General features: G+C 47.0%; 40 protein-coding genes and 1 tRNA gene. 3 read left to right on the forward strand and 38 right to left on the reverse strand.

What is annotated here, in order from left to right:
• Nucleotides 1–10: 10 nt before the first annotated feature.
• The 34 genes from KBS54_03950 to KBS54_04115 all read right to left on the reverse strand — a co-directional run bounded on the left by KBS54_03950 (nucleotide 11) and on the right by KBS54_04115 (nucleotide 39,755).
• A tRNA-Pro gene (locus KBS54_03950) sits at nucleotides 11–88 on the reverse strand.
• A 37-nt stretch (nucleotides 89–125) separates the two neighbouring features.
• On the reverse strand, nucleotides 126–1,112 hold the full coding sequence (locus tag KBS54_03955) for a threonylcarbamoyl-AMP synthase (protein MBQ0055283.1): 987 nt from the start codon (nucleotides 1,110–1,112) through the stop codon (nucleotides 126–128).
• Nucleotides 1,105–2,229, reverse strand: a complete 1,125-nt coding sequence (gene tgt, locus KBS54_03960) for a tRNA guanosine(34) transglycosylase Tgt (GenBank protein ID MBQ0055284.1) — start codon at nucleotides 2,227–2,229, stop codon at nucleotides 1,105–1,107. The genes KBS54_03955 and tgt overlap by 8 nt, the downstream gene beginning before the upstream one ends.
• A gap of 13 nt (nucleotides 2,230–2,242) precedes the next feature.
• A complete protein-coding gene (locus tag KBS54_03965; protein MBQ0055285.1) occupies nucleotides 2,243–3,031 on the reverse strand; it encodes a TatD family hydrolase in 789 nt (262 codons plus the stop codon).
• 5 nt (nucleotides 3,032–3,036) lie between these two features.
• Nucleotides 3,037–4,986, reverse strand: a complete 1,950-nt coding sequence (gene metG, locus KBS54_03970) for a methionine--tRNA ligase (protein MBQ0055286.1) — start codon at nucleotides 4,984–4,986, stop codon at nucleotides 3,037–3,039.
• 20 nt (nucleotides 4,987–5,006) lie between these two features.
• The gene (gene rsmI / locus KBS54_03975) at nucleotides 5,007–5,819 is read right to left on the reverse strand and encodes a 16S rRNA (cytidine(1402)-2'-O)-methyltransferase (protein ID MBQ0055287.1); all 813 of its coding nucleotides are present in this window, start codon (nucleotides 5,817–5,819) and stop codon (nucleotides 5,007–5,009) included.
• Nucleotides 5,820–5,830: 11 nt separating this feature from the next.
• Entirely contained in the window at nucleotides 5,831–6,544 is a 714-nt protein-coding gene (locus KBS54_03980) for a methyltransferase domain-containing protein (GenBank protein ID MBQ0055288.1), read from the reverse strand.
• Complete coding sequence (gene smc / locus KBS54_03985) at nucleotides 6,544–9,963, reverse strand: chromosome segregation protein SMC (protein MBQ0055289.1); 3,420 nt, start codon at nucleotides 9,961–9,963, stop codon at nucleotides 6,544–6,546. Before smc ends, KBS54_03980 begins: the two co-directional genes overlap by 1 nt.
• Nucleotides 9,938–11,443, reverse strand: coding sequence for an Rne/Rng family ribonuclease (locus KBS54_03990; GenBank protein MBQ0055290.1), 1,506 nt, complete (start codon nucleotides 11,441–11,443; stop codon nucleotides 9,938–9,940). The genes smc and KBS54_03990 overlap by 26 nt, the downstream gene beginning before the upstream one ends.
• A 13-nt stretch (nucleotides 11,444–11,456) precedes the next feature.
• A complete protein-coding gene (locus KBS54_03995) occupies nucleotides 11,457–12,062 on the reverse strand; it encodes a TIGR03936 family radical SAM-associated protein (GenBank protein ID MBQ0055291.1) in 606 nt (201 codons plus the stop codon).
• Nucleotides 12,055–13,827 (reverse strand): TIGR03960 family B12-binding radical SAM protein, encoded by a 1,773-nt coding sequence (locus KBS54_04000; protein ID MBQ0055292.1) that lies wholly within the window; start codon nucleotides 13,825–13,827, stop codon nucleotides 12,055–12,057. Before KBS54_04000 ends, KBS54_03995 begins: the two co-directional genes overlap by 8 nt.
• A gap of 91 nt (nucleotides 13,828–13,918) precedes the next feature.
• Nucleotides 13,919–15,028 (reverse strand): rod shape-determining protein RodA, encoded by a 1,110-nt coding sequence (gene rodA / locus KBS54_04005; GenBank protein ID MBQ0055293.1) that lies wholly within the window; start codon nucleotides 15,026–15,028, stop codon nucleotides 13,919–13,921.
• A complete protein-coding gene (gene mrdA, locus KBS54_04010; protein MBQ0055294.1) occupies nucleotides 15,028–16,920 on the reverse strand; it encodes a penicillin-binding protein 2 in 1,893 nt (630 codons plus the stop codon). The genes rodA and mrdA overlap by 1 nt, the downstream gene beginning before the upstream one ends.
• A complete protein-coding gene (locus KBS54_04015) occupies nucleotides 16,913–17,383 on the reverse strand; it encodes a hypothetical protein (GenBank protein ID MBQ0055295.1) in 471 nt (156 codons plus the stop codon). Before KBS54_04015 ends, mrdA begins: the two co-directional genes overlap by 8 nt.
• On the reverse strand, nucleotides 17,384–18,097 hold the full coding sequence (locus KBS54_04020) for a rod shape-determining protein MreC (protein MBQ0055296.1): 714 nt from the start codon (nucleotides 18,095–18,097) through the stop codon (nucleotides 17,384–17,386).
• 75 nt (nucleotides 18,098–18,172) lie between these two features.
• The gene (locus tag KBS54_04025) at nucleotides 18,173–19,228 is read right to left on the reverse strand and encodes a rod shape-determining protein (protein ID MBQ0055297.1); all 1,056 of its coding nucleotides are present in this window, start codon (nucleotides 19,226–19,228) and stop codon (nucleotides 18,173–18,175) included.
• A gap of 103 nt (nucleotides 19,229–19,331) precedes the next feature.
• Entirely contained in the window at nucleotides 19,332–19,994 is a 663-nt protein-coding gene (gene radC / locus KBS54_04030; GenBank protein MBQ0055298.1) for a DNA repair protein RadC, read from the reverse strand.
• Between the two features lie 2 nt (nucleotides 19,995–19,996).
• A complete protein-coding gene (locus KBS54_04035) occupies nucleotides 19,997–20,626 on the reverse strand; it encodes an MBL fold metallo-hydrolase (protein ID MBQ0055299.1) in 630 nt (209 codons plus the stop codon).
• 5 nt (nucleotides 20,627–20,631) lie between these two features.
• On the reverse strand, nucleotides 20,632–21,075 hold the full coding sequence (gene dtd, locus KBS54_04040; GenBank protein MBQ0055300.1) for a D-tyrosyl-tRNA(Tyr) deacylase: 444 nt from the start codon (nucleotides 21,073–21,075) through the stop codon (nucleotides 20,632–20,634).
• A gap of 1 nt (nucleotide 21,076) precedes the next feature.
• Nucleotides 21,077–23,341: a bifunctional (p)ppGpp synthetase/guanosine-3',5'-bis(diphosphate) 3'-pyrophosphohydrolase gene (locus KBS54_04045; GenBank protein ID MBQ0055301.1), complete on the reverse strand. Its 2,265-nt coding sequence runs from the start codon at nucleotides 23,339–23,341 to the stop codon at nucleotides 21,077–21,079.
• A 49-nt stretch (nucleotides 23,342–23,390) separates the two neighbouring features.
• The gene (locus tag KBS54_04050) at nucleotides 23,391–25,052 is read right to left on the reverse strand and encodes a DHH family phosphoesterase (protein MBQ0055302.1); all 1,662 of its coding nucleotides are present in this window, start codon (nucleotides 25,050–25,052) and stop codon (nucleotides 23,391–23,393) included.
• A 5-nt stretch (nucleotides 25,053–25,057) separates the two neighbouring features.
• Nucleotides 25,058–25,459, reverse strand: coding sequence for a LapA family protein (locus tag KBS54_04055; GenBank protein MBQ0055303.1), 402 nt, complete (start codon nucleotides 25,457–25,459; stop codon nucleotides 25,058–25,060).
• 119 nt (nucleotides 25,460–25,578) lie between these two features.
• Nucleotides 25,579–26,454 (reverse strand): protein translocase subunit SecF, encoded by an 876-nt coding sequence (gene secF, locus KBS54_04060; GenBank protein MBQ0055304.1) that lies wholly within the window; start codon nucleotides 26,452–26,454, stop codon nucleotides 25,579–25,581.
• 15 nt (nucleotides 26,455–26,469) lie between these two features.
• Nucleotides 26,470–27,855 (reverse strand): protein translocase subunit SecD, encoded by a 1,386-nt coding sequence (gene secD / locus KBS54_04065; GenBank protein MBQ0055305.1) that lies wholly within the window; start codon nucleotides 27,853–27,855, stop codon nucleotides 26,470–26,472.
• Between the two features lie 69 nt (nucleotides 27,856–27,924).
• Nucleotides 27,925–28,341 (reverse strand): preprotein translocase subunit YajC, encoded by a 417-nt coding sequence (yajC, locus tag KBS54_04070; GenBank protein ID MBQ0055306.1) that lies wholly within the window; start codon nucleotides 28,339–28,341, stop codon nucleotides 27,925–27,927.
• 131 nt (nucleotides 28,342–28,472) lie between these two features.
• Nucleotides 28,473–29,099: a redox-sensing transcriptional repressor Rex gene (locus KBS54_04075; GenBank protein MBQ0055307.1), complete on the reverse strand. Its 627-nt coding sequence runs from the start codon at nucleotides 29,097–29,099 to the stop codon at nucleotides 28,473–28,475.
• A gap of 11 nt (nucleotides 29,100–29,110) precedes the next feature.
• Nucleotides 29,111–29,383: an RNA-binding S4 domain-containing protein gene (locus KBS54_04080; GenBank protein ID MBQ0055308.1), complete on the reverse strand. Its 273-nt coding sequence runs from the start codon at nucleotides 29,381–29,383 to the stop codon at nucleotides 29,111–29,113.
• Nucleotides 29,384–29,507: 124 nt separating this feature from the next.
• Nucleotides 29,508–30,866, reverse strand: coding sequence for an ATP-binding protein (locus KBS54_04085; GenBank protein ID MBQ0055309.1), 1,359 nt, complete (start codon nucleotides 30,864–30,866; stop codon nucleotides 29,508–29,510).
• Nucleotides 30,867–31,175: 309 nt separating this feature from the next.
• Nucleotides 31,176–31,424, reverse strand: a complete 249-nt coding sequence (locus KBS54_04090) for a DUF2442 domain-containing protein (GenBank protein MBQ0055310.1) — start codon at nucleotides 31,422–31,424, stop codon at nucleotides 31,176–31,178.
• Nucleotides 31,425–31,437: 13 nt separating this feature from the next.
• Nucleotides 31,438–31,698 (reverse strand): DUF4160 domain-containing protein, encoded by a 261-nt coding sequence (locus tag KBS54_04095; GenBank protein MBQ0055311.1) that lies wholly within the window; start codon nucleotides 31,696–31,698, stop codon nucleotides 31,438–31,440.
• Nucleotides 31,699–31,876: 178 nt separating this feature from the next.
• Complete coding sequence (locus KBS54_04100) at nucleotides 31,877–36,658, reverse strand: Ig-like domain-containing protein (GenBank protein ID MBQ0055312.1); 4,782 nt, start codon at nucleotides 36,656–36,658, stop codon at nucleotides 31,877–31,879.
• A 30-nt stretch (nucleotides 36,659–36,688) separates the two neighbouring features.
• Nucleotides 36,689–37,768: a hypothetical protein gene (locus tag KBS54_04105; GenBank protein ID MBQ0055313.1), complete on the reverse strand. Its 1,080-nt coding sequence runs from the start codon at nucleotides 37,766–37,768 to the stop codon at nucleotides 36,689–36,691.
• A gap of 146 nt (nucleotides 37,769–37,914) precedes the next feature.
• Nucleotides 37,915–39,210, reverse strand: coding sequence for an SYNERG-CTERM sorting domain-containing protein (locus tag KBS54_04110; protein MBQ0055314.1), 1,296 nt, complete (start codon nucleotides 39,208–39,210; stop codon nucleotides 37,915–37,917).
• 23 nt (nucleotides 39,211–39,233) lie between these two features.
• Nucleotides 39,234–39,755 carry a hypothetical protein gene (locus KBS54_04115; GenBank protein MBQ0055315.1) on the reverse strand — a complete coding sequence of 174 codons (522 nt, stop codon included), beginning with the start codon at nucleotides 39,753–39,755 and terminating at the stop codon, nucleotides 39,234–39,236.
• A gap of 267 nt (nucleotides 39,756–40,022) precedes the next feature.
• Between KBS54_04115 and KBS54_04120 the strand changes: the two genes are divergently transcribed.
• The gene (locus KBS54_04120) at nucleotides 40,023–40,688 is read left to right on the forward strand and encodes a LexA family transcriptional regulator (GenBank protein ID MBQ0055316.1); all 666 of its coding nucleotides are present in this window, start codon (nucleotides 40,023–40,025) and stop codon (nucleotides 40,686–40,688) included.
• A 62-nt stretch (nucleotides 40,689–40,750) separates the two neighbouring features.
• Here KBS54_04120 and rpoD read toward each other — a convergent pair whose 3' ends face one another.
• The 4 genes from rpoD to KBS54_04140 form a co-directional block, all read right to left on the reverse strand.
• Nucleotides 40,751–41,902, reverse strand: coding sequence for an RNA polymerase sigma factor RpoD (rpoD, locus tag KBS54_04125; protein MBQ0055317.1), 1,152 nt, complete (start codon nucleotides 41,900–41,902; stop codon nucleotides 40,751–40,753).
• Nucleotides 41,903–42,648: 746 nt separating this feature from the next.
• Nucleotides 42,649–44,376, reverse strand: a complete 1,728-nt coding sequence (locus tag KBS54_04130; protein MBQ0055318.1) for a DNA primase — start codon at nucleotides 44,374–44,376, stop codon at nucleotides 42,649–42,651.
• 180 nt (nucleotides 44,377–44,556) lie between these two features.
• Nucleotides 44,557–46,530, reverse strand: coding sequence for a sodium-translocating pyrophosphatase (locus KBS54_04135; protein ID MBQ0055319.1), 1,974 nt, complete (start codon nucleotides 46,528–46,530; stop codon nucleotides 44,557–44,559).
• Between the two features lie 189 nt (nucleotides 46,531–46,719).
• The gene (locus KBS54_04140) at nucleotides 46,720–47,802 is read right to left on the reverse strand and encodes an AI-2E family transporter (GenBank protein ID MBQ0055320.1); all 1,083 of its coding nucleotides are present in this window, start codon (nucleotides 47,800–47,802) and stop codon (nucleotides 46,720–46,722) included.
• Nucleotides 47,803–47,953: 151 nt separating this feature from the next.
• Between KBS54_04140 and KBS54_04145 the strand changes: the two genes are divergently transcribed.
• Complete coding sequence (locus KBS54_04145; GenBank protein ID MBQ0055321.1) at nucleotides 47,954–49,117, forward strand: aldo/keto reductase; 1,164 nt, start codon at nucleotides 47,954–47,956, stop codon at nucleotides 49,115–49,117.
• Nucleotides 49,110–49,535, forward strand: coding sequence for a DUF1893 domain-containing protein (locus tag KBS54_04150; protein ID MBQ0055322.1), 426 nt, complete (start codon nucleotides 49,110–49,112; stop codon nucleotides 49,533–49,535). Before KBS54_04145 ends, KBS54_04150 begins: the two co-directional genes overlap by 8 nt.
• Nucleotides 49,536–50,090: the final 555 nt, after the last annotated feature.

Genomic DNA, 50,090 nt, shown 5'->3' on the forward strand with positions numbered 1-50,090 from the left:
TGTTTTCAACTGGTCGGGGCGAGAAGAATTGAACTTCCGACCTCTTGGTCCCGAACCAAGCGCGCTAACCAGACTGCGCTACGCCCCGACGAACCAGTGCATTATAGCACTCGTTTTTCTGCCCGTCAATTACCGGCTGCACGATTTAATCTGTCTTTTATCGCAAGTCCTATGCCTTTTTCGGACGGAATTTCGGCAATTATTATTTCCGCGCCGGATTTTTCAAGCTTTCTGAGCGCTCTGAACACTTCGTGCGCGTATTCTTCTTCGCTTTTGAAAATAAGTTTTTTAACGGGATTGCCGGATATTTCCGACGTTCCCATCCACGCGTATTTTCTGCCTTGCGCCGTTTTTTCCGCGTTTTCTGCTTTTGCAGGCAGAAGCGGAAGTTTCGGCGCATAGTGGCGGTATCTTGTGCCCGGAGAGCGTTTGATTATGTTTTTGTCCTGCGGAAACAAAACTTCCAGTCCGAGCGCTTCTTCTATTTTTTCTTTCGGCAGTCCCCCCGCGCGAAGCAGTACGGGACTGCTGCCCGTTACGTCTATTACCGTTGATTCCACGCCGATTTTTGTTTCGCCGCCGTCAAGCACCTGCGCAACTGCGCTGCCCAGATCGCCGCGTACCGTCTGCGCGTCCGTCGGGCTGGGGCGTCCGCTTTTGTTTGCGCTCGGCGCCGATATCGGCAGATCTGCCGCACGGATAAGTTCAAGCGCAATTCTGTTGTCGGGCATTCGCACGGCGGCTGTTTCAAGCCCTCCACGCGTTGCGTACGGCACGATTTCTTTTGCCGGAAGCACTAAGGTAAGAGGTCCCGGCCAGAATTTTTCCATAAGCGTGCGCGCCATTCCGTTCATTTCGACAACTTTTTCCGCCATTTCAACCGAGGCCACGTGAAGTATCAGAGGATTGTCGGACGGGCGTCCCTTTGCCTCATAGGTTTTGCGGACAGCGTCCGCGTCAAGAGCGTTCGCGCCCAAGCCGTAGACTGTTTCCGTAGGGAAGGCTACAAGCTTTCCGCCACGTATAAATTCCGCCGCGCGTTCAATTTCCAAGCGCTCGGTTTCCGTTGTCTGCGAATATATTTTTTCAAGCCGCCGTTCAATTTCAGTCATTAAGATATGCCCCGTCCATGAACGTTTCCATGAAGTTTCTGCGGAACTGCGCAAAGCGCCCGTCTATTATCGCCTGTCTTGCTTCGGCGACAAGGTTCACGAGGAAATGAACGTTGTGCAGGCTGCAGAGTCTTGCGGCGAGTATTTCTCCCGCCGTGTGGAGATGGCGTATGTAGGCGCGCGTGTAGTTTCTGCACGCATAGCATTCGCAGTGCGTATCCATAGGCGTAAAGTCGCGCGCGTATTTCAGGTTTTTGAGGTTCATTCTGCCTTCGTGCGTGAATACCGTTCCGTTTCTGCCGTTGCGCGTCGGAAGCACGCAGTCGAACATGTCTATTCCGCGTGCTATTCCTTCCACAAGGTTCGTAGGAAAACCTACGCCCATGAGGTATCGCGGCTTTTCTTTCGGAAGTTCCGGCACGGTACAGTCAAGTATGCGGTACATTTCTTCGTGTGATTCGCCTACTGAGAGCCCCCCTATTGCGTAGCCGGGGAAGTCAATTTCCTGAAGCAGATGCGCACATTCTATGCGCTGTTTTTCAAAGGTGCAGCCCTGAACTATTCCGAACAGCGCCTGGTCTTCCCTGCCGTGAAATTCTTTGCAGCGTTTTGCCCAGCGCACGGTGCGTTCCATTGATTTCTGCGAGTAGTCCTGTTCTGCCGGAAGCTTTACGCACTCGTCAAACGCCATAATAATATCGGCTCCGAGCTTTTCCTGTATCGCTATTGAGTCTTCGGGGCGCATAAAGTGTCTGCTTCCGTCTATGTGGGAGCGGAATTCAACACCGTCTTCGGTTATTTTTCGCAGATCGCCGAGCGAGAATACCTGAAAACCGCCCGAGTCCGTCAGTATCGGGTGTTTCCAGTTCATAAAGCGGTGCAGCCCTCCGGCTTCGGCAACGATGTCTTCTCCGGGGCGCATATAGAGATGATAGGTGTTTGAAAGTATAATCTGAGCGCCAAGAGCTTCAAGTTCTTCAGGGATTATCGCCTTGACCGTTGCCTGCGTTCCGACAGGCATAAACACGGGAGTTTTGATAATTCCGTGCGGTGTTGTAAATTCCCCTGCCCTTGCCCCTGTTTCTTTGTCTTCCGCGATTATTTTGTATTCAAACATAGTTGTCTCCCGATTACCATTTAAACAAATTCCGGCAGTTGTTTTCAACTGCCGCGGAAAAAGCTTCAAGTTCCATGCCTTTCAGCTCCGCAAGGCATTTGTAGACCTCTGCGACGTACGCCGGCTGATTGCTTTTTCCCCTGTACGGTACGGGCGCAAGATAGGGCGAGTCTGTTTCGCAGAGTATTCTGTCAAGCGGTATCCGCTTCGCCGTTTCGCGGAGCGCCGCAGTATTTTTGAAGGTAATTATTCCGCTGAACGAGATATAAAAGCCCAGTGACAAAGCCTGCTCTGCCTCGTCATAATTTCCGCCGAAGCAGTGAATTATGCCACCGCATTTTTCCGCTCCGCGCGTGCGCAGAATTTCAAGCGTGTCTTTCATTGCGTCGCCGTCTTCTTTGTTTTTGGCGTCCCTGACGTGAACCACAACGGGCTTGTTTTCTTCAACAGCCCATTCAATCTGCTCTGCGAACAGTTTTTTCTGCAGCCCGCGCGTCTCGGATACGTAGTAATAATCAAGCCCGATTTCGCCTATTGCGACAACTTTTCCGCACTGCGAAAGCTGTCTGAGTTCGCTTGAAATTCCGTCAGGCATTTCTTCAGCGTTTTCCGGATGCAGTCCGACTGCGGCATAAATTTCTTCGTACTCTGCCGCCTGACGAATCGCGTTCAAGCTGCTTTCATAATTGCAGCCTGCATAAAGCATCCGACGGACGCCGTTTGCCGATGCCGTTTCAAGCATTTGGCAGAGTCCGTCGGGAAAATATTCCGGGTCGAGATGGCAGTGCGAGTCTATCAGCAATGCTTTTATCCTATTCTCGTACCTGCCGGAATCGTATCGTCCATAACCGTGAGGAGTGTAAGCTGCTCTTCCTTGGCGGTCGCGGCTGCCAAAAGCATGCCGTTTGACGCGTTGCCGCGGATTTTCGCCGGTTTGAGGTTGCAGAGCACAACAATTTTTTTGCCGATTAAATCTTCAGGCTTGAAGAATTTGCGTATGCCTGAGACTATCGTACGCTTTTCGTAGCCGAGGTCAATGCTTATAAGATAAAGCTTGTCAGAGTTCTGCGCCGGTTCGACCTTTTCCACGACCGCAACCCTGAGTTCCTGACCTGAGAAGTTTTCTATCGTTGTTTCTTCTTCATGCTTTCCGTAATCTCTTGCCGCCGCGGGGTTCTGCTTTGCAAGACGAGCCGCGTCGCGGACTTTTCTTTCTTCCGTCCATTTTTCGACGTCAATGCGCGGGAAAAGTATTTCTCCTTTGGTGACTGTGACATCAAAGTTACTGCCCCATTTCCATTCTGCGCGCGCGCCGTCAAAGAGCGAGCCGGACAGCCCAAGCTGCGCATAGGTTTTCTCTGCTGCATAGGGCATGAACGGAGCGATAAGTACCGCCGTTAATCTCAGCGCTTCCCAAAGAGTGCGGAGAACGGCGTCAAGGCGTTCGACGTTTCCTTCTTTGCCGAGTTTCCACGGCTCTGTTTCGTCAATATATTTGTTGCAGCGGCTTATGAAAGCCCAAATTGTTTTAAGGGTGTCGTCAAAGGCAAATTTGTCCATAAGTTCTTCCGCTTTGGCAAGCGTTTCTTCAGCCATTGACTGTATCTCTTTGTCAAGCCCAGTCTGAACAACGTTCTGCGGCAGTCTGCCTTCGCGGTATTTGACAAGCATCTGCGTGCTTCTTGAAAGCAGATTGCCGAAGTCGTTTGCAAGGTCGGAGTTGATATGCTGAACCATGGCGGCTTCCGCAAAGTCACCGTCCAGTCCGAAAGGAACCTGACGGAGAAGGAAATAACGGAACGGGTCAACCCCGTACACGTCAACCATTTCAAACGGGTCAACAACGTTGCCGACGGATTTTGACATTTTAGCGCCGTCAACCGTCCACCAGCCGTGCGCAAAAACGCGTTTCGGCGGCTCGATGCCAAGCGCCATAAGCACTGCCGGCCATATTACGCAGTGGAAGCGGATTATGTCTTTGCCGACGAGATGATTCGCCGCCTGCCAGTATTTTTTCAATTCTTCGCTGTTTTCACCGCTGCTCAGCGCCGACACGTAGTTAAGCAGGGCGTCAAACCACACGTAGATAACATGTTTGTCGTCGCCGGGAACGGGTATGCCCCATTTAAGCGTGGTGCGCGATATCGACTGGTCGCGCAGTCCCGATTTTATATAGCTTATTACTTCGTTGTAACGCGATTTAGGCATAATCGCGTCAGGATTTTCTTCGTAATACTTGAGAAGCTTCTCTGCGTATTTTGACTGCTTAAAGAAATATGTTTCCTCTTTCATTCTGACAAGAGGCCGGTGGCAGTCCGGGCAGGTATTGCCTTCGCCCATCTGAGCGTCTGGAACATAGGTCTCGCAGGGCACACAGTACCAGCCTTCATATTCGCCTTTGTATATGTCGCCGCTGTCGAGCAGCTGTTTAAAGGCTTTCTGCACAAACTCAACGTGGCGGTCGTCTGTCGTGCGGATAAAATCGTTGTTGGATATGTTCAGCACTTTCCAGAGCTTCTGGAAATTCTGGACGACTTCGTCACACAGCTCTTTCGGTGTTATGCCGCGTTTTTCAGCAGAATTCTGTATTTTCTGCCCGTGCTCGTCTGTTCCTGTCAGGAACCATGTTTTGTCTCCGCCCGAACGGTGCCAGCGGGCAAGAGTATCAGCCGCGACCGTCGTGTAGGCGTGGCCTATGTGCGGAACGTCGTTGACGTAATAGATTGGTGTTGTGATATAAAAACTTTTTTCGGACATAGCAATGCCTCCCAAAATTATTATGCTTCCAGAAGTGTCTTCTTTATCTTGTTCGGGGCGGTCCCGTATTTTGCCGCAATTAAGTTTACGACATTTTTTACTGTTTCTCCACCCCTGTACAGTTTTTTTGCTTCTTCAAGCCATTCGGTTTCGTCGGAGGATTCTTCGCTGAAACCTTCAACGACGCAGACAAACTCACCGCGCATCCGTTCTTCGATCAGCAAGTCTTTGAAGCCGAGCAGGGTCGAAGCAATTGTTTCCTGATGTATTTTTGATATCTCGCGTACAAGCGACGCTTTTCTGTCACCGAGCACCGATGCGATAAGTTCAAGTTCCCTAAGCAGCCTGTGCGGCGCAACGTAGAAAACAAGCGTGTTTTTAATTTTTGCAAGCTCTGCGAGCCTGTTTTTCTTTTCACTCTCTTTGCCTTTCAGAAAACCTGCGAAGGTAAAGCTTTCCATGCCTATTCCGGACAGAAGCAACGCCGGAAGAAGCGCGTTGGCGCCCGGAAGTACGTCAACAGGCAGCCCGTTTTCAAGCATGTATTTTACGACTTTGCCGCCCGGGTCTGACAAACCCGGGGTGCCTGCGTCGGAGACAAGCGCTGTGTTTTTGCCGCTGCGCACAAGCGCTGCGATTTCTTCGCAGCGTTCCGTTTCGTTATGCTCGTGGCAGGAAATCAGCGGCTTTTTTATGTCGTAGTGATTGAGCAGCTGCAGTGTATGGCGGGTATCCTCGCACGCAATAACGTCGGCTTCACGCAGTATGCGCAAACCTCTGAGCGTCATGTCTTCCAAATTTCCAACGGGCGTCGGGACAACTGTCAGCGGCATTTTTATCTCCTTTACAGCGAGTAATTTTCAAGCATTTCTTCTGTTTCTTTTCCGTCCGCGTCAAGAACAAAAAGCGGGGGCAGAACGGACGTTCCTTTTTTTGCGGCGCGTACAGCTTCTATCAAAACCACCGAGGCTTCCGACCGCGGTTTCGGATAAACAAAACGGACTTTTTTCACACTGATATTGCTGTTTTCAAGCAGTTCAAAAAGCTCTGCCGAACGCTGCGCGGCCATAATAATATTAAGTCTGCCCCTGTTTTTCAGCAGATAGCGCGAGGCTGAGACAACGTCCTCAAGGCTGCAGTCCGTTCCCTGACGTGCTGATGCCACGGCTGACGACGGACTTACCCTGCTGCTTGAAGCCGCCTCAAAATACGGCGGATTTACCACTACTCTGTCAAAGCTCTGCGGAGCGGCTATTTTTTTGTATTCCTTCAGGTCTGCCGCTTCAAATTCAGCGCTTACACCGTTGAACGCGGCGTTTTCTTTCGCCAGCTCAATCAGGTGCGGCTGAATGTCTATTCCTTTAACGGCAAAACCGCGTTTTGCGAGTATCAGAGAAATTGCCCCGTGCGCACAGCCGAGTTCAAGAATTTTTTCATCTTTTTTCGGCGATACAAAATGCGCCAAAAGTATCGTGTCAATATTGACGCGAAGCCCTTCTTTGGCGTCAGGCTGTCTGATTTTCAGAGCGCCGCGGAGCAGTTCCTCATATTTTTCCATTACGCCCAGTCTTCCATGCGGACACCTACGACCTGAGACAGTCCGGGTTCCTGCAGGGTTACGCCGTACAGAACATCAGCGCGTTCCATCGTAATTCTGCGGTGCGTCATGCAAAGTATCTGTCTGCGCTGTGCGTATTCCTTTACAAGATTGGACAGTCTGCGCAGGTTGACTTCGTCAAGGGCGGCGTCAACCTCGTCAAGAACTGCCATAGGGCAGTTGGCGACTTCCATTGAAGCAAATAGCAAAGCTATTGCCGCAAGCGATTTTTCGCCTCCGGAGAGCTGTGCTATGCCGAGCGGATGCTTTCCGGGCGGACGGGCGATTACGTCAACACCCGTTTCCCATATCGTCGGTGCGTCGGTCATTTCAAGGTGCGCCTCTCCTCCGCCGAACAGCGTACGGAAAATCGAGCAGAATTTGTCGTCAACCTGCTGAAGCGCGTCAGTAAATATCTGCTGTGCTTTGTTGTCCGCTTCGGTAATAAGGCGGTTGAGTTCGTCCGCGCTCTTCTTGACGTCGGACATGTGCTCTCCCATAAAGCCGAGTCTCTGCTGCAAATTGTCATCTTCGGAGAGAACACCCATGTTAACGTCACCGTACTGCTTTATTTTTCTGTCTCCGTCGCGGATTTTTCTGCGGAGTTCCTCAAGGTTCACGTCATCAGGAAGCACTTCGCTGCCAGGGTAAGGGTATTTTTCTTCCCAGCTGGAGATCATTTCTTCGATTTCTTTCTGGAGCGCCTCGCGTTTGGCTTCCACAGAGGCATATTTGTCCATTGCGGCGCGCATGCGCAGTTCGGCATTCTGTATGCGTACCGTGCAGTATTTATGATTTTCCTCAAGCTTTGAATAGCCGCCTACGCGCCTGTTTATCTCGGCAAGCAGTTCCTGTCTGCGGTTATGAATATTAAGACATTCTTTGCCTATCTGCGACAGTGCCGCTTTGTCCTGAAGACATCTGTAATCAAGCTCGGAAAGCTCTTCGTCAAGCGTTCCTATTTTTCCTTCTTCGGAGCGTATTTCATTGTTTATACGCTCAATAAGAGCAAAACGGGCACTTGCGCGTTCAGCCGCGACCGCGACCTCCGAGCGCAGCTTTTCGCGTTCTTCAATAAGCTTGCGGTCATCGTCCACTTCGCCCTGTTCGTCCCAGCGTCTTTCTACCTCTTCCATTGCGGTGAGAATTTCCTGCCAGTGCTGGCCTTCGCTTTTTATTGATTCGAGTATGCGTGCCTTTTCGCCTTCCATGCGTTTCTGTTCTTTTGCATAGCTTTCCCTGCGGTCTGCAAGCAGGGCGATTTTGCCGTCAAACTCACGGATTTTTCTCGTGTATTCTTCGTTCTGCTCGGAAACCTTCATTTCTTCGGCTTCCTGTTTCTTGTATTCCCTGCCAAGTTCTTCAGACATGCGCGAAGCATCTGCCGCTTCTTTTTCAAGCACCGAAAGCTGCGCTTTCAGTTTGATTGCGCGTCCGCTGTCCGTGCGTTTTCCTCCGGAAACCGTGCCTCCGGGCTGGAAAACGTCGCCCTCCAGAGAGACGACAGGCCCTCTGAAGCCTTCACGCACCAGCTGTTTACCGGTATCGAAATCTTCAACCACCAGGAGATCGCCCATAATGTGCTGAATTGCAGGAAGCCAATGGTCTTCAACCTGAATAAGGTCCATTGCCCAGCCGACAACTCCGCGCACCGGCATTGCAAAATCCATATTTGGGAAACGAGGCTTGCAGCGTTCGAGAGGCAGACAGGTAACGCGGCCTCCGTTGTTCTGTTTCAGTTTGTCAATACAGCGTCCCGCTTCTTCGATATTCTCGACAAGCAGATGGAACTGCTTTGCTCCGAGAAACGCTTCGAATGCTGTTGAAAGCGAATTTTCGCAGCTGAAAACGTCAATAACCGCCCGCGGCACCGCGTTCAGTCTGTTCAGTTTTGCAGCTGAAAGCAGAAACTGTACAGGCCTCGGATAGATGTCGCCCTGAAGCGCGTCCATAACTTCATTAAGCTTTGAACGAGCCTGTGAAGCGGTGCGCCTTGCCTGCTGCAAATCGGAAGCAAGCTGCTGCACGCGGGCATAGAGTACGCCGTGTTTTTTCACAAGCTCTTCCTGCTCTTCAAGCAGGGCATCGCGCTGCGCTTCGTTTTTCCTGATTTCTTTGTCTATATCTTTTCTTTGGTCTTTTTCTTCGCTCTTTTTGTTTTTGAATTCAAGAACTTCCCTGCCGAGGAAATTAAGCTTTGCTTTCAGTTTTTCAAGCTCCGCCTCAAGATTTCCGCGTTCGTTGTTAAGTTCTTCTCGTTCTGATTTCTGCTCTTCAAGCTTTGCGTTAAATTCGGTCCATTTCTTTTCAACCGCTTCCAGCGCTTTCTGACTTTTCTGCAGCGCCGCGGAAGCTTTCTGATTTTCTTTCTGATTCTTTTCCTGATCCGCAAGCAGTTCGTCCAGATGCTGTTTCGCTTTTTCAAGGTCTTCCTTCGCCTGAACAAGACGTCCTTTGGCGGAACGCAGCGACGAAGCGGAAGCAACGCCCGATTTTGTCAGACTCTCAAAACGGTTTCTGCACTGTTCAAGCTCCCACGTCTGCTCTTTCTGCGACCTTGCAATTTCTTCCAACTGTTTTTCTTTGGCGGCGCAAAGATTTTTCCATCTTTCAATCCATGCGTTTAATTCCGCTTTTATTCTTTCTGCCTGTGAATTTGCGTCCGCTATTCCGGCAAGTTCAGCTTCCGAAGAGGCGCGGCGCATCCAGTAGAGCATGCGTCTGTCGTCCTCTATGCTGTCCATTATCTCTTTCAGTTTTCTCGCCTTGTCAACCTCAGGCTTTATCTCTTCCCTGCGCGTTTCAAGCTCCGACATGAGATTTCTGATCTGGTCGTATTCTTCTTTAACCGTTACGAGCCTGTCAGCGGCGTTCATACGTTTTTTGCGGTAAATTTCCGTGCCGAACAGCGCTTCAAGACGTTTTCTTCTTTCCGCAGGACGTTCCTGTATTGCTTCCGCAACTTCACCCTGACCAATAAACGCGAAACGGTCGCCGTCGAGTTTCCAGCGTGTTTTCATTTCCTCAAGGTCTGAAAGATTGCATTTCGCTCCGTCAATAAAAAGCGAAGTCGCTCCGTCAGGTGCCGTCACCCTGCGTTTTACTATGCTGGTGCCGTCTTCATCACGGAACTGCAGAACAACTTCTCCCTCTTTCGCTTTGCCGAGACTGGCAGAACCCTGGAAAAGAAGATCGCTCTGTCTGGTTATGCGAAGTCTGGCGGCAGAACTGTCGCCAAGCGACCAGCGAAGAGCGTCCAGCAGGTTGCTCTTTCCGCTTCCGTTAGGTCCGACTATTGCCGTTAAACCGGGCGGCAGAATCAGATCATGTGCTCCGCCGAAGGATTTAAATCCCCTAAGCTGAAGGCGTCCTATATACATTTGACCGGTTCTCCTTTTTCTGCATTTCAATTATTCTGCGTTCTGTCTGTTCCATGGTGCCCTGCATGTCAAGCCTGTATTTTCCCCACTGAATATCCGTGTTTCCATAAAGTATTATTTTCTTTTCAAATTCCTCTTCCCACGAGGAGAGTACCGTCTCGGCTATGTATTCCGCCACCGTCCGGAAACACTCAAGCAGAAGCACTTCGTCTTTTGAATCGCAGCAAATCTTGCGGATAAAGCGTTTAATGCGCATGGCAACGCTTTCCTCTTTTTCAACGGTGCCGAGTCCTGTACAGCGGGGACATACGTGCATCATTTCAGTATAAAGATCTAGACGCGCGCGTTTACGCGTTATTTCGACAAGCCCGAGGTCGGTTACCCCGTGAATCTTGACTTTGCAGCGGTCTTCCTTAAACTGCCTGTTAAGCTCCGCCACAAGCATGTCGTTTTCTTCTTTTGTCGCCATGTCTATAAAATCTATTATAACTATTCCGCCGATTGCGCGCAGCCTTAATTGTCTCGCAATTTCGGAAGCTGCTTCCATATTTGTTTTAAAAACAGTATCGTCCAGATTTTTAGAGCCGGTAAATTTGCCCGTGTTAACATCTATGACCGTCAGGGCTTCTGTCTGGTCGATAACAAGATATGCTCCCGACGAGAGCCACACCTTTCTTTCCTGAGCTTCAAGCAGCTGTTTTTCAATGCCGTACACGTCAAAAACAGGCGCTGTGCCTCCGTAATACGTTACGTCAATTTCTTTGCCCGGCATAAACTGCTTTACACACGTCTTAATATTTTCGCAGTCTTCTTCGGTGTCAACCACTATTTCACATATATCGTCATTCAATTCGTCACGCAGCACTCTTTCGAGCAAGCCGGGCTCTCTGTGCAGAAGGCACGGTGCAGAATTCTGTGCTGCGTCTGCCTGTATTTTCTCCCAAAGCAACGTAAGCTCGCGAATATCAGAAAGCAGCGCTCCCTTTTCGGCATTAACAGCAGCGGTTCGTATTATCACACCACAGTTCTCGGGTTTACACTCTCTCAGTATATCACGCAGACGCTCGCGCTCAGCCTCGTCTTCAATGCGTTTTGAAACACCGGTTTCCTTCCCGCCGGGTATTAGGACAAGATATCTTCCGGCAAGCGATAATCTGGGACTGACGCGTGCCCCCTTGTCTTTCCTTGCATTTTTGACAACCTGGACAAGCATATCCTTTCCGGGTTTGACATCAATGCCGCGTGCGTCCGCAAGATAAAGAAAACCGTTTTTTCCGTCACCGAGATTCAAAAACGCCGCATGCATTCCCTGAAGTACATTGTCAACCTTTGCCTTGTATATCTCATTTGTTCTTTGATGGTCCATGCTGCGTTCAATAAAGAAATCGCAAAGTTTGCCGCGTCCGTCAAGAATGGCAATTCTGGACTCTTCCGCATCAAGAAGATTGGCTATAATCTGTTTCGGCGCTTTTTCTCCCATTATGCAGCCCCAATCAAACAAGCGGCAGAAGCTGCTGTCCTGCTTCGTCCCACGTGCCTATTTTCTCGCGCACCATGTACAAATCAGCCCATCCGGAAATTATTCCGGCTTCCTGCAGTGTTTTCACGAACAGCGATCCTCCGCAGCGGTTCAGCTCGCCTACGACAAGCGTTATAACCCCGTTGTTTTCTTTTGAAAACCAAAGCGGTCCGATATTTTTTACGGCGTTTTCCAGCAACGCTTTTGCTTCCGCCGGAAGCTTTTCCGACACACCTGAAATGCGGTACTGCGCTGCTGTCGCAAATTTTGCGAGACCTGCTCCCTCTTCAAGCTCTGCACATCTCAAAATGCGCAGTCCTTCCGGAAGCTGTTCATTCCAAAGCTGCATACTGTTTTCGTTCCAGTCCTCAAACCAAAACTCTGCAGGCTCTTCACAGCCGACGACACTGATTGCAAGTGCCGGGCCGAGACTCATGTGAGGATGCGGCGAAAATCCCTGCGTGTACTCAAGAGAAAGCCCTGCACGCCTTGCAGCACGGGAGAATACATTCGGCAGGTCCATATGATTTACAAACGTAAACCAATCTTTTTTTTCAAAGATTATTCTTATTCTATGCATTGCAGTTACCCGTTCCGACCTTTCCCTGCCATCCGCATCCGTTGCATCCTTTTCTGCAGTCTTTAGTTACAATGCCATTCATGGCATTATCCCTTTCGCGGAGCAGATACTGTTTTGAAACTCCGCAGTCTATATTCTCCCACGGCAGTTTTTCGTCAAGGCTTCGAGCTGCAACGAATTTATCCGAGTCGATGCCTAAATCGGCAAAGACCTCCATCCAGCGGTCGAAATTGAAATATTCTGTCCAGCCGTCAAAGCGCTGACCTCTGCGCCACACTTCTTCAATAACCGGAGCAAGGGACGAATCTCCGCGTGCAAAAACACCTTCAAGATAGGTCTGTTTCGGTTCATGATAGGCAAGCGATATTTTCTTGCTGCGTATCTGATGTTTCACCCAGCTGCCTCTTTCGTGCAGGCTTTCCCTGTCTAACTGCGCTTCCCACTGGAAAGGCGTATGTCCTTTGGGTACAAAACCTGCAAGCGAAACACTGATTTCTCCCTTGCGCTTGTATTTGCGGGCAACAGTCAAAGCCTGTCCGCAAATATCCAGTATGCCGGACAAATCTTCTTCCGTCTCCGTAGGAAGTCCCATCATGAAATAGAGCTTCACTCTGTCCCAGCCGTTTGCAAAGGTCTGTTCAAGGGCATTGGCTATATCGTCCTCCGTAACTCCCTTATTGATAACGTTGCGAAGTCTCTGCGTTCCGGCTTCGGGCGCAAACGTCAGTCCGCTTTTGCGCAGAGCATGCAGTTCGGCTGCAAGCTGAACGGAAAAAGCGTCAACGCGAAGACTGGGCAAACTCAATTTTGTCTGCTGCTTTTCAAGCTCCTGAGTAATGCTGCGAATAAACGGCAAAAGCCCTGTCCAGTCACAGGTAGCAAGCGACAGCAGACCTATTTCCTCCCAGCCCGTGTTTTTGAGCAGAAGGTCTGTCTGCTCAAGGACTGACTCAACCGAACGTTCTCTTACCGGCCTGTCTATCATTCCTGCCTGACAGAAACGGCATCCCCTGGTGCAGCCTTTGAACACCTGAAGCGTAATTCTGTCATGCACTATGCTTGTATTCGGCACTATCATTTTGGTATTGAACCAGACATCGTCAAGCTTTTCCGCTATTCTTCTGCGAACAGGCTTGTCCGGCGGGTACATCGGAACGTACACACCCTCAATTTTCGAAAGCGCTGCAAGTTTTTCCGTTCTGCTTCTGCCTTTAAGTTCAAACAGTATTTGATAAACTTCCGGATTTACTATTTCGCCGTCGCCTATTATGAAAGCGTCAAAAAACGGCTCAACCGGCGCAGGCGTCAAAGCACAGGGACCTCCGGCAATTACAAGCGGGTCGCTGTCCTTCCGTTCGTCTGCATAATGCGGGATATTTCCCAAATCAAGGATTGTAAGCACGTTTGTATAGCATAACTCATACTGAAGAGTAAAAGCTACAACGTCAAACTCCTTAATCGGTCGTTTGCTTTCCAACGCCCATAATTCGGTGTTTGTATTGCGCAGCGCGTCTTCAAAATCGGGCCACGGCGCATAGACACGTTCTGCGTCTGCGAACGGAAGTTCTTTCGTCAGACCGTAGAGTATCTGAAAACCGAGATAACTCATCCCAACTTCGTAGACGTCAGGGAATGCATAGCACACCCTCAGCAGATTTCCATCTTTAACACTACCTGTCCCGTATTCACAGCCTATGTAACGGGACGGTCTTTTTACGCTTGATAGAATTGCTCTGCGCGGATCCTGACAAAAAACTTCAGACATAAATCTGTCTCCTTATGAAACGGCTGCCGTGCAGACAGCACACGTTTCATCAATTTTTTATAAACAGAATTTCTGCTTGTAATTTTAAAATTTAAAAACGCTCTTTGGCAAGCGAAATTTCCACGCTCTGCACAAGAGCAAGTCCTGCGAGAACCGCAAGCAGCGAACTGCCCCCATAACTGAACAGCGGCAGAGGAAGCCCCGTAACCGGCGCAAGTCCCATGCACATTGCGATACTCTCAGTCATCTGAAACCACAGCCAGGCGGCAATTGCAGTACACAATAGTCTGGCTTCAGGATCCCTCGTACTCGTTATTGCCTCAATTATCTTCCAAAGCAGCAAAGCATAGAGTACCAACACAAAGAAACAGCCGACAAAACCAAATTCCTCGGAAAAAACTCCGAAAATAAAATCCGTATGCGGTTCGGGAAGAAAACGAAGTTTAGACTGCGTTCCGTTTAAAAAGCCTTTTCCGAAAATTCCTCCGGAACCAACAGCAATGCGTGACTGTATAACGTTATAACCTGCACCCTGCGGATCAACTGAAGCATCGAAGAATACAAGAATTCTCATTTTCTGATACGGTTTAAGCATAAGCCATCCCACAGGCAGCATTGCTATACCGGCACCCATGATTCCGAACAAAAATTTCGCCGGTGCCCCCGCAACGATAAGAACCGCAAAAAACATTACCGAATAGACCAAAGCACTGCCGAAGTCAGGCTGAAGCAATATAGGCAGAAGGAAACACAGCGAGATTCCGAAAACAAGCGCTATCCCTTTAAGGTCGCTCGGCGGGAACATGGTGCAGCATTTTGCAAGCAGCAGCGCAAAAGCTAGTTTGCCTATTTCTGACGGCTGCAATCTGATAAATCCAAAATTAAACCAGCTCTGTGCGCCCTTTGAGGTATGCCCCACAATAAGCACCAAAAGGAAAAGCAGTATGACAATGACCGAAAGCGAAAAAGCAAGCTTCAGCATATTTTTGCAGCCGATTTTTATAATGAGGAAATAGACGACAAAACCAATCAGGCCAAAAACAAGCTGTCTGATCATATACGGAGAACTATGCGTCTGAAGCGAGTAGCTTGCACTGTAAATTGCGGCAGCGCCTAACAAAAAAAGAATTACCGCCGCAAAAAACATATATCTGTTCAAGCCTCTTTTTATATCCAGCCAGCTGTTTTCAAATACCTGCATCAGTTCTCATCTCCGTTCGCAGCTGCATCCTGTTTCACAGGACGTTCGGAATTCTGTATTTTTACTGGTTCGGAAGATGTTTTTTTCTGCTGCTGATTTTCCTCTGCGCCGTTGGACTGAACATGTTCTTCGGCTTCAGCATCTTTGTCTGAAATTTCTTCTTCTTTGTGGTTAATCAGATAATTCAGCATTTTACCTACCATAGGTCCGGTTACCTTTCCGCCGCCCTTACCGGCTTCGGCGATAGCAACAACCGCGTAGCGCGGATTGTCAACAGGCGCGTATCCTGCAAACCACGCATGGTCTGCCCCCTGAGAGTTTTGGGCTGTACCGGTTTTTCCGGCAACACGCACACCGTACTCGGAAGCGGCACGGCCTGTACCTATGCTGCCAACTTCCTGCAAACCCTGCTGCAAAATTCTGAAAATATCGTCTGATAAATCTACTTTTTCATATTCCACAGGGAACTCAGAATTTATTTTCGGACGGAACAGTTTTCCTTTGCTGGCAACAGCTGCATACACCCTTGCTACCTGAAGCGGGGTCATAAGAAGATACCCCTGTCCTATTGAATAGTTGACAGTATCACCGCCGTACCAGCTTTCTTTTATCTTTTTCTTTTTCCATTTCGGACCCGCAAGTGTTCCGGAGCTTTCGGAAGTCAAGTCAATACCCGTTTTTTTGCCGACTCCGAATTTTGAAGCCGTTTCAATCAGTCTGTCTATACCTAAATTCCACGAGGTCTGATAAAAAAACACGTCACAGGAGTCGCGCAATGCCCTGATAACAGTTTCGTTGCCATGCCCCGCATGGTTCCAGCAGCGGAATTTTCTGTTGCCGAGTTCAAAATATCCAGGGCAATGTACAACGGATGAAGTCGTTATTTTTTTGTTTGACAGACCTGCAGACGCCGTAACTACTTTAAACGTGGAGGCAGGAGGATACGCTCCGGAAATAGCTCTGTTCATCATTGGACGCGAACGCTTGTCGAGCAGCGCCCCCCACTCCTGAGCGGTTATGCCCCAGGTAAGGGGATTCGGATCATAAGAAGGCGACGAAACAAGACATTTGACAGAACCGTCGGTAACGTCCAACGCTACAATAGCCCCGCGGAAATCCTGTAAAAGCTTCGAAGCATAACGCTGTGCGCCAAGATCTATTGTAAGTTTTATGTTTTTGCCTTTTATCGATGTAGTGTAGCTGATTTCGCGAATCTGTTTTCCTCTGGCATCAACTTCGATAACCCGTTCGCCGGGCATACCATGAATTTCCTCTTCGTACCAGGCTTCAATTCCGTTTTTGCCTATGTGATCCCCGCCCTTGTATTCCGGATGCCTTTCAAGTTCTTCTTTAGTAATTTCAGCAACGTATCCGACAACATGCGCAACGTCTTTTCCAGCCGGATAACTTCTTTTCCAGACAGGAGTAAGAAAGAGCAGTTCGCTGAAGTTTTTATCCATGATAAGCTGAGTTGCCTGGGCAAAAGTAAGATTGGAGGCAATGGTAATTGCACGGTACGGAGCAGAGTACTGCTTCTGAACTTTGTCTTTTATTTCAGCTTCTGTAACTGGAATACCGCCGTGTTTCAAAATTGACGCAACAATTTTTACTTTTTTTTCATCCATCAAATCCAAAGGATAGCCGCTTATATTAAAAGTTCTCACATTAACGGCAAGAGGGGCCCCGGCAGCATCCGTAATCGTTCCTCTCGGAGGTAGGATTCGAAGGATGCGCAGTCTGTTCCGAGATGCAAGTTTGACATATTCGTTGCTCTTAATTATCTGAAAAAAAATCAGACTGCACAGCAACCCCAGAAAGGTAGACAATACTGCCCCTCGCAATACCCAGAATCTTTTTTCAAGGCTAAGTTTGTCGTACTGTATACTAGACATGTCTGTATATTGCCTTTTTGTGGACAAGACCCAAAAGCATAATAAATGCGACTCCAACCAGCTGCTGTATTGCAAAAAGCCGCAGCGTGGTCATACTGGTAGCCGTCCAAAACATCGCGTGAACCGCAGCAGACAGAATTTGCACTGCAAGTGTACAGGCAATGAAACTTTTGGTATTTCTGCCTTGTGCAGGGATTAAATGCCAAACTACAAACACCAACGCTAAAAGCGCTCCGTTTAGTGCAGCCGTTAAACCCGGGAGATTTGTCCAGCGCAAGTCCCACAACAGACCGCCGACAAAACCGGCTGCAATATACCAGCTCAAGGAGTGTCTGTGTTCGTTTTCAGGCCGCAGTCCGGCAAAAACAAGAGACAGCAGAAACAACTCAGGAACAAGAAAAATTCCCATAAAAACAACCTGAATAATATCCTGCAACAGCCATATAAGAACCGAAAGAATCATCTACATATCCTCCGAATAAACTTCTACGTTATAGAGCTGAGTCAAATGTGCACCGGCTGCAACCTTGAACGGGACATAACCCTCTTTGGCTGGTTCCCTGCCTATAATATGACCTATCATAAGCCCTGGAGGTATCTGGTCACCTATCAGTGATGTCGAAATTCTCATATTTTTCGTTACATATCTGTCGCTTGGTATATACAGCATATTCAAATTTCCCTTATTGTCGCCGGTTATAACGCCAAGATCCCTCGTATCATCAATAACTGCAGCAATAAGGAATGAGGAGGAAGTAATAAGTTCAAACCAGGCTGAATGCTTCGACACACGGCTTATTCTGCCTACAAGATATCCGTCAGACATAACGGCCGCGCCCTCAACAACTTTATCCGCGCTGCCCTTGTTAATTTTGGCTTCGCTCCACCAGTTTTCAGGGTAGCGCAGAATCACGCGTGCAGGAATATAAGACGACTTGGCCGCCGGCACGCTAACATTCGCTTTCTGCAGTGCCTCTGCCTGAACACGGTTCAGGGCTTCAAGTCTCGCAAGCTGCTGCTGAAGCGTTTTTCTTTCCAAAACCCAGTTGCTTCCGTATTTTACAAGGTCTCTTGTGACTGAAAAGGGATATTCCGGGATGTACAATAGTTTGTTAACGCTGTCAATGGCAAAGTAACGCACGGCAGGAACAAAGTTCATCACACAATACAACAGCATACCGAGTGCCAGTGAAATGATGCCGCAAACTGCTGCTTTAAAATCTTCGTTGACTACATTATGCATAATTGAAATCTACAAATCGTGGCGTTCAAGCGTTATTCCGTGAGATTTGATGTTCACTCTTGATTCAAGATAGTTTCCAAGACCTATGGCAGCAGAATAAAGCGGCTGTTCCGCAATATGCACAGGAACATTGAGAGCATCCGCCAAACGCATATTAAGCCCGCGAAGAAGGGCACTTCCGCCTGTCAGCACTATACCCTGATTTGCTATGTCACGAACCAGTTCAGGCGGCGTTTTTTCAATAGTCGCTCGTATTGTGTCTTCAATTTGCGTAATAATAGCATCAAGCGAATCTCTCACATCGACGGAAGTGATATGCGCAGATTTTGGCAGCCCGTCCAAGAGGTCTCTGCCCTTAACGTCCATCTGCAGTTCCTGTTCAAGCGGAAGAGCTGACCCGATTGCAATCTTTATCTCTTCTGCAGTGCTGCTCCCGATTGCGAGCTTATAGTTCTGGCGCATCATCGAAATAATCGCCTCGTCCATGGCATTGCCTGCAACTCTGATCGCCTCGTTCAACACTATTCCGCCAAGTGAAAGGACCGCAACCTCGCAGCTTCCTCCGCCAATATTTACGATCATGTTTCCCTGCGGCTCGTCAATGGGAAGCCCTATACCGATAGCTGCCGCCAGAGGTTCTTCAACAACGTAAGCCTCTTTGGCCCCGGCTGCCAGTGTAACTTCAACAACCGCCCTGTTTTCAACTTCAGTAACGCAGGCAGGCACACAGACGGCAACTCTCGGATGCGAGAACATACTTGTCGATTCGGTGGCAACACCCATAAAATGGCGGATAAGGTGCTCCGTCATCTCAAAATCAGCGATAACCCCATTTGACAAAGGCGAAATCGTCGCAATTCCAACCGGCGTGCGGCCTACCATCTTTTTTGCTTCCGTTCCAAACGCTATTATTTCGCGTATACCCTTGCGTCCCACCTTACGGACGGCAAGGACAGAGGGTTCGTCAAGAACAACCCCTTTGCTTTTGACATAAATAACAGTATTTATTGTTCCGATATCAATACCAATTTCATTATTAAACACCTGTTTGTCAAATCCAAACATTTTGCCACCAACCTTCATTCCAGTGTCCGCAAACCGCTATCTAACGCGGACAGTCAGTAATTGTCTCCACAGACTATTATCGCATTATTTTCTGTTTTTTGCATTATGAAATTAGCAATATTTTACTGTGTGCCGTGATATAGTGCCCTTTAAATTTAATTTCCAGGGTCTTTAGTCCCTTGCGGATAAATTCGGTCAATTCCTTGTCCTCAGTGCTTGCCGCCAGTATGCCGTTCGGATGGTTGTGCATAACAATCACACTGTGCGCATTCACCCTTACCGCTCTGCGAAAAAGCAGCGGCATATCAAGAAATGCACCGTTTAATCCGCCGTATGAAACTGTCTCTTCTCCAACCACTTTTTCCTGCTTGTCCAAAAACAGTGCGTAAATTTCTTCACGGTCCAGATAGCCCATTCTGTCAGCCTGAAATTTTAATTTATCCTGCCAGCTTTCTCTCTCTTCTCCGTTATGAATTCTGGCAATACGAAGCCCAAGTTCCAAAACAGCGGCAAGCGTCGTAGCTTTGGCGTTTTTAATTCCGTCCTCAGTTTTCAATTCCGCAGCAGATAATTTGCATAAGCCCTGCAAACCACCGTTGTCTTTCAAAAGTTTTGTCGCAAGTTCAATCACATTGCAGGAAGGTGTGCCGGTACGCAGCAGAATCGCGATGAGTTCTGCCGTAGACAGTTTGTCTGCCCCGTATTTCAACAGTTTCTCACGCGGCATTTCATCTTCCGGCATATTAAGACGTTTAAGATTTGTCATATCTATCTCGGCCAGTACGGATTGTACTTTTTTTCCTTACCTATGTTCGTAGCCGGTCCGTGTCCGGGGCAGGCTTCCAAATCATCAGGAAACCGTTCAAGCTTGCGCAGTGAGTTTATCAGAACAGCTTCGTCACCACCGGGCAAATCTGTGCGTCCGATGGAAAGTTCAAACAGCGTGTCACCGCACAGCAAAATTTTATCCGCGCCGTCTTCAACATAGAAACATACTCCGCCCAGAGTGTGCCCCGGAGTATGAATGACTTCTATTTTTAAGTTGCCAACCGTAACAATTTCTCCGTCCGTAAGCAGTTTTTCCGCTTCAGGAAGCGAAAAAGCCTTACCGAAGGCAAAAGACAAATTCTTATCCGGATTTGTGAGACAACAGGCATCATCAGTGTGAATGGCGACACCGTACTTCGACAATTTGCGTACATCAGGAATTCCGCCTATATGATCTGCATGTCCGTGCGTAAGCATAATGTATGCAACATCAATCTTATTTTCTGTAACAAAATCCGCAACATACTCAGCAGGCCCGCCAGGATCCACAATTATGCCTTTTTTGTTATCATCCCAGAGAATATAACAATTTGTCCAAAGTTCACCCAGCGGAAATCTTTGTATATTCATCCAACTCACTCCTTGGTGTCAAGCATTATCGTAACCGGCCCGTTATTGCACAGACTGACTTTCATTTCAGCCTGAAATATTCCATTCTGCGTTTTGATGCCAAGTGCCTGTACAGCCTTTGTAAAGCGGTTATACATATCCTTTGCAAATTCAGGTTTTGCCGCCAGATGCCAGGACGGTCTGCGTCCTTTTCTGCAGTCGGCACAGAGAGTAAACTGTGAAACTATCAGCATCTGCCCGCCGATATCAAGCAGCGAACGATTCATTACACCGTTTTCATCATCGAAAATGCGTAAATTGCATATTTTTTCCGCGAGTTGAGTTAAATCTTTTTCCGTATCGTCTTCAACAACTCCGAGCAAAACGCACAGCCCTGCATCTATTTTACCTGTAATTTTGCCGGCTACTCTGACTTCGGCATAATCGACTCTCTGCAGCAACGTTTTCATTTTATCCTCTCAGCACCTCTATAATTCCGCTTATTGAATTTATTTTGCCAATAATTTCGTATAGCTGTTCTATATTTTTAACTTTTATTTCCGCTGTAACACGCATACGCATATTATTAACTACATTCGCATTAATCCCGGCAAGCGAAGCACCAAGATTGCTTATGCTCTGTACTATGTCGCCTACAAGATTTGCTCTGTCCACACCTTCTATACGAAGTCTGGCAATATACTGTTTGTTGCGCGGCATACCCCAAGATACGGGAACAAGTTTGTCTTCGTCTTTTGCCGTAATGTTCACGCAGTCTTTTCTGTGTACCGTTATTCCGTGCAGCTGTGATACGTAGCCCACGATCAAATCTCCCGGGACAGGGCGGCAGCACTGCGCAAGCGAAACAAAAACGCCGTGGGCTCCATCCACAATAATTTCAGAGTCAGATTCTCTCTGCGGAGTACCGGATACAGGAATAGGAAGTTCCCCTTTAATTTTACTGGCATTGTTTTTCAGTCTTGAGAAAACTCCCTTAGGCGTAACATTTCCGCTTCCTACAGCAACGTACAAATCTTCTAAATTCAGCATTCCCATATCGCGTACAACCTGATTGAGCTGAGCAGACAGTTTTTCAAGCGGCTCCGTATCCTCGGGATTTCTCCGAAGCGCTTCCTTTTCCAGCAGCTCTTTTCCGCGTTTGACTTTTTCTTCCCTTTCCTGCCTGTCGAACTGTCTGAACCACTGCTTTATCTTTGTCCTGGTACGCGTGGACTTTGCAATCTTCAGCCAGTCTCTTGAAGGTTTCGCCGTGGGAGATGTCATAATACTTACAATATCTCCGTTTCGCAGAACATAGTCCATAGGAACTATTCTGCCGTTAACACGCGCCCCAACGCATTTGTGTCCTATTTCCGTATGAATGGAATAAGCAAAATCTATAGGCGTAGATCCAATAGGCACGGAAACAACTTTGCCTTTGGGAGAAAACACAAATACCTGCGCAGAAAGGACATCTGTTTTAAGTGTATCAAGAAAGCTGCTGTCAGTCTCGTCGCTGAGTTTTGCTTCTTCAAGCGTACGTCTTATCCAGGTCAGCTGCTCGTCCATTACGTCAGTTTTAATGCCGCCTTCTTTGTAATTCCAGTGAGCGGCTATACCATATTCGGCATAATAGTGCATTTCCCATGTTCTTATCTGTATTTCAATCGGCTCTCCGTCAGGACCGACAACGGCTGTATGAAGTGACTGGTACATATTGCGTTTAGGATTTGCGATATAATCGTCAAACTGTCCCGGTATTGGTTTCCACATTGTATGAACAATACCAAGAACCTGATAACATTCAGCAACCGTCTGTACAATAACGCGCAGCGCAAGCAGATCATACAGTTGATCCATTGCTATATTTTTACGCTGCATTTTTTCGTATATGCTGTAAAAATGTTTTGGTCTGCCCTTAAGAGTTGCAGGAACTTTTTCTTTTTTTAATTTCTCTGAAAGTACCTCAAGCGCATTTGAAATAATCTGCTCCCGTTCAGGCAGTTTTTTGCGCACTCTCTGCTTTATTTCCTCAAACATTTCAGGGTCAAGTACTTTGAACGACAAATCTTCCAACTCGCGTTTAATCTGGTAGATTCCGAGTCTGTGAGCAAGAGGCGCATATATTTCAAGAGTTTCTTTGGCTATTGCAAGCTGCTTTTCACGCCTGTGAGCCGAAATTGTACGCATATTATGGAGTCTGTCCGCAAATTTGATAAGAACAACGCGTATGTCTTTCGCCATAACGACAAACATCTTGCGGAGGTTTTCCGACTGATAATCTTCGGCCGACTTGAAAGGAAGTTTTCCCAGTTTAGTTACCCCGTCAACGAGAGTAAGCACGCTCTCGCCAAAACGGGCAGCTACATCATCTGCCTTAACCGGAGTATCTTCAAGAACGTCATGCAAAAGAGCTGCGATTATAGCATCACAGTCTATTTCCATTGCAGAAAGAATAAGAGCTACCGTAACAGGGTGGAGCATATACGGGTCACCGCTGTAACGCATCTGTTTCCCGTGTGAGTTCGCGGCAAAAACAAACGCCTCTCCCGTCTTTTTCATTTCATCCGCGCTGAAATACTCTGTCAACTTGTCCCAGAGCGCGATCCAGCGCTTATGAAAAACATCAGAGTCCCTTTGGTACTCAGGAATACTCAGCCAATATTCTTTTCTGAACTGTTTGCTTTCTTCTTCACTGGAAAATGCGCGAGAAAGTTTTGCGGGTTTGTCACCCATGGTAGTTATTGTATTATCTGTCCCGGTAAGGGGTATATCTTTTTCCATATCAGGAATCCACTATTTTTTCAAGTATCAGTTGTAAAGAAGTTACGTTTCTCCAAGTATCAAGTCTTGGTTTGTAGATCCAGCCTTCAAACGGCTTGCGATTATTCATCAGTGACGTAACGGCATTAAAAGCAAGCATAGTAGCCCCGTTCAGCTCTATTTTTAGATGTCTGCCGTTCCTTCCAAGAGGCTGAAGCACCATGTATCCATCGTACGGCGCGTAAAGCAGCGGAGCAGGATTATCCATACCAAACGGCCCAAGTGCCAGAGCATCGTTCCAAACTTCTCTGTTAAGCAGTTCAGGCTTCCAGTACAAAATATCTTCTTTTTCCTCAACAACCGTAACGTTTGACAGCATTTCTTCAAGTTCGTCCCTGACTTCCTGCCACTGCTCCTGCAAAACGCTGAACCCGGCAGCAAGCCTGTGTCCGCCCCACGTATTAAGCTTGTCGCTTAATTTTGCAAGCACGGCAACAGCATCGCCACCCGCAGGCATACGCAGCGTTCCGCGCATAACGCCGCCAACTCCGGCAACGAGTGCTATGGGTTTGTTCTTCTCACTGCATACGCGGCTCGCCACGCTGCTTAAAACGCCGGCAGACCATGTATTGTCCGACAGAACGTAATTATACCCACTGTCTTCATTAAGCGATATCTGCTCAAGGACCCCCATTGAAAGTTCCCTGCGCTGTCTGTTTAATGTAATTATTTTGTCAACTTTCTGTGCGAGTTCTTTTGTCGGAAAGAAAATATCAACAGCTGTATCCGCAAGTTCCAGTCTCCCAGCAGCATTAAGACACGGAATAATTTTCATCGACAAATCTTCCGTATTTACCGTATCGGGACTAACCATTAGTTTTTCCATAAGCATTGCAAGCCCCTGACGCGGTGCAGTACGCATCTGTTCAAGACCCTTGCGCACTAAAATACGGTTGAGAGGCGACGCAAGAGATACGCAGTCAGCAACTGTTGCCAATGCTACAAGATCAAGCATTGCATACAATTTATCTTTGGAAATAAGTTCATTCTGCCATGCCCAGCACCATATTACGCCTGCGGCGCAAAGCTTTCGCGCAGTGGCATCGCCGAGCAGATGCGGATTGACCATAGTTTCGCAGCGGGCAATTCCGTTTTCGGCAAGGTGGTGATCCAGCACTACGACTGGAATACCTGCAGAGCGTATAAGATTTATTTCCTCTATATTCTGTGTTCCGCAATCAACTATAATGAGCAGGTCACATTTGCGTTCCGCAATCGTTTTGGCAATGCTCATATGCAAACCGTAGCCCTGCTTAAAGCGGTGCGGAATAAAATAACGAACCCGTGCGCGCTTGCTGAGAACCATAGACATCGCAATAGTTGTGGCGGCTATTCCATCCACATCATAGTCACCGTACACAATTACATTAGAGTTTTCGTTAAGATTACGGAAAATATCGGCAGCTACGCCGTTAGTAGCACCCAACTGCATTTCACCGAGAAGATATTCCATATCAGGCTTAAGCCACATATCAACAACGGAACGGAATGTATTAAGCGTAACGCCCCGCATTTCAAGCAGCGCAGCCTGAAAAAGCGAACAGCCAAAACGGTCGGCAACTTCCTGAGTATAGCCACCGGGGCGGTGTATGTTAAAGAGTTCTCCGGAACAGCGAGATACCATTGTTCTTATTCTTTCTCCGAAACAGCAGTGGTGTTTTCGGACAAATCGCTGCCCGCCGCTTCAACCGTTTCCGCATTCGCAAATACAGATTGTTCTAAATTTGAGCTGTCTGACGGAACATCAGGCACAGCAGCAACGATATTCTTCTTTTCTTCTTCAATTGCATGCAATTTGTCGTTCAATTCTTTAATCTGCCGTTTGTATTTGTTTCTTGTTTCCAATTGTGCCAACAGCGAAAGCAGCCACATCAGGATTACGCCTGCACAGAAAAGGACGATCTCCCAAACCCCTTGCGGAAAATTCCATTCAGAGAAAAGAAACCGTACCCTGACGGTATCAAGGTTCTGAAAAGAATAAAGGGCGGAAACAGACATAGTAATTACGATAGCAAGCATCGTGCATTTCATATCTACCAACCCCGCTTATTTTTTTATCGCCTATATAATACAACAAAAAACGCTAAATACCAAACAATAAAAAAAGCGGGAGGGAATATTCCCTCCCGCTTTTTTATATTAGGTGCAATTTAGGCTTTCGGAGAGTGTGTGTACCATTCAGCTACAATGCCGCCGGCAACATAAATTGAACTGTATGTTCCGAAAACGATACCAATAAGGAACGCAAAGGCAAAGTTTGCTATAACTTCTCCGCCGAACAGAAGCATCGCGATTACAGGAAGCAGTGTTGTAAGTGCTGTGTTGATTGTTCTCGTAAGAGTTTCGTTGATTGACGCATTGATAACATCAATAACACCTTTGCTGCGGACATCTTTCCAGTTCTCACGGATACGGTCCATAACAACTATCGTATCATTCAGGGAATAACCAACTATCGTCAGAACAGCCGCTATGAATGTTACCGAAATTTCCCTGCCGGTAAGGCTGTAGATGCCAAGCATAATCGTTGTGTCATGGAACAGTGCCAAAACGGCTGCCACGCCAAAACGGAAACGGAAACGGAACGCCATGTAAATAAGTATTCCGAGAAGCGCAAGTGCAAGGGCGATAAGCGCCTGACGGCGAAGTTCTCCGCCAACGACAGGACCAACCTTGTCTATCTGAAGAATTTCAGTTCCATTGAAATCTGCTTTCAGCTGATCCGTAACCTGCTGGCGAATGCTTTCGTCAGGGGCTTGAAGACGAATCAGGAAATTGCCGTTGTCATATTTCTGAATTGTAGCCTGTCCCTGATTCACCTTGTCAAGGCATGCGCGGACATCAGCAACTTCTGCATTCTGCGCAAATTTAACCTGGAATACAAGACCTCCGGTGAAATCAACGCTGAGGTTAAGACCTTTTGTAAAGAGCATGCCAAAAGAAAGAATTATGAAGACTATACTGATTGCAATCCAAAGTCTTCTGTATTTCATAAACGGGAAATTGAATTTGACGTTGTCAAACATGGTATCTGCCTCCTCCTACTTCTTCTGTCCGCTGTCACGGGCTGAAAGCATAACACCGAGTATCGAACGCGTGACGACCACGTTGCAGAAAACCGCCGCAATCGTACCGATGCTGAGTGTAACGGCAAAGCCTCTTATCGGACCTGTTCCGCAGTAGAACAGAATTGCCGCTGCGAGCAACGTTGTGATATTGGAGTCGAGAATAACGACAAGAGCTTTTTTGAAACCTGCTTCAAGGGCTGCGAGATACGTTTTGCCCATGCGCGCTTCTTCTTTCATTCTTTCATAAATAAGAACATTTCCGTCAACCGCCATACCTATCGTCAGGATAAGACCGCCGATACCGGGAAGCGTAAGAGTCGAGCGAAGCACTATAAGGCACGCCAAAACTATAAGCATTGCAACGCAGAGAGCGATGTCGGCCGCTATGCCAAGCATTCCGTAATAGATAAGCATGAAAATTACGACAAGCCCAAGACCAATAAGACCTGATTTTATTCCCTTTGCGATTGAGTCGGCGCCAAGCGTAGGACCTACAGAACGGTTCTCAAGAACTTCAACGTTCACCGGAAGCGCGCCTGCGCGGAGCATAATGGCAAGCCTGTTAGCTTCTTCCGTTGTAAATTTACCGGTAATCTGCGCATTGCCGCCGGAAATTCTCTGCTGGACGACAGGGGCAGAAATAACCATGTCGTCAAGCACTATGGCGATCTGTTTGCCGACGTTCATCGCCGTTGCAGAGTCAAACAGCTGCGCGCCTTCAGCATTGAATGAAATTGAAACCGCAGCTTTGCCGAACTGGTCAAAAGTCGTTTCCGCTTTGGTAAGCTGTTTTCCGCCGACATAAAGTTTGCCAAGCAGATAGCCGTTGCCTTCTTCGCCGTTGACTACCTTTACTTCTCCGGCATCCGGAACCTGGGCTTTCAGCTTTTCAACATATTCAGCCGCGTTTTTCCTGGCTTCTTCATACATACTTACTGCGCTGTTGTAGCTTTCTTCCGTCTCATAATTCTTGCGATCAGGTTTTGCAGGAACAGAAGGTGATGCACCAAGTACCTGTCTGAACTCAAGAACAGCGGTACGACCGATAAGGTCAAGCGCTGCCTGAGGATCGTCAATACCCGGAAGATCCAGTGCCACGCGGTCTGTGCCCTGTTTCTGAATAATCGGTTCCGCAACGCCGTACTGGTCAACACGGCTACGGAGAACAGCGATGAGCCTTTCAATGCTGTCAGCGTTAATCGGATTTGCCGCAGTACCCTTTGCCTGCAAAACAATGTGGGCTCCGCCTCTGAGATCAAGTCCCAGCTTAATCTTGTCCTTAATCGGGAACACGATAACGGCTGAAACAGCGATTACGGCGACAACCAGTGCCAGCCGCCATTTGTCTTTCTTTACCATGCTTATGCCTCCTGACAAATTAACGAAGCGGATAGAAACATCTCCGCTCCGTATCTTACCCTGAATATTTTATTCTGCCGTTTTTTCGGCTTCGGGAGCTTCGGCTGCTCCGGCGTTTTCAACTGCTTCTGCCGGCTGTGCTTCGCCTTCCGCTTTTGCTTTTTTAACGCGTTTCATTTTTTTCGGACGCGCGGCAGCTTCGCCTGCTTCTTTTTTCATCGCAACGGAGCTTTTAAGGATCCGAACCTTAACCGACTGTCCGGCAGCCTCATCACCCATATCAATGATATAGCTGTCTTCAAGCACTTCGCAAACCTTGCCGTAAAAACCTCCGGCGGTTACGATCGTCGAGCCTCTGGTGATGCTTGCAATCATATCCGTATGCGCTTTCTCACGTTTTTTCTGCGGACGGATAATAAGGAAATAGAAAATGGCAATAAAAATAGCAAACGGTAAAACCATTCCCATGATGCCCTGCTGACCCATTATGAAATCCCCTTTCATCTATAATACCAACTGTCAGTAGTCCAATTGACACCGAACTGAAAATTTGACAGGACAAATTTTAGCATAAATCAGAATTATATGCCACACTTTCGCAAAAATAACTGAATTTATCACTTGGCTTTGTCCTTAAGAAAGAAAAACATTTTTTCCATAGCCGCAAGTATATCAACTCTGTGAAACATAATTCCTTTAGGCACGGACACCGCCGACGACGCGAAAGACAACACGCCCCTGAGCGTTTCAGAAGAACAGGCGATATCCACGCAGCTCTGCGCTGCGCTTTCGGGAACCGCAAGAATAAGAATTTCTATCTTTTTTTCGCGCATTATTTCAGGCATACGATCGTCTGAATAGCATGGAATTCCGTAGTAGTCAGTTCCTATTTTATTTGGATCAACGTCAAAGGCGGCTTCAACGGAAAACTTGCCGCTGTAAAAATCGGAATGTCCTATCAGCGCCGTACCCAAATGCCCCACACCTGCGAGAGCAACTTTCCATACGTGCGGCGTGCCAAGTATTTTATCTATATACTCACACAGCTTACGCGCTTCGTAACCCACGCCGCGGCGTCCGAAGTCTCCGAAATATGACAAATCTTTACGAACCTGACTGTCTTTAATGTCAAGAGCGTCCGCAATTTCGCGGGAAGAAACAAACTCTTGCCCGTCCTTCATCAGCTGCGATGCCACACTGTGGTAATGCACCAGACGCTCTATTGTCGATTCACTAATTTTCATATTACACCTCGTCACCATGGACGTTCCTCAGGATCTGCCTTGCGTTCGGAAACAAGCTCGTAAGCGGCAGCGCGTCTGCGCAGCTGCTGTTCATCAGCGCAAAGCACGCGCGCTTCAATAATCCTGCGTGCGTACGCAATCTCAATAATATCGTTTTCCTTGACAGCAGTCGCTGGCTTGCACTGCATTTTGTTAATCCGCACAGCTCCTATTTCTGTCATTTCCTGCGCCACAGTCCTGCGTTTCACAAGCATGGACAGCTTTAGGAACTTGTCTATCCTGATCATAATATCACTGCGCCCAATCTTCAAATACTCTGTTACTTTGTGAAATTTTAGCAAACTTTTGCCGCGCCGTAAAGTAAAATAAAAAGATTTTGAAGATTTTTTGCAGACAGGTAACGGCAGACTACAAATCCATGAGCGACAGCGCGTCATAATGCGGAATCGGTTCGCTGCGTTCATCAATAAACATCACCATATAGATTGGCAGATACGTAATCTTTTCTCTGACCTCCAGATTTTTCCCGCAAAGGACAAACGCTTCGTCAATTCCGTAACTTTTCTGCTCCAGTACGTTGTTCAGAGCAGAATGTACCTTGTAATCTTTGCCTGACTTTACTTCTATAGGAAGGCATTTATTTCTGTACTCAATGACAAAATCGATCTCGCCCTGCTTCTTGCTGTTGAAATAATATCCGCCGTATCCGTGCGAATGAAGCTCCTGCGCAACTGCATTCTCAAAGATTGCCCCATAGTTCACATCCCGTTCCCCGTTCAGCGTTTTAATAATAGTACCGCGTCCGTACATAGTTGAAAGAAGCCCTACGTCCGACAGAAAAAGCTTGAACAGATTGGATTTTTCGCTGGCACGGAGCGGAATTTTCGGTTCCGTAACGTTATAGACAGGTATTGCCGCACCTGCGTTGACAAGCCACTCAAAGCTGTCCGCATAGCGTTCCATTTTAAGGTTTTTATCGAGACGAGCGAAGGTATAACGCTTGTTTTTCTCATTCAATTCAGACGGTATCAGTTCGTACGTCTTCAAAAGACGCAATTTTCTGTTTTCCATTTCATATTTCGTAAAATCCAGCTTATACTGCGGAATAATTGCGTTATGCACCGACATGACGCGGTTATAGTCATGGTTCGTGACATATTCGTTCACAGCTTCCGGCATTCCACCGATTACGAGGTAATTGTAAAATGCTTCCATCAGTTTGTCATGAACGAACTCGTCAACAGCTGTTTTGTTGTCAAATGCAGCCTTAAGCGACTGAAACACCTCGTCGCTCAAACCGAGAGCTCTTGCGAACTCCTCAAAATCCATCGGATACATTTCCAAGGTATTCATAAAACCAACCGGCGCAGACTTAATTCCAGCCAGTTCAACACCGAGAAGCGAACCACTGAACACGTACTTGAACGAGCCCTCGCGGACAAGAAATTTGACCTTTGTAACTATATCCCTGCATTGCTGAATTTCATCAAAAAAGAGTATCGTACTGCCTTTTACAAGCTTATGTTCCGTCAGAAGCGAAAGGCGCGACAGAAATTTTTCAATTCCCGATTTTTCCACGGCACGGAAAAGCTCAACCACCTCCGGCTGCTCTATAAGATTAAATGAAACAAAATCAGCGTTTTCTTCCTTCAGAGTTTCCTCAATCAGAAATGTTTTCCCAATCTGCCTTGCGCCGGTAACAAGCAGTGCCTTGTCTCCGCTGCGTATCCAGCTGACTATATCCTTATGTCTCTTCCTGTACAGCATATCCGTTTCACTCCTTTGCCCCGTTTTCTAACACAAATTATAGCATATTTGCCCCGTTTTCCATAACATTTTTTTGCAATTTCTGCCCCGTTTTCCAATTAACTGCAGCACAAATACAAGTAGCTTGAGCCAACAAACATGCCTAACGCGGTTTTAATGTAGTGTTTTTATTATTCAGAATTATATTGTCATGGCATTTCTATTCCAAAAGATCGTTTTTTTGTACCAAAATATCATTTTGGGCAAAAACAAAAACTGCGGCTTGGGAATTTCCCAAGCCGCTTTATTGCGTATTTGTACAACGGATATTTACACCGCGTCTCTGCAGCTTTCGTACAAATGCTCAGGCGCTATATCCACCTCATCGTTCCACACGACCGTACCGTATTCTGCGCGGGCAGTCAGAAAAAACGGAAGATTTCTCAAAGCTTCGTTTATAGGCTTCTCCAAAAGGGGACGGGCATCGTAAATTCCTTTCTTACCGTCCGCAAAGGTAATCAGCAGCGTATAATCCTTCTGCGCTTTAACATCAATTACAGACCACTTGAAATTAGCCACAAGCCTCACTCCTTTAGCGGAGAGGATCAATTTTATAAAGAGGCTGTTCCGTAATCGCAAGCCTCCAGTTTGCATCGAGCTCGTCTCTGTGAATTTCTGCCCACGCAGCAATAAGTCTTGTTTGCTTGGGCGGCATATTGCCTTTAACAAGTTCACCATCAAGGCTGAAAATAGCCTCAAAATCCTGATAAAACGCATGGAAATGCGCCGGCAAATGTTCACCGTTATTATACATTCGTATAATTATACCAAAAAACATGGCAATCGTAGGCATTGCAAAAGAGCCTCCCTTACTCAAACTGCGCAAATTATAACAAAAAAACAACAAGACAACAAGCACGGTTTCTCAGTGTACAGTTACGGAAAAATTTGTCTATTGCTTCCTCAACATAAACGAACAGGCAGAGAATAAAACGCTCTGCCTGTTTATATTCTTAAAGCTTTAACTTTGACTATTTTCTCTTTCTGCAAAACAGCGGTGTCGCAAACAGCAGGGCAAGTATTCCGAATCCCGCGTTGCAGCCGCCGGAGGAGCTTGAATTACTTGCTGTTTCGTTTGAAGCAGTTGGTGATGCCGCTTTGAGCGTTACTCCCGTTTTCTGTTCTACTGCTTCTATTATCGCTTCTTCCTGCTTTTCTTCAGGTTCGTCTGCGTTTTCTTCCAGCGCGTTGTCCGCAACTTCGGCTGTTTCTGTGTTCAGCACTTTCAGCGCATTATCAGTCGTTCCGTTCCTGTTTGCCGCTCTCATCAGCATTGTTACTGCCGCTTTGGGTTTTGTTTCTCCTTTTTTGAGGAAGCTTGTTCCGAGTATTCCAAAGTCTGTGAGGTTTACGCTGTTGTCTCCGTTGAAGTCTGCTCTTGCGTCGTATCCTGTTACTCCTGTTTTTTTGAGGAAGGATTTACCGAGTATGCCGAAGTCTGTAAGGTTTACAGAGTTATCTCCGTTGGCGTCTCCTCCTTTAATGGTTTCTGCCATTGTTATGTTCCAGTCGTTTCCGTTCAGCTGTACTGTTGCGTTTTGGATTGTCGCAAGGTATCTTTCTCCTTTTATCCAAAGTTTTACTTTTTGTCCGCTGCTTACGCTTCCTCCGTCCATTTCAAGCCTCAAGTGCCCGTTTTCGTCTGTTGTTCCCTGTCCGCTGTACAGCAGTCTGTTTGCGGTGTTATAGACACAGACTTCTATGTTTTCTTTGTTGCTTCCTGTTTTTCCTCCGCTTGATCTTCCCGCAAGTTTGGTTGTCAGGTTGAGGTTAATGTTCTGAGCTTTAGTCGATACTTCCGTTGGTGCTTTTAATGTTTCTCCGTTTTCATTCCGGTAGGTCGCCATTACAAACCCTGTTATTTCAAACCCTGGTATTTCCAACGCAGTCATCGGCATTGTAACTAAACCGTTTGCATCCACGCTCACATTTCCACTTGTCCATGTTATTTCGTTGGCTGCAGGTTTAAGTGCTGTGTCAGGCTGAAACACCAGTTCTTTGTACATGTCCTTTGTGTTTCCAGCCGTTACTTGGTAACTTTTTCTTCCGAAACTCATTGACGTTACAGGTGGGCGTTTGACTGTAAGTTCTATTGTTCCTTTTACTCCGCTTCCGTCTAATGCTTCTGCCGTTATTGTTACGTTTGCGGTTTTGCCCGTTATTTCTTTTGCCGTTACCAGTCCGTTCGCGTCAACCGTCGCAATGTTTTCATCGCTGCTTGTCCATTTTATGTCTTTGTTTGCCGCATTGGACGGCTGTACGTTTGCAATAAGTTGTTTTGTTTCTTTGACAAGCAGTGTTCTGCCCCCTGTTTCAACCAGTACTGTTATTCCCGTTACATATTGCTCTACTCTCAATGTTTTGCTCACAGATTTTGTAGGGTCATCCTGCGATGTGGCAGTTATTGTTACGCTACCGGTTTTTTTCCACGTAACGATTCCTTTCTCGTTCACCGATGCCACGGACGTGTCCGAACTGCTCCAGACCACCTTGCCCGTATCGCTTGCGTCTCCGCTGAAGACAACGTACTTTGAAAAATCCGTATTTCCGTCACTAACGTCAAAAATATACGGCATATCCTGCGCAAAAGCAATGCTTACAGTTTTTTTTACAATTACCGTGCAGCTTGCAGACTGATTGCTGCCGTCTATCGCTTTTGCAGTGATTACCGCTGTTCCTTCAGCAACTGCCGTAACCCTGCCAGTTGAATCTACTGTAGCAACATTAGGATTACTGCTTGTCCATTTAAGGAAGCCTATCGTTGCGTTTGTCGGATTAACTGTTGCAGTAAGCTGTTCATTTTCTCCGGCGTACAAGTTACACACTGTTTTGTTCAAGACAATTCCCTCAACATACCGTTCTATATTTCCTGTTACGTTAATTTCCTGCTTAAATGTAAGTTCAGAGTTATTTAACAGTCCGATTACTTTTACTGTCAGTGTTGCTTTTCCTGCACCAACCGCATACGCCTTATTGTTGTAAATTGAAATCACACTATTATCTGAACTTTCTATAATCTCATAACGCACATTATTTTTATTGTATGCATTTACAGGATATATATCCAATACAGGCTGTATTTCCATACCGGCTGAAACTGTTTTAGGGCAACTCAGCATAACTGCAGCTGACGGAAGCTGATTATTTTCGTATGCCACATTGTGTATTGTACAATATAGATCAGAACTATCAATATTATCTCCACCTACACTATTCCATGAAGTACCTTTCAAATATCCGCAGGTTATATCTATACTACTGTTTCTATTACTGTAATTGATGCCATTATATACATATCCGCAGATACTACCACCATTGTAGCCTATTATTTTTCCGCTGTTGATACAGTCTCTGATGGACATATCTGTCATTGTCAGCAGACTTGTACCGGTATCAACATTACTTATATATCCGCAGACGCCTCCGACGTAAGAATTGCTTCCGCCGCTTGCACCTACTGTTCCTTCGTTCACACAGTGGTATATGTGTATAGCGCCCTTGTCGTAATTATACGCTTTTCCACAGATACCGCTAACATAGTCACTTCCGCTTACCGTTCCTGTATTTACGCAGTTGATTATATCTATAGAACTCCCGCTATTATAAGCATATCCCCAGATACCGCCAACGTAATTGCTTCCGCTTACTGTTCCTGCGTTCATACAGTTGATTATGTCTATATAACTCTTGTCGAAAAAATAAACCTTTCCGCAGATACCGCCAACATAATCGCTTCCGGTTACTGTTCCTGCGGTCATGCAGTTCGTGATTGCACTACTGCTATAATCATCTCCGCTAGCATATCCACAGATACCGCCGACGTAATTGCTTCCGCTTACTGTTCCTGCGGTCACACAGTCCGTAATTGTTACTTCATAGCCATCAGCTTTTCCGCAGATGCCGCCAACATAATTTTTTGCTTTTATTTCACCGGATACGGTAAGGTTCTTTATCGTTGCATTTTCAACCGTTCCAAACAGTCCCTGATAACTCTTGCTGTTGTTTATATACAATCCAGATATTTTGTGCCCACAGCCATCAAAAGTGCCAGAATAGTTTTTATTGTCATTTCCAATCGGTATCCACTGGTCTTCTTCTGAACCATCCAGATCTATGTCTGCCACAAGTTTTGCGTTAAGGTTTACTGCCCCTCTGTTCACCTGGTCTCTAAACCATTTCAGCTGAGCGGCTGTTTCAATGAGATAATTGTCCTGTACTGCCCCCCCAGCGACAACCGTTACCATACAGGTCACATACTTATTGCTACCGTCTATCGTCCGTGCAGTTATAGTCGCCGTGCCTTCCGCGACTGCCATAACCCAGCCTGTTGAATTTACTGTTACAACAGACGGATTATCACTTGTCCAGTTAAGACAATTTATTGTTGCGTTTGTCGGACTAACTGTTGCAGTAAGCTGTTCATAATCTCCAACATGCAAGTTACACACTGTTTTGTTCAAGGCAATTCCCTCAACATACCGCTCTATATTTCCTGTTACGTTAATTTCCTGCTTAAATGTAAGTTCAGAGTTATTTAACAGTCCGGTAACCTTTACTGTCAGTCTTGTTTTCCCTGCACCAATCGCATACGCCTTATTGTTGTAAATTGAAATCACGCTATTATCCGAACTTTCTATAATCTCATACCACACATTATATTTGTTGTATGCCTTTACAGGATATATATCAACTACAGGCTGTATTTCCATACCGGCTAAAACTGTTTTAGGAAAACTCAGCATAACTGCTACTGACGGGAACTTTCCCTCTTCGTATTCATGACTGTCGGCTGTTATAATGCCGCCATACACATTTGATGTTCCTATCGAGCGCTCGCTGTAGCCAGCCCTTTTTATATATCCACAGCCGGTTAGTTTTATCACTTCTTCTCTGTAACTACCATTGTAATATGTTTCTCCGCAAATATATCCATGAGTGAACCCCGATGGTACGCTGCTGTTGAAACAGTTGCTGATTAATATGGTTGCCTTGGTGTCAACAACTGTTACCTCTACCAATCCGCAGATACCGCCTACACGATGTCCGCTTACATATCCTTCGTTTACACAGTTGCTTATGGTTATATTACCTTTGTAGTCTTCTTTCAGAGTCAGAGATGTTCCATTGTAAGCTTTTCCATTGAAAGCATATCCGCAGATACCTCCAGCCGTGCCTGTTGTGCCTGTTGAAATATTTGCTCTTATATTTACTTCATTCACACAGTTGCTTATGGTTATATTATTATTGTAGTTATTATGGTAGTCTCCATCCAGATTGTAAGCATATCCGCAGATACCGCCTACATATTCACCACCATTAATTTCTCCGGATACCGTAAGATTTTTTATCGTTGCATTTACAACCGTTCCAAACAGTCCCTGATACCTCATGCTATTGTTGTTTATATACAATCCAGATATTTTGTGCCCACAGCCATCAAAGGTTCCTGAATATGTTTTCTTTGAACTGTCACCATCAGGTGCCCACGGAGAATCATTGCCTATAGGTGTCCACTGTTCTTCTTCAGAACAGGCAAGGTCTATGTCCGCTGTGAGTTCGGCTTTAAGATACTTTGAGCCACTGTTCACTTGGTCTCTAAACCATCTCAGCTGCGCTGCTGTCCCAATAAGATAATACCCGTTGCTGTCCTGCACGGGAACGTCGGACGAGTGTGCCGCACCTATAAACGCAATTACAAGAAACGCTATCAGCGCGAGAAATATTTTGTTGTTGTGTTTGATGTTGAGTTTCATCGAATATCGCCCCTATTTTTTGCGCAAATACTACATAAAGTTGTAGATTTCATTCCGTAATTCGTCTGTCAAAAAACTATCGTTAACCATCTTAGGTATTGCATCTTTCAGATATTTTTCCAAGAAGAAACTCGCAACTTTCAAGACAGCTATATCTCTGCCTTCATACGCACTAAACAAAACAGTGCATTTGTTGCCGTGAATATATTTGCATCTTAAATAATATGGGAATTTCAGCAGCATTATGCCGTACGGCGTAACGTTGAGTTTGTGCGCTATGTCGTTAAGAATTTTCACGATTTCATTCTCGCTATCTATGGAAAGTTCGGTTTTATTGCTTTCGAGCTGCGAATATAATTCTGTTATGTCTGCTTCACTGTATCCTTTTGCTAACTTGCCAAGCAATTTTGCATATACCTTTCTGTTGCCGGTGGCATTTCTGCCAATACGCTCGTCATGCATGGCTTCAATCTTTATCAAAGCCGCACATATACCTTTGCAATCATTCCTTTTAATTCTTTTACTAGAGTTTTTGCCCTCAGTCAATGTATTGTCATATTTCTTGCTCAAATAATTATAATAAGCGTTCATTGAAGTCCATAAATTGGTAAATCTGTCAATTTCAAACTGCCGTCCCTTTGAAGCAAGAAATGAATAGACAGATGACACACAAGCATTTTTCTTTGCCGCTGATTTTTTCATTTGCAGCAATTTCTCTTTGAACCTTTCGTTTTCTCTCCAGTTTTGAACATTTAAGTCAACTGGATTTATCATAGAAAACATATAGGGAAACCCTATATCTGTTTTCGTTTTAACTTCAAGTTCATCATTTATCATAACTGCGAAAGAATTGATTTTCATTCCGCGAGAATATTCAATTGCATGCGACAAAAATATCTTCCGCATTATGTCAACAAGATAGTTTGACTTAAAACTTAATATTTCATCAAACTCTTTTTTTGAACTCAAACAAAAACCAACATATGCTGCATTTTTCTGAATATACAGCGTTATATCAGTTCCAGCAAAATTGTATTTCAAATATGCGTTCTTCTGTTTTTTACCTGAATTAATGATTATTGCATAGTTATATTTCTTCTGTTTTCCCATTATATATCACCCATTCATAAATAGTTTCTTTATAACTCTCTTTTCAATTTCAACTTTTAAGTTTTCCCCAGCCCAAATTGAAAAGAAAATTTATTAAAAGCAGTAACGGAGAGGCAGATTATATCCGCCTCTCCGTGAAGAGTTTCTTACTTTTTCTTTCTGTAGAACAGAGGCGCCGCAAAAAGCATTGCCAACGCGCCGAAGCCTGCGTTGCAGCCTCCGCTGCTGCCTGAGGATTTTTCGTCAGCGATTTTGACTGCTGCCGTAAGGTCGCCTTTGTCGGTTGTAACTGTAAGTTGATATTCGCCGTTTTCTTTTTCAGCAAATACGGTTTGTTTTACTGTCAGTGTTCCGTCTGCGTATTCGTAATCTTCACCGTCAATAAGGTCTTCGTCGGCGATTTTGACTGCCGTAACGGCTGTAATTCCTTTGAGCGTGAATGCAAGGTCTTCCGGCGATTTTTTGTAGAACTCTGCTTTTGCGGGAGTGATTGCCGGTTTTTCAATGTATTCTGCTGTTATCGCTGCCGTCTGGTCTTTTTCAACAGTGATTTCCTGCTGTGCCGGTGTTTCGTAGCCTTCTATTTCTTTGAACTGTATTGTGTAGGCTCCTGAAGGAATTTCCTGCGCTGTTCCGCCGTTGTACCATGTTTCTCTGTCAACTGACCACTGCGCCGTTTCCGCAATGCTTTCGGGGGTAAAGGTTACGGCAATAAATCCGGGCTTTCCCGTGTAGGTTACGCTTTTTGTAAACGTAGGTGCGGTTTTTGCAAGTTCAACGCTTATGTCCTCCGGTTTCGTATATCCTGCAAGTTCCTTGAAGGTTACTTTATATCTGCCGAGCGCAAGTTCGCTTACGGAAGAGCCGCTGTCTTTCCACGTGCTTCCGCCGTCTATTGACCATTTTCCTTCCGCAGGGGTTGTCGTTATTGTTATGGTGCCTGTCGGCGCTTTGGCAATCGTGAGGCTGAGTGCTTGTGCTGACGGTGTTCTTTCTTCAAAATCAGGAAGCATAAACATCGTTTCGGTCTGTGTAAGCGTTGCTGTGCCAAACGCGGCTCCGCTTTTTACTTTCAGCGTCATGCTGCCTATAACGTAGTCTTTGTTGTCAGAAACCGCATCGCCGGTAAGACTCGTAAGTCCAAAGCCTACTTCTCCTGCTGTACCTGTTTCAGGCTCTGCCGCGGAAGGAAGGTCTGTTCCTTTTGACGCGCTGACAAATTCAAACACGCTTGTGTCATACTTTACGATATTTTGAAGCCCTGCAATTTTGCCGCCTGCATTGGCAAATTTTGCTTTGTACGTTACTGTTACCGTTTCACCAAGTGTCAGCTGTGTTGCGCTCGGTGTGAGCGTGAAGGTTGCTGACGGGTCTGCCGCGAAGGCACCGGCTGACATTGCAAAAATCATTGCAAGTGTCAGAAAAGCTGCGAGTTTTTTCATTTGTTACTCCTCCTTGAGTTATGTTATTTAACCTGAACCATTGCGCCGGTTATGAGCGCAAATTCAGCCGTTTTGTTTGAAACGATGCATTCCGTTCCGCCGGATATTTCTTTATCCGTCGTGAATCCGATGCGCAGCGTTTCGCCTTTTTTGCAGTCTGCTTTTGCCTTGAACTGCTGTTCCGCAAATACGAATTTTCCCTGTCTGCTCAATGTGAGCGGCGCTGCAAGAGTTCCGCCCGCCACGCTTGAAATTCCTTTTGTACTGTTGCTGTCAGCCGCAAGCTTTTCGCTTAATACGGCGTTTTTCAGCACAGGGTTTCCTACTGCTTCAAGCTTCGCGGGATTCCATTTCAGCGATGCGACAACGGCAGATATTTCTTCCTGCGGCGAGGCTTCAATTTCAAGCTGCACGCTGAACGTTTCTCCCGCTTTGACTTCTGCCGGCGCTTTCAGTCTTATCGCGGGTGTGTTTTCCGCAAACGCAGGCAAAGCCGCGCAAAGCAAAAGCAGTACAGCGCAAGCGATTTTCTTTGTTCTTTTCACACAGACTCTCTCCTTTCTGTAAAATTAAACAAATTGCCAAATAAACCAATTTTTTGACGCCGCAACCTTCCAAACGGAAATCAAGCCCGCAGCACGTTTATACATTAGGTTTATTGTCCCTGTTTTGCTCAATTATAATTATACAAACGGTTTTAATCAAGCCATTAATTTATAATTTTTTAATATTATTATGCGCATTGCGTATAAATATTGATTATTGCCACTGTTTTACCATTTGTATAAGATTTACCCGAAGAGGTGATTACGATGTCTTTTGGATGCCGTTTGAAGCTGCTGCGCGAAAAGAGAGGGCTTTTGCAGGAGGATTTGGCTTTGCTTGCGGAGGTTACGCCCGTTACGCTGTCAAGGTATGAGCGCGGAGAGCGCACGCCGACCGTCGCCACGGCCGAGAAGCTTGCAGCGGCCCTCGGAGTGCATGTGTCCGCTTTTTTTGACGATAATGCGGCTTCGGACGGATTTTTAACCGAAAATCAGGATTTTGTTTTCGTTCCGATTGTTAGTATCAATAATGCCAAGCTCAGGCAGAACGGCGCTGCGGAGCTGACCCATTCCGGATTTTACCCTGTACACAGAAAAGATTTTGACAGTATTCCGAGCAGCAGTATGAAGGTCTGCGTTATAGAGGGCGATTCCATGTCGCCGAAGTATATCAACGGTGATTACGCCTTGTGCGAAACGCCAGACGGCACCGGCGATTTTTCGCTTTCTGACGGGGATATAGTCGCGGCGGTTTTTGATAATAAATTTTACATCAGGGGATATTTCAGAAATTTTGACGGTACTATTGATTTGCGTCCTGTCTCCCCGTGTTTCATGCCTATTCACACTTCGGCGGACGACAGGCGTTTCAGGCTGTTCGGGAAAATAATCCGCATTTACCGCACTATCAGGGACACGGGCTTTTACGGATAGTTTTTGCCGTTTTCAGGTTTAATTTCAAAAAATATGCTCCCCTTGCGAGGAGCATATTTTATTTATTCAAGGAAATCTCTGAGTTTTTTGCTTCTGCTGGGGTGGCGAAGTTTGCGGAGTGCTTTCGCTTCAATCTGGCGTATGCGTTCTCTTGTTACTCCGAAACGTTTTCCAACCTCTTCAAGCGTGTGAGCGTGCCCGTCTTCCAAACCAAAGCGCAGTCTCAATACTTCGCTTTCCCTTTCTGTCAGGTCGTCAAGCATTGAATCAAGCTGTTCGCGCAGTATCTGCGTTGCCGCCGCTTCTTCAGGGCTTGGCAGTTCCTTGTCTTCGAGGAAATCGCCGAGCTGGCTGTCTTCTTCTTCACCGATAGGCGTTTCAAGCGATACAGGTTCCTGCGCAATGCGCTGGATTTCTTCGACTTTGTTGGACGGAAGTTCCATTCTGGCAGCTATTTCTTCAACAGTAGCTTCGCGTCCAAGTTCCTGTACAAGTTGCCGCGATACCCTTACAAGTTTGTTGATTGTTTCAACCATGTGCACCGGTATGCGTATGGTTCTCGCCTGGTCGGCAATTGCTCTCGTGATTGCCTGACGTATCCACCACGTAGCGTACGTGCTGAATTTGTAGCCTTTTGTGTAGTCAAATTTTTCTACGGCGCGGATCAGCCCCAGATTGCCTTCCTGTATGAGGTCGAGGAAGAGCATTCCCCTGCCGATATATTTTTTCGCGATGCTTACGACAAGCCTGAGATTTGCTTCAACAAGTTTGTCTTTGCATTCAGTTCTTCCTTCTTCGACACCCTTAGCATACTCAACTTCCTGTTCAGGTTTAAGCAGTTCGATTTTTCCGATTTCTCTCAAATACATTCTGACGGGGTCGGAGAGCGGAAGTTCGTCCAAATCTTCAAGGTCGTCAGCAGCTTCAACTTCCGGCATGGCTTCTCCGTCGATTGATCCTGCCTTGACTTCCTCAATGACGTCTACACCGAGTTCCATGAGGTTGGTGTAGAGACTGTCTATTACTTCCGGTGTAAGGAATTCCTTTGGCAGATGCTTTTCAAGGTCGTCATAGGTCATATAGCCCTTTTCGCGGCCTTCGTGAAGAATTTCCCTTACGCTTTCGATGTACACCGTATAGTCATCGGCAATTTCATCGGGCAGGATTTCCTGAATGTCTGACGGAAGCTCTTCCTGACTGATGCCTTTGTCTATTGCAAACGCCAAATCAAGTCCTTCCGCCTCGACCTTGTCTGTTGTTGCGGGCTTATCTTTCTTTTTGTGTTTTGAAGCGGCAACCTTTTTGTGTACGGATTCTATGATTGCCGCCGCTGACTCGGCAGCTACCTGTACAGCTTCCTCTTCGGTTATTGACGCGTCTTCCATGGCGGCGCCAATGCCCAGACTAATTTTGTGAACGGAAAAATCCGTTTCAGACACAGCTTTGTCCGTTTCGCCGTCTTCTATGAGAAACTCCGGTTCAGCATCGCTGTCCTGTTTTTCCGGCTGCTTTGGCTGCGTGTTTTTCTTTGCTTTTTTTGCGGAAACCGCCTTTTGCGGCTTCTTGTCAGCGGATTTGTCTGCTTTAACCGTTTCCTTTTGTCCGCTTTTTTTTGCGGAAGACGGCGCTTTTTCAGCTGACGTTTTGCTTTTCTGTGACATGGCAGCCTTATCGTCTTTTTTTGCCGCTGCTTTAACGTTCTTTTTTTCGGCTGCTTCAACAGCGTCGCTGTCCTTCGGTGAAACAGCGGCAATTTTCTCGTCTTTTTTTACCGCCGTTTTAGCGTTCTTTTTTTCGGTATCTTTGGCAGCGGCTTTGTTTTTTTTCTCTGTTGTTTCTTTTGCGCTGTTCGTTTCTTCGGCAGACTTGCTTTTACCGCTTTCACGGACGGCTGAGCCTTTACCTATTTTTATCGCGGCAGTTTTCTTTTCAGTTGTCTCTTTTGTTTCTTTTTTTGCGGTCATTTTAACGGTGCCCCTCCCTTAACGTATTTAACAAGTTCGCAGTATTCTGCCATATCCCCGCCGTCTGCTTCGCCTCTTATCATTTTGGCGTGCAGCGTTTTGATTCGTTTTTCAGCTGTGGCTTTTCTCAGTTCCTTAAGCAGTCTGTCTGCCAGTTCTGTTTCTTCCAGCCCCTGCTCCAATAAAGCGTTGCCTTTAGCAATTACGGACAGGCAGCTGCTGTCACCGAGATTTCTCCAGCGAGTTTCAAGCTCTTCCCTGCTCTCGCCGGACAAGAGCGCTGAGATGACATTCTGGACAGTCCCGTCGCCTATAAAGTGTATCACATCTGAGGGCTTATAGCGCATTCTCAATTTTTCATTGTTCCAAAGCAAGCTGCAGAGCATAACTTCTCTTTCGTCAGTTTTTTCCGCCGTCTGGTTTTCAAAAACCGCATATTCCCTGCTTAGGCTGTTTTCTCTTCCGCGTACCGTTTCCTGATGTCCGCGTATTTCGTCTTCAAGATTGTGCCGCAAAACTCCGAGTATCTGAGCAACCCTGTCAATGTACGGTTTAATTTCAAACACAGACAGCGACGCAAGCCCTTCAAGAAGCTGTTCTCTTGCCTGCGCGGCTTTTTCGGGTTCATTCTGCGCATTCATGCACACAACCGCATGATACACAGGAAGCGGCAGAGCTTCTTCCAATGCTTTTCTGAAATAATCCGCTCCGTTTTCAAGCTGCAGAATTTCGTCAGGGTCTTTACCGCCCTCAAGTTTAACGACTTTAACGGAAATGCCGTGCTTCTGAAGAATGTACATGCCGCGGAGCGCGGCTTCCTGCCCCGCTCCGTCAGAATCGTAGCAGATGTAACACATATCAGCCATCCTTTTTATAAGCACAGCCTGCTGCTCGGTAAGAGCCGTGCCAAGCGAAGCGACAGCGTTTGAAAATCCGCAAAGGTGGCAGCGAATTGCGTCCATGTAGCCTTCGACAAGTATCGCCGCGTTTGCCCTGTGCATTTCAATTTTTGCTTTGTTCAGCAGATAAAGGTTGTTTCTTTTGTTAAAGATTTCGCTTTCAGGGCTGTTGAGATATTTAGCGTCTTCCCCTGCTATAGCACGTCCGCCGAAGCCTATCAGCTTGTCCGTAACGTTATATATCGGAAACATTACGCGCCCCCGGAAACGGTCGTAAATTCCTTTGTTTCCCTGCGACACAAGTCCGCTGTCGATGAGTTCCTTTTCTTTATATCCCTTGGTCAGCAGTATTGACGAAAGGCTGTTCCAGCTGTCAGGCGCCCAGCCTATGCCGAATGCCGCAGCCGTTTCGTAACTGATGTTTCTTCTGTCGAGATACGCGCGCGCGGCATTTGCCCCGGGGGTATCGTAAGATTTTCTGAAAAATTCCTGCGCGTCGGCAAGAATGTTTTTCTTAATCTTCGTGTCGGCAAAATTTCCGCTGCGCGGCTGGAGCTTCACTCCGGCTCGCTCTGCAAGCCGTTCAAGCGTTTCGCGGAAATCAAGATGTTCCATTTCCTGAACAAAGCTGAAAACGTCTCCGCCTTTTCCGCAGCCGAAGCAGTGAAAGCTCTGCTTTTCGGAGGAAACTGTGAACGACGGCGTTTTTTCGCTGTGGAACGGACAGCAACCCCAATATCTCGTCCCTTTGCGGACGAGTTTTACGTAGTCGCCGATAACCTCTGCGATATCAAGTCTGCTTTTTATTTCGTCAATTTCTGACAAGCCCAGCCCCCGCTGTCAAATTAAGGATTACAAATGAAGAATTAAGAATATTCCCGGCAACAACTTATTATACGGCAATTATCCATTCTTAATTGTTTACTGCCGTAAGCTGCGCGCTTTTTCAGAGAACACGGAGGGACAGCTGTCTGTCCCTCCGCGCTTGCTTTTTCAGCGTTAATATTAACGGATAAAGAGCGGTGCAAGAACCGTCGCGACGACGGACATAAGTTTTATAAGAATGTTAAGGCTTGGGCCTGCGGTATCCTTGAACGGGTCACCGACGGTATCACCCACGACTGCCGCCGCGTGCGGAGCCGAGCCTTTTCCGCCGTACTGGCCGGATTCAATGTATTTCTTGGCATTGTCCCATGCTCCGCCTGAGTTTGACATAAATATAGCCATCATAACACCGGTTACTATGGAACCGCCGAGAAGACCTCCGAGAGCCTCAGGACCGAGGACCACACCGACTATAACGGGAACTACGACCGCCATAAGTCCGGGGATAACCATTTCCTTAAGGGCTGCCGCCGTTGAAATGTCAACGCAGCGCTCATATTCCGGACGGGCTTTGCCTTCCATAATTCCCGCGATTTCGCGGAACTGTCTGCGAACTTCCTGTATCATTTTTTCAGCCGCGCGCGAAACTGCCTGAATCGCAAGGGCGCTGAATACGAACGGGAGCATGCCGCCGATGAAAAGTCCGATCATGACGTTTGAATCCTGAAGGTCGATTGCCTTAATCTGCGTTGCCTGGGCGTATGAAACGAACAGGGCAAGAGCCGTAAGGGCTGCCGAGCCGATTGCAAGACCTTTGCCAACCGCCGCCGTCGTGTTGCCGACCGCGTCGAGTTTGTCGGTGATGTTGCGGACTCCCTCAGGAAGCTCCGCCATTTCGGCGATACCGCCTGCGTTGTCCGAAATAGGACCGTAAGCGTCAACAGAAAGCGCCATACCCGTGATTGAAAGCATGCCGACTGCGGCGCAGGAAATTCCGTAAAGACCTCCGAATTTGAAGCCTGCCCAGACTGCGATGCAGACGAGAAGGACAGGTATTGCCGTTGATTTCATTCCGACACCGAGACCTGACAGAATGTTTGTTGCAGGACCCGTCTGTGAGGCTTCAGCGATTTCCTTAACGCTCGGGAATGCGTCTGATGTGTAGTATTCCGTGACGCCGCCGATTGCGATACCTGAAACAACACCCGAAACGACCGCCCAGAAATAGGTAAGTTCTCCGAATACCGCATTGGTAAGGAAATATGTCGCAATAATCATAATAACGCCGGTCATAACGAGACCTGTGCTGAGTGCTTTTGAAGGATCACCGTCTTTTTTGACGCGGACGAATGCCATACCGAGAATTGAAGCAACTATGCCGACCGCCGCGAGGAAAAGCGGGTAGAAAGCACCGGCTGTTCCGGCTATAACTACCGCTCCGACCGCCATCGCGGCTATTACGGAGTTGACGTAGGATTCAAAAAGGTCAGCTCCCATACCGGCGATGTCGCCAACGTTGTCGCCGACGTTGTCAGCGATAACCGCAGGGTTGCGGGGGTCATCTTCAGGAATACCTGCTTCAACCTTGCCGACGAGGTCAGCGCCAACGTCCGCCGCTTTCGTATAGATACCGCCGCCGACACGCGCAAAAAGCGCTATTGAAGACGCGCCGAACCCGAATGCGACGATAATGTTGGGATCGTTGAAGACATAATAGGCAACAGCAATGCCGAGAAGACCAACGCCGACGACGGTCATGCCCATAACGCTGCCGCCCGTGAAAGCGACTTTAAGAGCTTCGTTCATGCCGTTCATTGCGGCGCAGGAAGTCTTTCCGTTTGACTTTGTGGCTATTTTCATGCCGATATAGCCGGTAAGCGCCGAGCAGAAAGCTCCGAATACGAAGCATACCGCGCTGGCGACGCTGATCTGCCACGCGAGAATAGCGGCGACTATTACCGCGAAAATGACAAGCGATTTGTATTCCCTGTAAAGGAACGCCATGGCACCGCTCTGAATGATGCCAGAAAGTTCTGCTACTCTTTCGTTGTCAACCTTTGCTTTCGCGATTTTGCCCGCTGCGTAAACCGCATAGACAAGCGCCAAAAGCGCGGCGACAACGACCAGTCCCAGCTGTGATACAAAATTTTCCATGATAGAACAAACCCTCCTCAAGGTACACGCCCCCGCAGAATACGGGGCTGTTTTACAAGTGGATATTATATGTGTTTCGGAGATTAAAAGCAAGTACGGGATATTTGCAAATTGCAGATACAGGGCACAAAAAATCCCGCGCTTCACACAGCGCGGGAGACAATGGCTTTACAAACGCAGCACCTGAAATTACAGACTGTTTTTTTGTCCGGCTGCGCTTTCCCTGTATATATCCAGCATGAAAATTCCAAGGGAAAGAACAAGAGGCCCGAGGAAAAGCCCGACAAAGCCCCACAGATACAAGCCGCTGAAAAGACCGAGGAAAACAATCAGCATGTTTATGTCGCTATTGCCGGAAATGAAAAGCGGGCGTATGAGGTTGTCCGCCGTGCAGACAAGTCCGCCGCACCATGCAAGCAGCACAAACGCGTGGTAGTGGTCGCCTGACGCAAGAAGATAAATAACCGCAAAACCCCATACGGCGGGAGTGCCTATCATCGGAATCATACCGAAAATAAACATCATAAAGCCGAAGAAAATCGGGTTCGGAAGCTTCGCGAGATACCAGCCTATTCCGCCGAGTACACCCTGCACAAAACCGGTCAGCACTATGCCGTAGACAACTGCGCGGAGCATTGTCCTGCCTTTTTCAAAAAATTCCGCCTTCTTATTTTTGCTGAGGGGCAGCAAATCTCCGGCGTAGTTTACGATTTTTTCGCCGTCGCGCAGCAGATAAAACGACGTAAATCCAACGACCACAAACAGCATCAAAAACTTTGACGTGCCGCTTACGATTTTCTGCGAAAGTCCCTTGGCAAGCATTGAGAACCATTTCAGCAGATTGGACGCGCCTTCCGCAAAATACGGCTGAGATTTTATGCTGTCCCAGTCTGATATACGCTTGCCGATGAACTGAAAATTATGCAGCCACTCGTAGATACTCTGCAAAATCGGCATAAATCCGCCTGCCTTAACAACGCTGTCGTAAGCCGAAGCCGCCTCCTGCGCAAGGAATATTGTTATCCAGAGTATCGGAAGCAGCATAAAGCATAAAATCACAAGCGTCACAAGCAACGACGAAACGTCCGAAAAACGGCCTTTGAACACAGAGGTATGCAGCTTTTTGTACAGCGGGTGCGCGAAAAGCGAAAAAACGACCGACCACGCAAGCGCGTGAAAAAACGGGCGCAGCAAAAGCGCGCACAAAAGCAGTATTCCTGCCGTAAAAATCATAAACGCCGTGTTTCTGCCGCCGGCTGTATCCTTTTCCATTGTCTGCCCCCCCCCTGCACAATGCTCAATAACTATATACATTATAGTAGCACAAGCTGAAAAAATTCCAATGCAAATTTATCTGTTTTATTGCTTTTGCGGCAGTTTGGTTATAAAATCAGCGCAATGAATAAAAAAAGAGGTGTTTGAAATGGCAGATTTCGGCTTCGGCTGTATGAGGCTTCCCGTTACTGATTCAAAAAATCTTTCGTCCTTTGATTTTCCGCTTATCGAAAAACTGTTCGACACTTATCTTGAACACGGCTTCAGATATTTTGACACGGCATACGTTTATCACGGGGGAAAAGGAGAAGAAGCAGTCCGCAAAGCTCTTGTTGAACGCCACGCAAGAAACGAATTCGAGCTTGCGACAAAGCTGCCGCTGCGAACCTTCAAGGATTTGGACGAACTGAAACAGATTTTTGACAAGCAGCTTGAAAACTGCGGCGTTGAATATTTTGACTATTATCTGCTGCACAACGTCGGGACAAATGTATGGGCGAGAATGAAGCAGCACAACGTCATCGGCTTTACGGCTGAGAAAAAAGCTGAGGGAAAAATAAAAAAGCTCGGCATATCCTTCCACGACAAGCCGGAGCTTTTTGACGAAATACTCTCGGAATACGCGGAAAAAATTGATTTCGTCCAGCTGCAGGTCAACTACGCCGACATGGAAACGGAGGGCGTACAGGCTCGCGAATGCCTTGAAATCGCGGCGAAATACAATCTGCCGGTAACTGTTATGGAGCCGGTAAAAGGCGGAACACTCGCGAAAATTCCCGCAGAAGCGGAAAAGCTTCTGCGCGGCATGCGTCCGGACGCGACGCCCGCCTCATGGGCGCTTCGCTTTGCCGCCTCACAGAAAGGCGTTGTACGCGTACTCTCAGGCATGAACAGCATGGAGCAGCTCGAAGACAACCTGAAAACCTTTGAAAACTTCGAGCCGGTTACGGAAGAAGAAACCAAAATACTGTTCCGCGCGGCGGAAATAATAAACTCGCAGACTGCGGTCAAATGCACAGGCTGCGGATACTGCACGGAAGGCTGCCCGAAAGGCATCGCGATACACAAAATATTCGCTCTTTACAACAGCATATCGCGCCTCACCGGCAGCTTCTCAAGCGAACACACCTACTATACAAACCTTGTCCTGCAGACAGCCCTTGCAAGCAGCTGCATAAAATGCGGCAAATGCGAACAGGCGTGCCCCCAGCATCTGAAAATCAGGACTCTGCTTGAAGACTGCGTTGAAAAGCTCGAGAACGGCAATGTAATACTCGCCCCGTTCCTCGAAAAGCTCAAAAACAATGGCTGACGACCTCGCACGCGCCCGCGAACTGCTTGCGGCAGGCTCCTGCACCTGTGCGCTTGTCTGCGGAGGCAAAGAAATAACAAGCACCGAGCGCGGCGTAAGACCGCTGCTTGAACTGTACGAAAGCGGCAGGAATTACTCCGCGTACTCGGCGGCAGACAAGGTAATCGGCAACGGCGCCGCCTTTCTTTACGTTCTTCTGGGCATTAAGAAAATATACTGCGGGGTCATAAGCGCAGACGCAAAAGCAACGCTTGACTCAAACGGGATTGAAATTACATACGGGGAACTTGTCCCGGCGATAATAAACCACGACAAAACCGGCTTCTGCCCCGTTGAAACGGCAGTAAAAGGAATAACGAAACCGCAGGCAGCGCTTGACGCCATAAAAGCCCAGCTGCGAAAAATGAAGATAATCTAAACCACACAGTGCATTTATAAAGTTTTTATAACTTTTACTTTATTTTTGTAAAGTTTTTAGACTGATTTACGTTAGTTTTCTTGCTGAACGACAAGTTATGTTTTTTTGCAGATTTTTGCATTTTTTTGTAAATTTGCTATTGACATTTCCAGAAATAAGCGTAAAATATTTTCTCGCCGTTGGAGCTTTGCTCCTTGGCTTGCGGTACATTGTACAGCGTCGGAAGCGTAGCCGCGCAAGGTAACATCCGGTTCTGTACACCGGCTATAGTATTTGCAATTAACTTAAAATCGCATGGCGCGCGTGCGTAGTCCATCCAAACCGTGGCAAACCAGCTGCTAAGTTTAGTATGAATGGGGAATCTTCGGTAACTGCAAGCTGGCTGGCGGCAGGGTCCCCGGACAAAAACGCTGTTCACTATCACGGCGGACTGTCGGGCACGCAACCGACGTAAAACAAATGAATTCAAAGCGGCAGGCATTTGGACTTATGTTCGTTTGTCTGCCGTTGTTTTTGTCAACACTGATTCCTACGGGGAAAGGATTTACTTATAAG

The organism is Candidatus Equadaptatus faecalis, from assembly GCA_018065065.1.
Classification (GTDB): domain Bacteria; phylum Synergistota; class Synergistia; order Synergistales; family Synergistaceae; genus Equadaptatus; species Equadaptatus faecalis.

Excerpts from the sequence above, each read along its gene's own strand:
- KBS54_04055 (MBQ0055303.1), bottom strand. The coding sequence starts at position 25,459 with ATGAAATGCACGATGCTTGCTATCGTAATTACTATGTCTGTTTCCGCC.
- KBS54_04095 (MBQ0055311.1), bottom strand. The coding sequence starts at position 31,698 with ATGCCTACGATTGCCATGTTTTTTGGTATAATTATACGAATGTATAAT.
- KBS54_04075 (MBQ0055307.1), bottom strand. The coding sequence starts at position 29,099 with ATGAAAATTAGTGAATCGACAATAGAGCGTCTGGTGCATTACCACAGT.
- KBS54_04135 (MBQ0055319.1), bottom strand. The coding sequence starts at position 46,530 with ATGGAAAATTTTGTATCACAGCTGGGACTGGTCGTTGTCGCCGCGCTT.
- KBS54_04085 (MBQ0055309.1), bottom strand. The coding sequence starts at position 30,866 with ATGCTGTACAGGAAGAGACATAAGGATATAGTCAGCTGGATACGCAGC.
- metG (MBQ0055286.1), bottom strand. The coding sequence starts at position 4,986 with ATGTCCGAAAAAAGTTTTTATATCACAACACCAATCTATTACGTCAAC.
- KBS54_04035 (MBQ0055299.1), bottom strand. The coding sequence starts at position 20,626 with ATGAATATACAAAGATTTCCGCTGGGTGAACTTTGGACAAATTGTTAT.
- mrdA (MBQ0055294.1), bottom strand. The coding sequence starts at position 16,920 with ATGTCTAGTATACAGTACGACAAACTTAGCCTTGAAAAAAGATTCTGG.
- KBS54_04045 (MBQ0055301.1), bottom strand. The coding sequence starts at position 23,341 with ATGGGTGACAAACCCGCAAAACTTTCTCGCGCATTTTCCAGTGAAGAA.
- KBS54_04025 (MBQ0055297.1), bottom strand. The coding sequence starts at position 19,228 with ATGTTTGGATTTGACAAACAGGTGTTTAATAATGAAATTGGTATTGAT.
- KBS54_04100 (MBQ0055312.1), bottom strand. The coding sequence starts at position 36,658 with ATGAAACTCAACATCAAACACAACAACAAAATATTTCTCGCGCTGATA.
- KBS54_04105 (MBQ0055313.1), bottom strand. The coding sequence starts at position 37,768 with ATGGGAAAACAGAAGAAATATAACTATGCAATAATCATTAATTCAGGT.
- KBS54_04015 (MBQ0055295.1), bottom strand. The coding sequence starts at position 17,383 with ATGATTCTTTCGGTTCTTATATGGCTGTTGCAGGATATTATTCAGGTT.
- rsmI (MBQ0055287.1), bottom strand. The coding sequence starts at position 5,819 with ATGCCGCTGACAGTTGTCCCGACGCCCGTTGGAAATTTGGAAGACATG.
- dtd (MBQ0055300.1), bottom strand. The coding sequence starts at position 21,075 with ATGAAAACGTTGCTGCAGAGAGTCGATTATGCCGAAGTCAGAGTAGCC.
- radC (MBQ0055298.1), bottom strand. The coding sequence starts at position 19,994 with ATGACAAATCTTAAACGTCTTAATATGCCGGAAGATGAAATGCCGCGT.
- secD (MBQ0055305.1), bottom strand. The coding sequence starts at position 27,855 with ATGGTAAAGAAAGACAAATGGCGGCTGGCACTGGTTGTCGCCGTAATC.
- yajC (MBQ0055306.1), bottom strand. The coding sequence starts at position 28,341 with ATGGGTCAGCAGGGCATCATGGGAATGGTTTTACCGTTTGCTATTTTT.
- secF (MBQ0055304.1), bottom strand. The coding sequence starts at position 26,454 with ATGTTTGACAACGTCAAATTCAATTTCCCGTTTATGAAATACAGAAGA.
- KBS54_04140 (MBQ0055320.1), bottom strand. The coding sequence starts at position 47,802 with ATGGAAAAGGATACAGCCGGCGGCAGAAACACGGCGTTTATGATTTTT.
- KBS54_04120 (MBQ0055316.1), top strand. The coding sequence starts at position 40,023 with ATGTCTTTTGGATGCCGTTTGAAGCTGCTGCGCGAAAAGAGAGGGCTT.
- KBS54_04110 (MBQ0055314.1), bottom strand. The coding sequence starts at position 39,210 with ATGAAAAAACTCGCAGCTTTTCTGACACTTGCAATGATTTTTGCAATG.
- KBS54_04000 (MBQ0055292.1), bottom strand. The coding sequence starts at position 13,827 with ATGTCTGAAGTTTTTTGTCAGGATCCGCGCAGAGCAATTCTATCAAGC.
- KBS54_03955 (MBQ0055283.1), bottom strand. The coding sequence starts at position 1,112 with ATGACTGAAATTGAACGGCGGCTTGAAAAAATATATTCGCAGACAACG.
- tgt (MBQ0055284.1), bottom strand. The coding sequence starts at position 2,229 with ATGTTTGAATACAAAATAATCGCGGAAGACAAAGAAACAGGGGCAAGG.
- KBS54_04150 (MBQ0055322.1), top strand. The coding sequence starts at position 49,110 with ATGGCTGACGACCTCGCACGCGCCCGCGAACTGCTTGCGGCAGGCTCC.
- KBS54_03995 (MBQ0055291.1), bottom strand. The coding sequence starts at position 12,062 with ATGCATAGAATAAGAATAATCTTTGAAAAAAAAGATTGGTTTACGTTT.
- KBS54_04145 (MBQ0055321.1), top strand. The coding sequence starts at position 47,954 with ATGGCAGATTTCGGCTTCGGCTGTATGAGGCTTCCCGTTACTGATTCA.
- KBS54_04020 (MBQ0055296.1), bottom strand. The coding sequence starts at position 18,097 with ATGCTGTTGTATTGTGTGATGAACTTTGTTCCTGCCGTGCGTTACTTT.
- KBS54_04050 (MBQ0055302.1), bottom strand. The coding sequence starts at position 25,052 with ATGGTATCTCGCTGTTCCGGAGAACTCTTTAACATACACCGCCCCGGT.
- rodA (MBQ0055293.1), bottom strand. The coding sequence starts at position 15,028 with ATGCAGGTATTTGAAAACAGCTGGCTGGATATAAAAAGAGGCTTGAAC.
- KBS54_03990 (MBQ0055290.1), bottom strand. The coding sequence starts at position 11,443 with ATGGGAGAAAAAGCGCCGAAACAGATTATAGCCAATCTTCTTGATGCG.
- KBS54_03980 (MBQ0055288.1), bottom strand. The coding sequence starts at position 6,544 with ATGGAAAAATATGAGGAACTGCTCCGCGGCGCTCTGAAAATCAGACAG.
- smc (MBQ0055289.1), bottom strand. The coding sequence starts at position 9,963 with ATGTATATAGGACGCCTTCAGCTTAGGGGATTTAAATCCTTCGGCGGA.